58 protein-coding genes and 1 tRNA gene (1 of these 59 running past the window's edge) are annotated in these 57,671 nt (G+C 36.1%); 13 read left to right on the forward strand and 46 right to left on the reverse strand.

Features of this window, described 5'->3' with window-relative positions; all coding sequences use genetic code 11:
• Positions 1–507: the 3' end of an alpha-2-macroglobulin family protein gene (locus tag P700755_RS03530; RefSeq protein WP_015023379.1), read on the forward strand. Its footprint begins 4,983 nt before the window's first position; the window shows 507 of its 5,490 coding nt (coding positions 4,984–5,490); its start codon lies off the left edge, out of view; the stop codon is at positions 505–507.
• 63 nt (positions 508–570) lie between these two features.
• The gene (gene pbpC / locus P700755_RS03535; RefSeq protein ID WP_015023380.1) at positions 571–2,913 is read left to right on the forward strand and encodes a penicillin-binding protein 1C; all 2,343 of its coding nucleotides are present in this window, start codon (positions 571–573) and stop codon (positions 2,911–2,913) included.
• Positions 2,914–3,544: 631 nt separating this feature from the next.
• On the opposite strand, the gene P700755_RS03540 is transcribed toward pbpC, so the two are convergent.
• The 9 genes from P700755_RS03540 to P700755_RS03575 all read right to left on the reverse strand — a co-directional run bounded on the left by P700755_RS03540 (position 3,545) and on the right by P700755_RS03575 (position 13,066).
• The gene (locus P700755_RS03540) at positions 3,545–4,315 is read right to left on the reverse strand and encodes a 3-hydroxybutyrate dehydrogenase (RefSeq protein WP_015023381.1); all 771 of its coding nucleotides are present in this window, start codon (positions 4,313–4,315) and stop codon (positions 3,545–3,547) included.
• Positions 4,308–5,102, reverse strand: coding sequence for an alpha/beta fold hydrolase (locus tag P700755_RS03545; protein WP_015023382.1), 795 nt, complete (start codon positions 5,100–5,102; stop codon positions 4,308–4,310). Before P700755_RS03545 ends, P700755_RS03540 begins: the two co-directional genes overlap by 8 nt.
• A gap of 8 nt (positions 5,103–5,110) precedes the next feature.
• Positions 5,111–7,600: a TonB-dependent receptor gene (locus tag P700755_RS03550; protein ID WP_015023383.1), complete on the reverse strand. Its 2,490-nt coding sequence runs from the start codon at positions 7,598–7,600 to the stop codon at positions 5,111–5,113.
• A gap of 129 nt (positions 7,601–7,729) precedes the next feature.
• The gene (locus tag P700755_RS03555; protein ID WP_015023384.1) at positions 7,730–8,569 is read right to left on the reverse strand and encodes a hypothetical protein; all 840 of its coding nucleotides are present in this window, start codon (positions 8,567–8,569) and stop codon (positions 7,730–7,732) included.
• 5 nt (positions 8,570–8,574) lie between these two features.
• Positions 8,575–9,153, reverse strand: coding sequence for a hypothetical protein (locus P700755_RS03560; protein ID WP_015023385.1), 579 nt, complete (start codon positions 9,151–9,153; stop codon positions 8,575–8,577).
• The gene (locus P700755_RS03565; protein ID WP_051007921.1) at positions 9,153–10,082 is read right to left on the reverse strand and encodes an alpha/beta fold hydrolase; all 930 of its coding nucleotides are present in this window, start codon (positions 10,080–10,082) and stop codon (positions 9,153–9,155) included. Before P700755_RS03565 ends, P700755_RS03560 begins: the two co-directional genes overlap by 1 nt.
• The gene (locus P700755_RS20960) at positions 10,060–11,055 is read right to left on the reverse strand and encodes an AMP-binding protein (protein ID WP_342626353.1); all 996 of its coding nucleotides are present in this window, start codon (positions 11,053–11,055) and stop codon (positions 10,060–10,062) included. Before P700755_RS20960 ends, P700755_RS03565 begins: the two co-directional genes overlap by 23 nt.
• A gap of 14 nt (positions 11,056–11,069) precedes the next feature.
• A complete protein-coding gene (locus tag P700755_RS20965) occupies positions 11,070–11,585 on the reverse strand; it encodes an AMP-binding protein (RefSeq protein WP_051007923.1) in 516 nt (171 codons plus the stop codon).
• Positions 11,582–13,066 (reverse strand): sodium/pantothenate symporter, encoded by a 1,485-nt coding sequence (locus P700755_RS03575; protein ID WP_015023387.1) that lies wholly within the window; start codon positions 13,064–13,066, stop codon positions 11,582–11,584. The genes P700755_RS20965 and P700755_RS03575 overlap by 4 nt, the downstream gene beginning before the upstream one ends.
• Positions 13,067–13,220: 154 nt before the next feature.
• On the opposite strand from P700755_RS03575, the gene P700755_RS03580 reads away from it, so the two are divergent.
• Together P700755_RS03580 and P700755_RS03585 are read left to right on the forward strand one after the other, a co-directional pair.
• On the forward strand, positions 13,221–13,604 hold the full coding sequence (locus P700755_RS03580) for a hypothetical protein (RefSeq protein ID WP_041758131.1): 384 nt from the start codon (positions 13,221–13,223) through the stop codon (positions 13,602–13,604).
• A 416-nt stretch (positions 13,605–14,020) separates the two neighbouring features.
• Complete coding sequence (locus P700755_RS03585; protein WP_015023388.1) at positions 14,021–15,904, forward strand: CocE/NonD family hydrolase; 1,884 nt, start codon at positions 14,021–14,023, stop codon at positions 15,902–15,904.
• 78 nt (positions 15,905–15,982) lie between these two features.
• Here P700755_RS03585 and P700755_RS03590 read toward each other — a convergent pair whose 3' ends face one another.
• The 4 genes from P700755_RS03590 to P700755_RS03605 all read right to left on the reverse strand — a co-directional run bounded on the left by P700755_RS03590 (position 15,983) and on the right by P700755_RS03605 (position 19,084).
• Positions 15,983–16,339 (reverse strand): zinc ribbon domain-containing protein YjdM, encoded by a 357-nt coding sequence (locus tag P700755_RS03590; RefSeq protein WP_015023389.1) that lies wholly within the window; start codon positions 16,337–16,339, stop codon positions 15,983–15,985.
• A gap of 59 nt (positions 16,340–16,398) precedes the next feature.
• The gene (locus tag P700755_RS03595) at positions 16,399–17,400 is read right to left on the reverse strand and encodes a Tll0287-like domain-containing protein (RefSeq protein ID WP_015023390.1); all 1,002 of its coding nucleotides are present in this window, start codon (positions 17,398–17,400) and stop codon (positions 16,399–16,401) included.
• 125 nt (positions 17,401–17,525) lie between these two features.
• Positions 17,526–18,197 carry a peroxiredoxin gene (locus P700755_RS03600; RefSeq protein WP_015023391.1) on the reverse strand — a complete coding sequence of 224 codons (672 nt, stop codon included), beginning with the start codon at positions 18,195–18,197 and terminating at the stop codon, positions 17,526–17,528.
• Positions 18,198–18,274: 77 nt separating this feature from the next.
• Positions 18,275–19,084, reverse strand: a complete 810-nt coding sequence (locus tag P700755_RS03605; RefSeq protein WP_015023392.1) for a sulfite exporter TauE/SafE family protein — start codon at positions 19,082–19,084, stop codon at positions 18,275–18,277.
• A 133-nt stretch (positions 19,085–19,217) separates the two neighbouring features.
• On the opposite strand from P700755_RS03605, the gene P700755_RS03610 reads away from it, so the two are divergent.
• Both P700755_RS03610 and P700755_RS03615 read left to right on the forward strand, forming a co-directional pair.
• Positions 19,218–19,667, forward strand: coding sequence for a GatB/YqeY domain-containing protein (locus P700755_RS03610; protein ID WP_015023393.1), 450 nt, complete (start codon positions 19,218–19,220; stop codon positions 19,665–19,667).
• A 33-nt stretch (positions 19,668–19,700) separates the two neighbouring features.
• A tRNA-Arg gene (locus tag P700755_RS03615) sits at positions 19,701–19,774 on the forward strand.
• A gap of 379 nt (positions 19,775–20,153) precedes the next feature.
• On the opposite strand, the gene P700755_RS03620 is transcribed toward P700755_RS03615, so the two are convergent.
• From P700755_RS03620 to P700755_RS19675, 5 genes are all read right to left on the reverse strand, one after another.
• Positions 20,154–20,450, reverse strand: coding sequence for a hypothetical protein (locus P700755_RS03620; protein ID WP_015023394.1), 297 nt, complete (start codon positions 20,448–20,450; stop codon positions 20,154–20,156).
• A gap of 1 nt (position 20,451) precedes the next feature.
• A complete protein-coding gene (locus P700755_RS03625) occupies positions 20,452–20,958 on the reverse strand; it encodes an RNA polymerase sigma factor (RefSeq protein ID WP_015023395.1) in 507 nt (168 codons plus the stop codon).
• Between the two features lie 466 nt (positions 20,959–21,424).
• Positions 21,425–22,303, reverse strand: a complete 879-nt coding sequence (locus tag P700755_RS03630) for a DMT family transporter (protein WP_015023396.1) — start codon at positions 22,301–22,303, stop codon at positions 21,425–21,427.
• 10 nt (positions 22,304–22,313) lie between these two features.
• Positions 22,314–22,883 (reverse strand): Crp/Fnr family transcriptional regulator, encoded by a 570-nt coding sequence (locus P700755_RS03635; protein ID WP_015023397.1) that lies wholly within the window; start codon positions 22,881–22,883, stop codon positions 22,314–22,316.
• A gap of 777 nt (positions 22,884–23,660) precedes the next feature.
• Positions 23,661–24,200 (reverse strand): transposase, encoded by a 540-nt coding sequence (locus P700755_RS19675; RefSeq protein ID WP_086000782.1) that lies wholly within the window; start codon positions 24,198–24,200, stop codon positions 23,661–23,663.
• A gap of 429 nt (positions 24,201–24,629) precedes the next feature.
• Here P700755_RS19675 and P700755_RS03650 point away from each other — a divergent pair, with 429 nt between their 5' ends.
• Positions 24,630–26,900 (forward strand): S9 family peptidase, encoded by a 2,271-nt coding sequence (locus P700755_RS03650; RefSeq protein ID WP_015023398.1) that lies wholly within the window; start codon positions 24,630–24,632, stop codon positions 26,898–26,900.
• A gap of 240 nt (positions 26,901–27,140) precedes the next feature.
• On the opposite strand, the gene P700755_RS21180 is transcribed toward P700755_RS03650, so the two are convergent.
• On the reverse strand, positions 27,141–27,287 hold the full coding sequence (locus tag P700755_RS21180) for a mechanosensitive ion channel family protein (RefSeq protein WP_157609244.1): 147 nt from the start codon (positions 27,285–27,287) through the stop codon (positions 27,141–27,143).
• A gap of 518 nt (positions 27,288–27,805) precedes the next feature.
• Here P700755_RS21180 and P700755_RS03655 point away from each other — a divergent pair.
• The gene (locus P700755_RS03655; RefSeq protein ID WP_015023400.1) at positions 27,806–28,468 is read left to right on the forward strand and encodes a ferredoxin reductase domain-containing protein; all 663 of its coding nucleotides are present in this window, start codon (positions 27,806–27,808) and stop codon (positions 28,466–28,468) included.
• Between the two features lie 69 nt (positions 28,469–28,537).
• On the opposite strand, the gene P700755_RS03660 is transcribed toward P700755_RS03655, so the two are convergent.
• From P700755_RS03660 to alaS, 26 genes are all read right to left on the reverse strand, one after another.
• Positions 28,538–30,598: an alpha-ketoacid dehydrogenase subunit alpha/beta gene (locus tag P700755_RS03660; protein ID WP_015023401.1), complete on the reverse strand. Its 2,061-nt coding sequence runs from the start codon at positions 30,596–30,598 to the stop codon at positions 28,538–28,540.
• A gap of 30 nt (positions 30,599–30,628) precedes the next feature.
• Positions 30,629–30,976: a four helix bundle protein gene (locus tag P700755_RS03665; RefSeq protein ID WP_015023402.1), complete on the reverse strand. Its 348-nt coding sequence runs from the start codon at positions 30,974–30,976 to the stop codon at positions 30,629–30,631.
• Between the two features lie 27 nt (positions 30,977–31,003).
• Positions 31,004–32,338: a dihydrolipoamide acetyltransferase family protein gene (locus tag P700755_RS03670; protein ID WP_015023403.1), complete on the reverse strand. Its 1,335-nt coding sequence runs from the start codon at positions 32,336–32,338 to the stop codon at positions 31,004–31,006.
• Between the two features lie 53 nt (positions 32,339–32,391).
• Complete coding sequence (locus P700755_RS03675; protein WP_015023404.1) at positions 32,392–32,991, reverse strand: acyltransferase; 600 nt, start codon at positions 32,989–32,991, stop codon at positions 32,392–32,394.
• Positions 32,992–33,034: 43 nt separating this feature from the next.
• Positions 33,035–33,352 (reverse strand): GIY-YIG nuclease family protein, encoded by a 318-nt coding sequence (locus P700755_RS03680; protein WP_015023405.1) that lies wholly within the window; start codon positions 33,350–33,352, stop codon positions 33,035–33,037.
• A 170-nt stretch (positions 33,353–33,522) separates the two neighbouring features.
• On the reverse strand, positions 33,523–33,840 hold the full coding sequence (locus P700755_RS03685; RefSeq protein ID WP_015023406.1) for a GIY-YIG nuclease family protein: 318 nt from the start codon (positions 33,838–33,840) through the stop codon (positions 33,523–33,525).
• A 71-nt stretch (positions 33,841–33,911) separates the two neighbouring features.
• Entirely contained in the window at positions 33,912–34,664 is a 753-nt protein-coding gene (locus P700755_RS03690) for an enoyl-CoA hydratase/isomerase family protein (RefSeq protein WP_015023407.1), read from the reverse strand.
• Between the two features lie 117 nt (positions 34,665–34,781).
• Positions 34,782–37,292 (reverse strand): phenylacetic acid degradation bifunctional protein PaaZ, encoded by a 2,511-nt coding sequence (paaZ, locus tag P700755_RS03695; protein ID WP_015023408.1) that lies wholly within the window; start codon positions 37,290–37,292, stop codon positions 34,782–34,784.
• A gap of 17 nt (positions 37,293–37,309) precedes the next feature.
• Positions 37,310–37,504, reverse strand: a complete 195-nt coding sequence (locus tag P700755_RS20385; protein WP_051007924.1) for a hypothetical protein — start codon at positions 37,502–37,504, stop codon at positions 37,310–37,312.
• A complete protein-coding gene (locus P700755_RS20390) occupies positions 37,501–37,743 on the reverse strand; it encodes a CopG family transcriptional regulator (protein ID WP_211206093.1) in 243 nt (80 codons plus the stop codon). The genes P700755_RS20385 and P700755_RS20390 overlap by 4 nt, the downstream gene beginning before the upstream one ends.
• 37 nt (positions 37,744–37,780) lie before the next feature.
• Positions 37,781–38,986, reverse strand: coding sequence for a 3-oxoadipyl-CoA thiolase (locus P700755_RS03705; protein ID WP_015023409.1), 1,206 nt, complete (start codon positions 38,984–38,986; stop codon positions 37,781–37,783).
• A gap of 40 nt (positions 38,987–39,026) precedes the next feature.
• Positions 39,027–39,431 (reverse strand): PaaI family thioesterase, encoded by a 405-nt coding sequence (locus P700755_RS03710; RefSeq protein WP_015023410.1) that lies wholly within the window; start codon positions 39,429–39,431, stop codon positions 39,027–39,029.
• 24 nt (positions 39,432–39,455) lie between these two features.
• Positions 39,456–40,634 carry a 3-hydroxyacyl-CoA dehydrogenase NAD-binding domain-containing protein gene (locus P700755_RS03715; RefSeq protein ID WP_015023411.1) on the reverse strand — a complete coding sequence of 393 codons (1,179 nt, stop codon included), beginning with the start codon at positions 40,632–40,634 and terminating at the stop codon, positions 39,456–39,458.
• Between the two features lie 99 nt (positions 40,635–40,733).
• On the reverse strand, positions 40,734–41,099 hold the full coding sequence (locus P700755_RS03720; protein WP_015023412.1) for a four helix bundle protein: 366 nt from the start codon (positions 41,097–41,099) through the stop codon (positions 40,734–40,736).
• 279 nt (positions 41,100–41,378) lie between these two features.
• On the reverse strand, positions 41,379–42,161 hold the full coding sequence (locus tag P700755_RS03725) for an enoyl-CoA hydratase-related protein (RefSeq protein ID WP_015023413.1): 783 nt from the start codon (positions 42,159–42,161) through the stop codon (positions 41,379–41,381).
• Positions 42,162–42,434: 273 nt separating this feature from the next.
• Positions 42,435–42,932: a 1,2-phenylacetyl-CoA epoxidase subunit PaaD gene (gene paaD / locus P700755_RS03730; RefSeq protein ID WP_015023414.1), complete on the reverse strand. Its 498-nt coding sequence runs from the start codon at positions 42,930–42,932 to the stop codon at positions 42,435–42,437.
• Between the two features lie 89 nt (positions 42,933–43,021).
• Positions 43,022–43,777, reverse strand: coding sequence for a 1,2-phenylacetyl-CoA epoxidase subunit PaaC (gene paaC, locus P700755_RS03735; protein ID WP_015023415.1), 756 nt, complete (start codon positions 43,775–43,777; stop codon positions 43,022–43,024).
• A gap of 39 nt (positions 43,778–43,816) precedes the next feature.
• Positions 43,817–44,101 carry a 1,2-phenylacetyl-CoA epoxidase subunit PaaB gene (gene paaB / locus P700755_RS03740; RefSeq protein WP_015023416.1) on the reverse strand — a complete coding sequence of 95 codons (285 nt, stop codon included), beginning with the start codon at positions 44,099–44,101 and terminating at the stop codon, positions 43,817–43,819.
• A gap of 46 nt (positions 44,102–44,147) precedes the next feature.
• Positions 44,148–45,131 (reverse strand): 1,2-phenylacetyl-CoA epoxidase subunit PaaA, encoded by a 984-nt coding sequence (gene paaA, locus P700755_RS03745; protein WP_015023417.1) that lies wholly within the window; start codon positions 45,129–45,131, stop codon positions 44,148–44,150.
• 72 nt (positions 45,132–45,203) lie between these two features.
• Positions 45,204–46,277, reverse strand: coding sequence for a 2Fe-2S iron-sulfur cluster-binding protein (locus P700755_RS03750; RefSeq protein WP_015023418.1), 1,074 nt, complete (start codon positions 46,275–46,277; stop codon positions 45,204–45,206).
• Between the two features lie 88 nt (positions 46,278–46,365).
• The gene (locus P700755_RS03755) at positions 46,366–46,926 is read right to left on the reverse strand and encodes a nitroreductase family protein (RefSeq protein WP_015023419.1); all 561 of its coding nucleotides are present in this window, start codon (positions 46,924–46,926) and stop codon (positions 46,366–46,368) included.
• Positions 46,927–46,929: 3 nt separating this feature from the next.
• Positions 46,930–48,081: a DegT/DnrJ/EryC1/StrS family aminotransferase gene (locus P700755_RS03760; RefSeq protein ID WP_015023420.1), complete on the reverse strand. Its 1,152-nt coding sequence runs from the start codon at positions 48,079–48,081 to the stop codon at positions 46,930–46,932.
• An 11-nt stretch (positions 48,082–48,092) separates the two neighbouring features.
• Positions 48,093–48,659, reverse strand: coding sequence for a sugar transferase (locus P700755_RS03765; protein WP_015023421.1), 567 nt, complete (start codon positions 48,657–48,659; stop codon positions 48,093–48,095).
• Between the two features lie 117 nt (positions 48,660–48,776).
• Positions 48,777–49,346, reverse strand: a complete 570-nt coding sequence (locus P700755_RS03770) for a TetR/AcrR family transcriptional regulator (protein WP_015023422.1) — start codon at positions 49,344–49,346, stop codon at positions 48,777–48,779.
• A 5-nt stretch (positions 49,347–49,351) separates the two neighbouring features.
• Complete coding sequence (locus tag P700755_RS03775; RefSeq protein WP_015023423.1) at positions 49,352–50,305, reverse strand: GSCFA domain-containing protein; 954 nt, start codon at positions 50,303–50,305, stop codon at positions 49,352–49,354.
• 13 nt (positions 50,306–50,318) lie between these two features.
• Entirely contained in the window at positions 50,319–52,937 is a 2,619-nt protein-coding gene (gene alaS / locus P700755_RS03780; RefSeq protein ID WP_015023424.1) for an alanine--tRNA ligase, read from the reverse strand.
• Between the two features lie 109 nt (positions 52,938–53,046).
• On the opposite strand from alaS, the gene P700755_RS03785 reads away from it, so the two are divergent.
• From P700755_RS03785 to P700755_RS03805, 5 genes are read left to right on the forward strand one after another with little or no spacing between them, the layout of a single operon-like run.
• The gene (locus P700755_RS03785) at positions 53,047–54,021 is read left to right on the forward strand and encodes a M23 family metallopeptidase (RefSeq protein ID WP_015023425.1); all 975 of its coding nucleotides are present in this window, start codon (positions 53,047–53,049) and stop codon (positions 54,019–54,021) included.
• Positions 54,021–54,350, forward strand: a complete 330-nt coding sequence (locus P700755_RS03790; protein ID WP_015023426.1) for a MerR family transcriptional regulator — start codon at positions 54,021–54,023, stop codon at positions 54,348–54,350. Before P700755_RS03785 ends, P700755_RS03790 begins: the two co-directional genes overlap by 1 nt.
• Before the next feature lie 11 nt (positions 54,351–54,361).
• Complete coding sequence (locus tag P700755_RS03795) at positions 54,362–54,961, forward strand: LemA family protein (protein WP_015023427.1); 600 nt, start codon at positions 54,362–54,364, stop codon at positions 54,959–54,961.
• Positions 54,962–54,972: 11 nt separating this feature from the next.
• A complete protein-coding gene (locus tag P700755_RS03800) occupies positions 54,973–55,413 on the forward strand; it encodes a TPM domain-containing protein (protein WP_015023428.1) in 441 nt (146 codons plus the stop codon).
• A 3-nt stretch (positions 55,414–55,416) separates the two neighbouring features.
• Positions 55,417–56,226, forward strand: a complete 810-nt coding sequence (locus P700755_RS03805; protein ID WP_015023429.1) for a TPM domain-containing protein — start codon at positions 55,417–55,419, stop codon at positions 56,224–56,226.
• A 98-nt stretch (positions 56,227–56,324) separates the two neighbouring features.
• Here the strand turns inward: P700755_RS03805 and der are convergent, their stop codons facing one another.
• Positions 56,325–57,629 (reverse strand): ribosome biogenesis GTPase Der, encoded by a 1,305-nt coding sequence (gene der / locus P700755_RS03810; RefSeq protein WP_015023430.1) that lies wholly within the window; start codon positions 57,627–57,629, stop codon positions 56,325–56,327.
• Between the last annotated feature and the right edge of the window lie 42 nt (positions 57,630–57,671).

Below are 57,671 nucleotides of genomic sequence, written 5' to 3' on the forward strand. Positions count from 1 at the left end.
CAGCTTTCAGTTCAAAATAATAAAGAAGGGAGTTTGTTTGTCAATATTTTACAATCTGGGCAGTTACCTATCGGTGAGGAACAAGCTTCTTCTAGAAATCTTAGGGTCACCACACAATATTCAGATGTGAATAAAGAGCCTATTGATATTAAAAACCTAAAGCAAGGAACAGAAGTCACGCTAAGACTGAAAGTAGTTAACGAATCGAATTCCTATTTGAATGAGGTAGCACTAAGTCAATTTATCCCAAGTGGTTGGGAAATTATCGATACTCAATTTACCGATTTTAAGAGTGGTAGTTTTGAAAATGCCAATCATGTAGATGTCCGTGATGATCGGGTATATATATACTTTGATTTGAAAGCTAGAAAATCGACTTACTTTGAAATTAAAGTCAATGCGTCTTATCTCGGAGAATACTATTTACCAGGAACTCAAGTTGAAGCCATGTATAGCGGAAATCACTTTGCACGAACTCAAGGACAATGGATTCAAGTTGTGGACTAATGCAAGTCGCAAAAATACGGTAATGAGCTGCTTGGCTGTTCGAAAAAGTAGAAAAGATAACTCATGAAACAACTTTCAAAACGGAAATGGCTTATTGGCGTATTGCTCTTTGTCGTTTTAGTGTGGTGGTTTAGTTTACCCAAAGTTTTGTTTAGCGATCCCATCTCTTGTGTTGTCAACGATCAGGATGGCAATTTACTAGGAGCTCGAATTGCAGACGATGGGCAATGGCGATTTCCGAGTGCAGAAGAGGTTCCCGGAAAATTTGAGCAAGCCATTGTTCATTTTGAAGATGAATATTTCTACTGGCATACTGGCTTCAATCCTATTTCCATGGCTAAAGCATTTTATTCCAACTTAACGAGTTCAACCAAAAGAGGTGGAAGTACGTTGACACAACAAGTGATTCGCCTTTCCAGAAAAAATAAGCAACGAAGCTATACCGAGAAAATTATCGAATTGGTACAAGCCACTCGATTAGAATTAAAGTTGAGCAAAAAAGAAATCCTACTACACTACTCTGCTTACGCCCCTTTCGGCGGAAATGTGGTAGGACTAGAAGCAGCGAGCTGGCGGTATTTTGGGATTTCACCACAGCAATTAACGTGGGGACAAGCCTCTGCTTTGGCCGTTTTACCTAACTCACCAAGTATCATTTATCCAGGGAAAAACGATAAGCAATTCCTAAATAAACGCAACGCTCTTTTAAAAAAACTAGTTTCAAAAGAAGTTATCGATGAAGAAACCTATCAGCTTTCACTTTTAGAAAGCTTGCCTAGTACGCCTCTACCCTTGCCAAATCAAGCTTTTCATTTTGTTGATTTTGTATGTCAACAAGACCAAGAGGACGTGATGGCAAGCAGTATTCAATATCAACTTCAGCAAAAAGCCAATCAAATTACCGACAAACATCAGCGAGCACTTCAAAAGAATAACATTTATAATCTATCCTTAATTGTGGTAGAAAATAAAACCAGAAAAGTCTTGGCTTATGTAGGAAATACAAGTACTCCAAAAAGTCCTTTTCGCTATGTGGATATGATGCAAGCCAAACGAAGTACGGGAAGCACCTTAAAGCCCTTTTTATATGCGGCGGCATTAGAGGAAAGTCAGATTTTACCAACCTCCCTATTACAAGATGTTCCTGTGAGTTTTAATGGATACCGCCCTAAAAATTTCAATGAAAAATTCCATGGATTGGTTCCTGCACATCAAGCACTAAGCCGCTCCTTGAATGTTCCTTTTGTAAATGTATTGCAGGACTATGGTCTACCTCTTTTTTATGAAAATTTACGAGATGCCGGATTACAACAAATTAATAAAGGAGTCGATCACTACGGATTAACCTTGATTTTAGGAGGGGCAGAGGTCAGTTTATGGGAATTGACGCAAGCCTTTGTCAATTTCAAAGACGTGTATTCCACCTATGTAACGTCTTCCAGTCAATACTCCACTGGTGAAATTCAAAATCTGACTATTAACGCCTCTGGTTCAAGCACAAAACAGGAGTTAGATTATAAACCTTCCAATTGGCATGCCTCATCAGTCTATTTTACCTTAAAGGCGATGATGGAACTGGAGCGCCCAGAAGATTTCAATTTTGGAGCTATTTTAGGAAATGACCAGCAAATCGCCTGGAAAACGGGAACAAGTTATGGCTTTAAAGATGCCTGGTCCATCGGGATGAATAAAGAGTATACCGTTGGCGTTTGGGTAGGCAATGCCGATACCGAAGGAAGACCAAATCTTACGGGCATAAAAGCCGCCGCACCAATTATGTTTGACGTCTTTAAAGAACTTCCCAAAAGCCAAGATTGGCTACTTCCTCCTTATGACGATGTAAAACAAGTAAACCTATGCCCTTTTAGCGGAATGCCGAAAAGTAAGGCATGTGATGAAAGTGAACTCTTATGGATTCCCTCCCACTCAAAAGCCTTGCAGCAGTGCACCTATCACACAGAAATAAGTGTAGACGAAACGGAACGTTATGAAGTCAAAAATAATTGCTATCCCCTTTCAAAAATGAAAAAGAAATCCTTTGTTGAACTCTCCCCAATTGAAAAGCATTTCACACAGACTATGGGTTTTAAAACACCTCCTCCACTCCACCCCAATTGTGGTGAAGTTACCGATGAACAGGAGTTGATGGAATTTATATTTCCAAGAAAAAATGAACGGATTCTACTCCCCAAAAGTTTTGAGGGAACCAATGAGGAAGTTGTCCTCCAGTTGGCACATTCCAAAAACACAGAAGTCCATTGGTATATCGATGAACGTTACCTCACCACGACCACAGAGCTACATGAAACCAGTATTCATCTCCCACCAGGTCGCTACCAAATAAGTGTTGTTGACGAAAAGGGTCACTTTCTAAAGCAAGACGTTTTGGTTGAGAAGACACTGTAAATAGCTGTAATATATTATAGATACTATTTGGGCGTTCCAACCTGCTGTCCGTTTCTAGTCCGCAAGCCAAAAGCTGGAGAGTCTAGGGCTGTAAAGGAGCTTCTTAGGGCGCTCTCCACAGCCAAGATTCTCTCACTTTTGACTTTTACGGGCTAACCACTTCCATCACGAACGCAAAAAACTATCTCCTCCAGAATTCGAAGGAAAACGTAAAACCATAAATTTAATAGTTCTCATATCCTTAAACAGATAAAGTCATTTACAGAAGCTTGAGTTATGAGAATAAAAAAATGAAACTAGGCAAACCTAGTTTCATTTTTTTCAAGAACCCCCTATAATTTCAATACATGGGTAAATGGAGAACGCCGTCTGCTTAAGGCAAAAAGGGCTTATGATTATATAAAGCAAGGCTACGCCTATGTCGTCCATAATGAGAACTGTAAATAGTGGAAGTGATTCCAACTTCTTCGTTGTAGTCTCTTTAGCGATTTAGTTTAGGGAGATGAATAATTAATAGTATAAGGTTGATATCCTTATCACTGATGAATTTCTCTATAGGAATGAAAAAATCTATAAGTTAATCTCATTCAAAAGAAGGAATGCCTAGCTTTAAAATAAGACTACTTTTCTTTTATTGAGAGGTCCATCCACCATCCAGAGTAAAGGAAGAACCTGTGATGGCCGATGAGTTTTCTGCAGCCAAAAATAAGGCAAGTTCGGAGATCTTTTCTTCAGGAATAAATTCCTTCACCGCCTGCTTTTTAAGCATTACTTTTTGGATTACATCTTCTTCAGATAATCCATGGGCTTTACTTTGATCTTTTATCTGTCCTTCTACCAGCGGAGTTTTAACATAACCAGGACAAATGGCATTACAAGTTATATTAGACCCAGCACCTTCTAAGCCTAGCACTTTAGTAAGTCCTAAGATCCCGTGTTTTGAAGATACATAAGCCGATTTATATTCAGAAGCCCTTAAACCATGCACAGAAGAAATATTTATAATTCTTCCAAATCCACTTTTCTTCATTCCACCCCATACTGCCTTAGAAGCAATAAAGGCTGAGGTAAGATTCACAGCAATGATTGAGTTCCATTTTTCTAAAGGAAATTCATCTACAGGAGAAACAAATTGAATTCCTGCATTATTGATAAGTACATCAACAGCACCAAAGGTTTCAAATGTCTTTTTCACAAGATTTTCTACCTCATTAGGGTGCATAAGGTTAGCATTGGAAAAGCTAGTTTCTACATTATATTTAACTGCTGCTTCCTTGGCTATTTCTAAGCCATTGGTTTCCAGACCGTGGAACATAATTTTGTAACCCGCTTGAGCGAAGGCAATTGCAATACTATACCCTATCCCGCTAGTACTTCCTGTAATCAATGCTGTTCTAACCATTGTTTAAAAAGTTTAAAATTATCTTATTAAATTCTTCAGGTTGATCCATGGTTACCCCGTGTCTTGATTGGCTTATCACTTCCACTTTAGAATTTTTCATTTTTTTAGCGTAAGCCTCTTTCAATGATACGGGAGTATAATCCAGTTCTGAAGCTATGACCAATGTTGGAACGCTTATCTCCTTAATTTTACTTCCTATTCCCCATTCCATCAAAGTAATAAATGAGTTGAAGTAGGCCTCAACACTATTTTTTTTTGTCCTTTCATAAAAGGTATTTCTAAGTTGTATTTGGCTATCTTCTGGAAACATACCGACCGCTATTTCCTCGGCCAAAGGTTCTATCCCAAAATTTCGAAGGGTCTTGGTTCGCTTTTTTATCATGTCTTTACCCATTTCACCTAAATCATTAAAATCTGGTGCTGTATTTACTATAATGAGTTTAGAGATTAATTCGGGATGTTTCACTACCATTTCAAAAGCGACGGCACCTCCCATAGAAAAGCCCACTATTGAACACTTAACTATTTTTAATTTCTGAAGCAAAAGGACAATGTCTTCCGCACACTGAGGAATGCCGTATTCATCTCTAGTCTCTGGTTTAGATGAATTTCCGTGCCCTCGAAGATCGGGGGCAATTACCCGAAATTTTTTAGAGAGAATATCTACTTGAAAATCCCAATCAGCTTTCGTGGAGCCTAGACCATGAAGGAGAAGAATTATTTCTCCTTCACCTTTATCTAGGAATTCAAGCTGTATACTGTTGCTAAGTTTTAAATTTCGGATCATAAATGAATTTACATTTTGTTGCTTTTATTTTGACCAAATTGATATTTCAATTCTAAGAGAAACAATCTTCCGATAGACGGTGATGCCACAAATTCTCTAACTTCAGAATCGAAGATGTTGGTTATAGTAGCCCCAAGGGTTAAATTTTCATTTATATTATAGCCTAGATTTATATCAAAATTTACAAATCCTCCTAAAGGACCGTAGTTAAAAGTTCTTCCTACTCGTTCATTTTCAACGATTTCATTAATTCCATCTCCGTCGAGATCTTGAGTTTTCGCTGCTACATTAATTCCTGAGAAGAAATCATATCCCTCAACCCATCTACTGAAAATGGAGCCAAAAAATTTATTTCCAGTGTAATAGTAGCCAAGATTTGCTTTGTGTCTTGGGGTGTTAATTGGTAAATCTGTTTGGGTCACTATGCCATCTCTATTAGAATCGTTGGCAGAATCATTCTCATCGAGAGAATAATTAAAATAAGAATAATTAAAAGCCAGCTTATTACTGTCGTTCAAATAATAGTTAAGACCAAGATCTGCACCATAAGTATCCACTTTTCCAAAATTGAGATAAGTAAGGACAAATGCCCCATTTGCTCCAGGGGTAACATCAGCAATTGGAGTCCCTCCCCTTCTAACTACAGGGTTATCTGTCTGGGCTACATTTAATAATGGGCTTAGAAAATCTTCTGAAACATTGTAATAAGCATTTACATCTATAAAGAGCTTATCTCCAAAAAGTTTTCCTTTATATCCAGTTTCTAAGGATCGTATAGTCTCTACACTTAAAGCTTGAATTTCTGTACCGTCTTGTAAAGTAAATCCTTCTCCATTACCAAGAACTAAACCCCCAAAAAGATTACCGCTTAAGTTTAATATAGATGGAGCTGCAATCCCTTTTCCATAAGTAAGTCTAAAACTTCCAAAATCAAAGTTTTTAACCAGAGCTGCTTTAGGAATAAAGTTACCACCATAAAGTTCGTGATTATCATATCTTCCTACTAAAAGAATATCAAGGTCAAGACCCTCAACATTGTATTCAAGTTGACCGTAAAGGCCAGTTTGGTCTATAATTATAGCTCCATCCTGATCCAACAGATAAGTTCCTTGCGAATCTGCTCTATCTTGTTGGAACTGAGCACCAGCGACGTAAAGGAGGTTGCCAATCTGATTATTATGCTGTGCCTCTGCATTTAATCTTCGTGAAGCATCTTTAAATACTGCTCCCCTTGGCAAAGTTATTCCCCCCCCGGGAGCACCAGGAATTGGAAGAAAGGCCTCAGTAAAAGAACGGGCTCGAGCCTCTTCATCCGAAAAACCATTATTTATAAAAGATACATAATTCTGAGTTCTCTGGTTCATAGCATAAGTGTCGTCAGTATTACTCCAATGATGATAAACATTTGCAAAAAGACGAGGCGAAACAAATTTAAGCTGGGCGTAGTCTATGCTCCAGTCTTTAATCTGGTTTCTTCCTGCATTGGTTACACCAATGCTATTGTTGTTGCTGTGACCGTAGGAAGCAATGAGATCTGATCTATCAGTTAATGAATAATAAGTAGAAGCTCCATATCTTGTTACGGAGAAATCTCGGTCTAATTCCAGTTCAGGGTATGCCGTTGTCCCTACATAAACGGAATCCACATAATCAAATTCCTCCCCCTGCTGCCTCTCTCCCCAAACTTTATAGGCAAATTTATCACTAACAACCTGAGCATGGCGTGCACGCACGTTGAATTGTTTTTGATTTCCACCTGCAAGTGCGATAGTCGTTCCTTCAGATGATCTAGGATCCTTAGTAATTGTACTTATTAATCCATTATGAGCATTAGGACCATATAATGCTGCATTGGGACCTAAAATAATTTCATTTCGTTCGACATCATCTCTTATAATTGTTGAAAAACTTCCAAAAGGTAGCCCTGTTGCTATAAGAGAGGAAATTCTCCCATCTTCCACCTGAAGATTCTTACTATTGAATGCAGAATTAAAGCCACGAATATTTAGGCCAATGCCTAGAACTCCTGTTCTTACATAGTCAACCCCTTTTTGTCTCGCCGCTAATTCAGCTGGATTACCAGCATATCTCTCGATATCTTCCGAGCTTATGATATTAACAGTGGCTGGAGCCCTCGTTACTTTCTGTAGTCTTCTGTTTGCAGATATAACAACCTCATCCATCATAGATGATGACTCAGCAAGGCTGAAATTCTCTACAAGGCTAGACCCTTCTGTAATTATGATTTCACGGGAAATAGTTTTATAACCAATATAAAAAACGTCTAACATGAAAGTACCAGGGTTAAGATTTTTAAGAATATACTTACCATTAACATCAGTAACGGCACCTACATTAGTCCCCCTTAGTACTACACTAGTCCCTTTCAGAGGCATTTCAGTACTAACTTCTGAAACAGTACCACTCACACTGGTTTTTTGAGCAAATGAAGCAATACTCATAATAACGCAAAGCAACATTGAAAAATGAATCTTCATAATATTTGATTTTAAATTATTTAAGACTAAATTAAGAACCTAATCCAGCTTTATTTAACAAAAAAAAAGATTAGTTTATGTGACTGTAGAATCAAAAAGTTACTAATGCGGGTTAACTTTATGCTTGATCTAGTCTGAGAACAAGTGCGACTTAATTTCAGAAAAAAGTTCTGGTATTGTAAACGATAATTTATCGACAAACTTTAAATACTCTAAACGGCCTTTATTTGTAAAATGATGCTTTTTAGAGATTTGTATTAAGTCATTTATTAACTTTTTTTCAGAATAATTTCCCAACACGTAATTGGCAAGTGTATTATACCAATGGATCTTTGGAATAAAATCATCCAGTTGCATTACCTCAGCCTCTCTTTCGATTAAATTATACTTGTTAGTGATTTTTAGAACATCCTCATACTTTTCTAAGGTTGTGAGCAACATTAAAAAGTTTGAAAAGAAAAATCTCCAACGGTGTTCAAAAACATTCTGCTTATTGCTGTAAATAAAATTTTTAGCAAAATTCTCAGCGACTTTTAACCGTTTATTTCTTATTAAAGTTCGAATATAATGCGTGGCAAACGAAAGCTTCTGATGGTTGTCATGAGTTTTTTTAAAAAGATCGTAATTATCAATCATCAAATCGAGAGCCTCTTTATTTTTCTCCTTTTTAAGTAAAATAGCTACAAGGTTATTAATGTAAAAAAGTTTATCGCTGTTTTCTTGTTTAATTGATAGTTGAGCATAATATTCTGCCTTATCGAGATCATCAAGATTGGAGTGGAGTATCACTCGATTTGCATAGTAGTTGAAAAGAATTCGACGGGAGTACATTTGACCCTCATTAAAATAAGTATCAACTTGGTCAAAAACCTTCGTAGCCTTATCATATTCCTTATAGTTAAAATATAAAAACACTAGACGTACAAAAGCATTGTATCTGTTAAAGCCATCTAGAATATCACTGCTCATAAATTCTAGTAGTTTTTCTTCCCAATGTTTAGTGTTAAGGCTGCCCTCAGTATATTGCTTGGTAAGATCTTTAGTGGCAAAAAAAGCTGTTCCTTCACCTCCACTGCTTTAAGATAAAACTCACTGTTATCTTTCAAAAAAGCTTCAGTCAATTTACAATCTTGGTATCGAAAGCGTATTAAAAGAAAATCCTGATACACCCTCACGAGTTCATAGAATTTCTGAAAATAAAAGGAGGTCGAATTAAAGTTATCAATCTGGTTCAATAAATTCTCTTCCTCTAGAGGTTTAATTGTATCGGTTAAAATTTTATTTTCAGTGATATAAAGGTAGCTTAGATACTCATCCACATCTGCTCTTTCTAGTTTTTTTGTAATCCATTTTTTGATGTAAGTATATTTTCTCTTATCTATATTTTCATCAAAATAATGAGAAACGACTAATGAACTGGCATTGTCGCAAACTTTATTAAGAATAGATTCTTTCTCGTCATCTCTTATTTTATTATCACTTAAGAGGTATGAAGCCTCATGGGGAAGAATTCCTTCGGCAAAATCATTGAATATTTTGAGCTTGGATTTCACTATTGTTTTAAGAATTGCTTAATCTCTTCATTAACTTCATCAGGTTTTTCAAAATTAACAAAATGTCCTGCCTCGTCAATAAGTCTGACTTTAAGGGTTGAAATCCTTTCTTTAGCATCTTTTACCAAAGAGCGAATATCTTGGGATGGATGAAAATATTTATTGGGTATTAAAAGATCATTTTTCCCGTAGATCATTAAGACGGGTATTTCAATACTGGAAAGTCTATCGATTATTGGTTCATCCAACATGGCATGAATATTATTAACCACCACTTCAGAATAGATATTCATATCATCAGTATCTCTCATCGCGATTCTTTCTCTAACCATAAATTCCGCATCTTCAGGAAATTGATAGAAGTTCATTTCAAAATTATTTCTGATCTGTTCTGGTGTGGATTCTTCCACAATTGCAGTAGTATAGGAAGCTTTCATCACCATAGCCTCCTTTTCTGAGAATGTTTCTATTCCAGCAGATGCCACTAACACAAGATTTATAAAATTCTCTGGTGCATCTAACACAGTGATAACTGCGACTTGACCTCCCATAGAATGTCCTAATAAAACGACGTTAGTAAGATTCATTATTTCAATAAAACTATTGAGAAAACCAGCGTAATCTTTCAGGGAATAAGTTGTACTGTTTTTTGTGGATTTCCCGTAGCCTGGGAGATCTAGAGCTATGCATCTATAATCGGCCTTAAGTGCGGAAACATTCTTATACCAGGACTTCAAATTACTAGAAAGCCCGTGAATAAACACAAGTGTTTTTTCCCCAGAACCTTCATCTGTGAATGCGATCTTTTCGTTTGCTATTGAAATCTTTTTCACTTCTTCATCATAGTTTAAAATATCACTTATTTGGTTTTGACTTACAGCACTTAGCCAACACAATATCATGCAACTACAAAATATTCTTTTTATCATTATTCATTTTTTTAAATGCGACTTTCAATTCATATTTGTTAATTTTACCTAGTCCTGATTTGGGTAAATTCTCCATAATTATAATTTTCTGTGGAACTTTGTACGAAGCCAAATGATTTCTCAGATGAGAATTTATATCCTTTTCCTGAAGTTTTTGATTTTGAAGCACTACAAAGGCAACTCCCGTTTCACCCCACTTTTCATCTTCTACTCCAACTACTGCTGCCTCCATAATTCCTTCAAGCTGATAAAGTACATTTTCTATTTCTGAGGGATGAATGTTTTCACCACCAGATATATATATCTGGTTTTTTCTACCTAGCATATACATAAATCCATCCTCATCCATCCTCACAATATCGCCGGTGTGCAACCATTTATTTTTAATTTTTTGTAAAGTGTAGGGTGAATTATTCCAATAACCAGGTGTAACAATATTCCCTCTTATACAAAGTTCCCCAGCTTCATTTTCAACTACCTCTTCATTTTCGTGATTAACGATTTTCATATCCACGTAAAAATTAGGTTTTCCTATAGAGCCTTTTTTCCATAGCGCTTCATGCCGGTGAAGAGAAGTAATAGAAGGCCCTGCTTCGGTAAGACCATAGCCTTGGCTTAAAAGGATCCCCTTTTCTGCCCAGATATCGATCAATTTGTTAGAAAGATTCTCCCCACCTACGATAAAATAATTTAATTTTTTTGCCTTGAATCCCTTAAATGCATTGGATTTTACCATCATGCGCAACATCGTTGGTAAAGAAAGAAATAAACTTATCGGCTCCTCTTGAATGTAGATTAAAATTTTTTCTGGCTTAAACTTTCTCATGAAGTCTACTCGCGCCCCGCGGTGAAGCATTGGAAGCAATAGCACGTTCCACCCTGAAGTATGGTAGGGAGGAAGTACATTAATTGTGTGATCCATGGAAGTTATTTCAAGCTGAACAGCTGTATTGAGGCTATTCCAAAACATCATTCGGTTGGTGTAAATCACTCCTTTTGGTTTTCCTGTTGTTCCAGAAGTGAAAAAATAAATATCGGTTGCTCAGTTTCTATTTTAAAATTATACTCGAGATAATCTAAGCTTACAGTCTTTGCTTTTTCAAAAAAGCTTTTAAAAGAAATAAACTGCGTTTGCACTTGTTCTTTAATGTTAGAAACTTGTCTTTCAAATTTTACATCCTCAGCAATAATGAGTGACGGACTCACATCTGTTAAACAATAAAGTATTTCATGAGATGTATATCTGTAATTAAGTGGAACCAGAATGATACCCAAACGCTGTGTAGCGATAAAAAGCATCAGATATTCGGGAGAATGTTCAGCTATAACTGCTAATCGGTCTCCTTTTTTGAGCTGAAATCTATTGAGGAGGTAACTGCCAATCTTCAGGGAATTCTCATGAAGCTCGATATAGGAATAGGATCTTTTAGTATCTAGGCAAAAAACCGCCTTTTTGTAAGGCGTATAAAATGACCATTTCTCTATCCAGTCTAGGTAGTTCATGCTTTCTTTTTACTTATCAAATATAGAAAATTAGCAATCAGGAGAGAGACTATAATTGCGATAGCAGCAGATACTCCTGGATTATTTACAGGTTCTTGCATATACTTTGTAATTCTCCCGTAATAAATTATAAAATGAAGCGCCACAGCAGAAATACTAGCAATAAAGACGGCATTTTTTTTCACCTTTTTAAAATATATCCCAAAAAGCACAGGGACAAACGCCGCAGCAAAATAAGCATAGACTCCATTTTGAGCGAAAATAGCCACGCTAACGTTTGGATTCTTTATCTGGTCATAGCTCAAAAGAAAGCTGGCTATTGCTAAAACTACTATTACAATTTTATTTAAGGCGACGCCGCTTATAGTCTTTACTGCGGGAAAAAGTGGTGTGATAAGATCTGTACTTATAGTGGTAGAAAGTGACTGAATTAAATTTTCTAATGTTGATAATCCTGCAGAAATTAATCCTGCTACTATAATTACACCAGCACCAGCAGTAAAGGTCTTTACCACATAAGCAGAAACCAGCTCATCCATTTGAAGCGGTTCACCATTAAATGTAAGATCCGGAAATAGGACTCTAGAATACAATCCAACTACTACCACAAGAAAAAATAGAATCATACATATGATAGCGATGACCAGATATTGGTTTACTGACTTTTCACTTTTCAGGAAAAGGGTTTTTGTGATAATATGAGGCTGACAAACTATTGCGATTCCAATCACGATTTGGCAAAAAATGATCTCAAAATAATCTCTGAACAGAAAACTATCTTCGTTGGTGGGTTTAACAAGGTTTGGATCAATATTTCTAAGTGTAGATACAAATCCATCAAAGCCTTCGGTGAAATAATCTGCACCTGAGTAAAGGAGCATAATAGCGACTATAAACATAAGAATCGCTTGTATCGAATTGGTATATACCATAGAATTAGCTCCACCGAACATCATATATCCAAATACAAAAACTACCAATCCCAAAAGCACCCAAAAAGGCTCTATATTAAGTGATTTGGAAATAATCTGAGTGAGACCAACACAGATGAGTACAATAAAAGTGATTAATAAGAGAGACAGAATCGCAAAAAATATGGTCATAGCTTTACTGTCATACCGCTTCCCAATCCACTGTGCCATCGTCACTGCCTTAACAGTAGACCCATATTTTTGAAAGGCTTTTGTAAAAAAGATGAGCGAAGCAAAAATAGCAATTGGCATTACGATACCGAAAGAGATAATTCCAGAAAAGCCGTAGAGAGCTATGAACCCGGGGTTAATGATAAACGTAGCAGCGCTTGTCATTGAAGCCGCCAGTGACAAACCTACAGCCCATGCAGGAAAGCCCTTGCTCCCAATCGCAAAATCATTAATGTTTTTTGTTCTTATCATCCCTCTGACGACGAAGAAAATAATAACCATTGCATATATAACAAGAAGTATAGTCACATAAGTTGACCAAGTATCGGTTGCAAACATAGATAGAATAATTTCAAGTATGAAATTAGAGTTTAAAGCTGAATCTAAGCAACCACTTTAGAAATATAAAAGTGTGACTTATCTACTTAAACCTACAAAAATATATTTCACCCCAACAATAGCATTGAAATTTGTATGTGCGACCTGAGTTAAAATGAAAAAGAAATCCTTTGTTGAACTCTCCCCAATTGAAAAGCATTTCACACAGACTATGGGTTTTAAAACACCTCCTCCACTCCATCCCAATTGTGGTGAAGTTACCGATGAACAGGAGCTGATGGAATTTATATTTCCAAGAAAAAATGAACGGATTCTACTCCCCAAAAGTTTTGATGGAACCGATGAGGAAGTTGTCCTTCAGTTGGCACATTCCAAAAACACAGAAGTCCATTGGTATATCGATGAACGCTACCTCACCACGACCACAGAACTACATGAAACCAGTATTCACCTCCAACCAGGTCGCTACCAAATAAGTGTTGTTGACGAAAAGGGTCACTTTTTAAAGCAAGACGTTTTGGTTGAGAAGACCATGTAAATAGCTGTAATACCAAATTATATTTATAATGCCGTATGAATAAATTATAAATGCTATTTGGGCGTTTCAACCTGCTGTCCGTTTCTAGTCCGCAAGCCAAAAGCTGGAGAATCTAGGGCTGTAAAGGAGCTTCTTAGGTCCCTCTCCACAGCCAAGACTCTCTCACTTTTAGCTTTTACGGGCTAACCACTTCCATCAGGAACGCAAAAAACTATCGCTTCCAAAATTCGAAGGAAATCGCAAAACCATAAGTTTGATAGTTCTCATATCCTCAAATAATCACCATTTGGGCGTTTCAACCTACAGTCCATTTCTTTTTCCTCCGAGGCGTCCTTTAGATTAGCACATAGAAATAATCAATTAGAAATAATGAATGTTAAAATAATAACTTATTTTAGTTGCAAATTTTACTCGAAATGAAAACATCTCCAAAAACATTTATTATTTCTCTAGTCCTTTTTGTTCTTAGCAGCACGTTTACACAAGCTCAAGACGATGTTTTAAGCCAACTTGATGAAATTGCAATAATAGACTCTAAGGTCATGATGCCTATGCGAGATGGTATTCGTTTAGCCACCGATATTTACCGTCCAAAAGCAGAAGGCACCTATCCCATTATTTTTTCAAGAACCCCCTATAATTTCAATACTTGGGTAGATGGCAAACGCCGTCTACGGGAGGCAAAACGGGCTTATGATTTCGTAAAGAAAGGCTACGCCTATGTCGTCCAGAATGAAAGAGGACGGTTTTTTTCTGAAGGCGAATGGGATATTTTGGGAGTTCCACTAACTGATGGTTATGATGCTTTTGAATGGATGAAAAACCAACCTTGGTCTAATGGTAAAATAGGCACACTTGGTTGCTCATCTACTGCAGAATGGCAGATGGCTGTTTCTGCTTTAGATCATCCCTCTCATGCTGCAATGGTACCACAAGGTTTTGGGGCAGGGGTAGGTAAAGTTGGCGATATCAATGAGCAAGGAAATTGGTACCGTGGCGGAGTTGAGCAAATGCTGTTCTTTTCTTGGCTTTATGGCGTTGAACAGGACAAATTTAAACCTAGAATTCCAGAAGGAGCTAGCCAAGAGGATTTAAAGCGAATTTCTAGATTCTATGATCTTGCTCCCAAAAATCCACCAGTTGATATGTCTGAAGCCTTAAGTCATTTACCTATTCAAGACATTTTAAAAAACATCAATGGAAAGCACGAAATTTTTGATAAAATGATTCGTCGCAAACCTAACGACCCAGACTGGTATAAAGGTGGTTTGTATCATGATACTATGGAAATTGGAACCCCAAGCTTTTGGTTCACCTCTTGGTATGATGTCTCCATAACTCCAAATCTGGCTCTTTTTAATCATGTGCGCCAAAATTCTAAAGAGGCCTTTATACGTGATAATCAATATTTAGTCATTGCCCCTACTCTTCATTGTGCTTATACCAGAGCTTCAGAAAACACAGTTGTTGGAGAGCGAAGTGTTGGAGATGCTCGGTTAAATTATGATGAGCAAATAACCAAGTGGTTTGATCTTTGGCTAAAAGAAAAGTCTAATGACTTTAAGGAAACAACCCCAAGAGTTCAATACTACACGATGGGGAGCAACGAATGGCAGTCTGCAGAAACTTGGCCTCCAGAAGATACTCAAATGAACACTTTTTACTTGAATAGCGAAGGCAGTGCTAATAGCCGTTTTGGCGATGGTAAATTAACTATGGCCAAAGCAAAACAAGACTATCCAGACCAGTTCACATACGACCCCATGGCTCCAGTCCCCTCTTATGGTGGTAATGTGTGTTGCACAGGAAATGCTATAAAAGGGGGTGCGTTTGATCAAAAGGAAATGGAAGCCCGCAACGATATTTTAGTGTATTCTACAGATATTCTTAAAAAAGATACCGAAGTCTCTGGATTTATTGAATCTACTTTATATATCTCCTCCGATGTAAAAGACACCGATTTTACCATCAAGCTTATCGATGTTCACCCTGATGGTACCGCATATAATTTAGACGAAACCATACAGCGTGTGAGATACCGCGAAGGCTATGAAAAAGAAGTCTTTATGGAAAAAGGAGAGGTTTACAAATTAGAGTTAACACCTATGTCGACCAGCAATGTATTTAAGAAAGGACACCGCATTCGGATTGAAATTTCTAGCAGTAACTTTCCAAGATTTGCAAGGAACTTGAATACAGGAGGGAACAACTACGACGAGTCTGATGGCGTAATTGCACAAAATAAAATTCATCATTCGAGTCAGTATCCATCACAAATCCGTTTACCTATTGCTAAATAATTTAAATGATCATATGTAGAAACTTAGATATGCCTTATAGTTCTATGAGAAAGATGTTATGTTACATTAAATTTTTATCTATGCTTTTTTGACAAACTCAGATTTCAAAGCCATGGCTCCGAAATCTTTAATCTTGCAATCGATATTATGATCACCCTCTATTATCCGAATATTTTTCACTTTGGTGCCTGCTTTAATGGCTTTAGGAAATCCTTTCACAGGAAGATCTTTTACAATAACGACGCTATCCCCATCTTCAAGGGGATTTCCATTAGCATCCTTGATAATTATATGGAGTTCAACTTCACTTTCTTTAGTTTCGCCTTCCTTAGAATCCCATTCAAAACTACATTCAGGACAATTGTAAATTCCACTTCCAACTGAATACCCGTATGCAGATGAGCAATTAGGACATACTTTCATTTCTTCTGACATTATATTTTTTTTAGTTTATGGGTATCAGACTTTAAAAACTCAAAAAGCTGTAACTTATTTTATTTATCCTTATCGAAACTTATACTCCACATTCCTCTAACATCATTAACATCGTAACCAATAGCTTTATCCTTAGGATATAACTCTTTGATTTTATCGTAGGTGTCTCTTTGGATTTCTTTTCCTGGAGTTCCATGACATTTTAAACACATACCATTGGTCACAATAGGATAATAGAAATTCACTTTTTTATTTTCCTCTACAACTATGGGCTCTGGCTCTTCGCCATTTTTTAAAATCTGCTTGTAAAGCGAAATATAATCCAGTTCTTGAGCATTGGCTTTGTTATTAGGGTTTCTGTTTTTATCCGATACTCTTTTGATAATTGCATCATGCTTAGTGGCCATAGAATCTGTAAGCGGCATGGCTTGTACATTACAAAATGACAAGGCATGCATTACACCTTCTTTCTGGATTGCTCCCATCAAATTTTTACCTAAGGTCGCTTTAGTAGACTTGGCATACGACATGCCTATCTGGGCATAACTCTGGTCTGATTCAGCAAGTTGTGCTGCAGACTTTCCGTCTTGTTCAAACGTCCTCCCGTGTTTATCTTTGTAATGATTTTGAAACCAATTGGGTTCTTCAATTTGATAGTCAAACATATAGGAAGCAATAGCTTCGATATCTTTTTGTGCATAAGGCTGATAGGGCATAAGTCCAAAACGTTTTGCAGCCCCTTCTAACTTTACTTTTTCAAGGCTTGGTTGTTCTACAAAAGACCATAAATCCTTAATGAAATCCTCTTTAGATTGAGCATCTTTCAGATACCTTGCTTTTATAGCAACCATAGGTGGAGCAATCCTAGAGCTTTGAGAAGAGCTTGGACTATGGCATAGATAACACTTATTTTCCAAAAGTATTTTTCCTTTAGCAGCTATTTCTTCTGAATTTATTTCCGTTGACTTCAATTTAATATAGTCGTCTTTATAGGCTTTGGGATCTTTCTTGCAAGCCAAAAGAAGCGATACAAATAGGATTAGGAAAGATAGAGACCTCATGATAGTTATATTTTAATTAAAAGTAATCCACTCAAATCAGTTTGATGGTAACTAAAGTTACAAGAACCAAAAAAAAGCAGAATCAAAATTCCGCTTTTTATAATCCACTCAATTTAAAGTTCTACCTAAAATTGTTTCTTAGCCAAATACCAAGTTGTCTTTTCAACAGAATCATCTTTCAATCTAGCTTCGTAATCCTTTAATGTTTTTGGAGGTGGTACAATACCTTTATCCCCTTTTTTCCAGTCTAATGGGCATGCTGCTCCATTTTCATCAGAAAATTGTAAAGCCTCTAGACATCTTAAGATTTCATCCATATTTCTACCAACATTCAATGGGTAATACATGATTAATCTTATTTTCTTGCCAGGATCGATAAAGAACACCGCTCTTACGGCTGCTGTTTCACTTTCATTTGGCTGCAGCATTCCGTAAAGTTTGGAAACTTTCATATCGATATCTGCAATAATTGGAAAATCCATATAGACTCCAGTATTTTGCTTTACGCTATCTACCCAACCAATGTGAGAATGGATGGAGTCAATACTCAAGCCTAATAATTCTGTATTAAGGGCTTCAAATTCTGACTTACGTTCAGCAAATCCACTCATTTCTGTAGTACATACTGGAGTAAAATCAGCCGGGTGAGAGAACATAACAATCCACTTTTCTGGAGCAAACTCAGACATTTTTATATTACCTGTTGTTGTTACAGCCTCAAAATCTGGAGCTTGATCTCCAATTCTAGGTATGCTCATCACTTCTTGTATTTGACTTTCTTGTTTTAAATCTTCCATAGTTATCTTTTTAATTGTGGTACACAATATAAGTTTAAGCTATGTATTTTTAAGTAACAATAGTTACAGGCTATACTTTAATGAGTAAACTCTTTATAAACAATATAAACGCCCATCAGGAAGACAAACCAACCAAATCCTTTTTTGAGTTTTTTTCCATCGATAAACTTGTTTAGCCAAATCCCTATAAATATACCTGCCACAGAAAGGCCTGTAAATAATCCTAGGAAGCTCCAATCAATTTCAATGTTTTGTACATCGCCTAAAAATCCGATAAGGGATTTTACAGCTATAATAAGCAATGAAGTGGCTACCGCCTTTTTCATAGGTAATTTGGCTAGTAACACCAAAGCTGGAATAATTAGAAAACCTCCACCAGCACCAACGATTCCCGTAAGTGCTCCAACGACAACTCCTTCAATAATAATTAAAGGATAATTGAATTTCACTTTTCCTTTTCCCTCTACTTCCTTTAGTTCTTTATTTTTATCCTTAATCATAGAATAAGAAGCCAGTAACATGATTAATGCAAAAAAGAGCATAATACCGATGTTTTTGGTGACTTCAAAACCACCAACACTAAACAGAGAATCAGGAATTGCTGGAACAGCATACATTCGAGTAAGGTAAACTGTTATAAAAGCAGGAATTGCAAAAACAACTGCGGTTTTAATATCGACCAATCCTTTTTGCATATTTCGCACGGCACCCACAAGACTCGCAGTACCCACCACAAATAAAGAGTATGCAGTTGCTGTTACAGGATCTTCCGCCAAGAGATACACCAGCACAGGAACGGTGAGGATTGATCCTCCACCACCAATGAGGCCAAGGACGACACCTATAATTAATGCTCCAAAAAAACCTAATAATTCAATGATTTCCATAGTATCTATAAATAAGCCTAAGTCTACAAAGTTAAAGATAATGTTAAACGAATGCAGTAACTTTGGTTACATTGAAGCTATTGCATTCCAAATCTAATCGAAATAATTATTTACCTTAGCAGAAAAAAACAGAATGGCACTAGAACAAGAGGTGATGCAAAAAATGAAAGAAGCAATGAAAGCTAAGGATAGCGTTGCTTTGGCATCTTTAAGATCTATTAAAAATGAAATCCTAAAAGCCAAGACCGCTACATCCAATAAGGAAGATATGGATAAGACTGAGGAGCTAAAGTTGGTTCAAAGGTTAGTAAAACAGAGAAAAGATAGCGCCGACGTGTATCTGGAACAAAACAGAAAAGACTTAGCCGATGCAGAACTTGCTGAAGTGGAGGTCATAGAGCAATTTCTTCCTGCACAATTGAGTGAAGAAGAAGTAGATAAAGAAGTAAAGGCAATTATCCAAGAATCTGGGGCGACTACTATGAAAGATATGGGAAAGGTTATGGGAATGGCTTCTCAAAAATTGGTGGGGAAAGCAGATGGAAAAACCATTTCAAAAATCGTAAAAGATAATTTGTCTTAACCTATATAAGTTGTATTGTTGCATGAGAATACTGGCCGCGTAGTTCAACTGAATAGAATATCAGATTTCGGCTCTGAGGGTTGGGGGTTTGAATCCCTCCGCGGTCACGAATAAGTAGTTTAAAATTAAAAAAAACGCCAAATTAATTTGAGCGTTTTTTTTCATTTGGACTACTTTCAAAGCGGAACGCTTAGGGATGCGCGGAGCGAATCCTATCACTACACTCAAGAAACCACGTTTTTTTAAACGTGGTTTCTTGCTTTCAGAAGGTGTAGCAAATCGCAGATTTGGTAAAGCGAATTGAAGATATAAAAAAGCATCGCTTTTTTAGCGATGCTTTTTAATATTATGTGGCGCCCGATTTAAAAACTTAACCTTTTCGTTGACCTCTCTCTTACCTTCAGCAAACGTTCAACATAAGGAATACTGGTAGGTGAATTTTTACATTCGATAATCAGAAAGTGGGATTCTATCATTTTTTAAAATCTAGAATTTTTTTCTTTTTAATTTTTTAAGAAACTTTTTTAATAATTGAGACATTTTTGATAAATCCCTAGCGATAGAGTCTTTTTCCCATTGGCTCACATTTCCTTTATAGTGTTTCCAAGACGATTTGATTTTTGCTACATCAGATTTTATGGCATCTTTTTCCCATTGGCTCGTATTAGCCTTTAATTCTTCAATTAAAGTTGAAAATTGAAAATTAATTTTTTCTCCTTGAGATGAATTTCCCCATATTTCTTTTACGTCTTGCCAAGTTTCTCTTTGTTCCTGTTTTGCCATTTTATTTTAATTTAGGGGTTATACACTCCAATAATATTTTTTTTATTCTTTTCATTTTTACAGCAATGTGATTTTCAGTCAGATCCGTTATTGCTGCTATTTCTTTATAAGGCAGTTCGTCTAAATGAAGAATAACGATGGATCCATCAACTGCATTCAAAAGGGAAATACAGTCACGTAGTGCCTTAAACTTTTTCTCTTCAATTTCATCTGGAATAGTTTCCGAAAGCTTGAACTGGATGGATTCTAATCGCGTGGTTTTGTTGTTCAAGCTATCAAACTGTATTTTGGAGCGATTGCATACATTTAGTGCAATTTTATAAATCCAAGTGCTGATATTAGATTTCCCCTTAAATGTCGAATATGACTTCCAAATGTGATATATGACTTCTTGGAAAAGATCTTGTGGTTCAATTGGTGAAACAGCATATATTCGACATATTCTGTAAATACTGGTCTTATTGTCTTCCAGAATCTGATTAAATAGCTGTTCTTCTTGTTTTTGCATAGTATGTTCTTTCTATTTCCTGTTCTCTATTAACCTTAGTGACAAGAAGTGTCAAAATATGACAAGTATTTCGGTTTATTTTCAAAGTTTTCAATTATCGCTAACAGATTATATCTAAAAAGAAGCTACTTTTTGGATTAACACAGAGCCAAGTTTTGGTAAATTTAGTTTTATTATTGGTGTAGAGCTTTATGACTAAAACAACCTAATTACTCTCTTAAAACCAAGGACTTACATCAAATTAGTCTAACGACCAACATCCTTTTTTAAAAGTACCTAAAAAAGAATAGAGGAGGCAGAGAAATTAATAAGTTATCAAGTAAAAAAATTCAATTATCATAATCCAATTGATGTCATAAATAATAGCATTGTTATGACTATTAATCGAGAAGAGTTCTATAAGAAATCTATTTTATTTGATGATTTTTATGATAAAATCATTTAATTTAAAAGTCAGTTTGAGATTCTATTTGAAGAATTTTGAAGTACTACTTTTACTAATAAGTAAACCTGTAACAATAAATAACCCTCCTATGAGGTGATAGGCATGTAAGTGTTCATTAAAAAGAATAGCAAATAATGCTGCCGATAATGGAACAATATTCATATAAATTCCTGCCTTATCTGCTCCCGCAATTTGAACTCCTTTTTGCCATAAAAAATATGCTAGTGCTGTACCAAAACATCCAATACCAAATACAGCCATCCAAAAACCGTATGTGTGTGTTGTAACCAGTTCCATTCCGTTAATTGGTAATAAGATCAAGAAACCTATTAAGCAGCATAAGCTCGTTAAAAGTGTAAAGTTTAAACTTGAAATACGTGTAGCATATTTTTTAGTCCAAACATGATGTAATGCAAAAAATACGTTTGCTATTAATATGAGAATATCTCCATAATTAAATTGGATGTTACTTATGTTGGTCGTATTTCCTTTTAAGATTAAATAGGTTACTCCGAAAAAAGCAATGATGATACCTAGTAGTTGTATTTTTTTGATCGGAGTCTTCAATATTTTAGACGAGAAAAGTATTGTTAATGCAGGATTTAAACTGACAATAAGTGCTGCGTTTATCGCTGAAGTATTTTGTAATCCTAGAAAGAAAAATAAATTAAATCCAAAAAGACCGATAAACCCTGTAAGAGAGATACCATTTAGATTCTTTTGAATTATTTTAAATGAGGGTAGGCTTTTGGCTCCCAAAATGATCAGTGTCACAAATCCAAATAAGAAGCGCCAAAACCCTGCTTCAATAAAATTAACCTCTTTTAATATTACTTTTGCTAAATGGAAATTTAGTCCTAAAAAAATAGTTGCAATAATTAAGTAAATTATCTCTCTCATAAACAGCAGATTATGATTTTTCTCGCAACTTACTCAACGTAGAATTAGTCATCCCTAAATATGATGCAACTGCTTTACTTGAAATACGAGATAGTAATTTAGGTTCATGCTCCGTAGCCCATTTGAGTTTATCAATTCCTTCCATACCTAAAAAACTATAAATCCGCATTTGGGAATGAATAAAAACAAATTTTAAAAATTGATGGTAAACATTCGCAAAGGGAGGATAAGTATTAACTAACTCACAAAAATTAATGTGGTTGATGACTAACCATTCTGATTGCTCTAAAGGAACTAAACAATCTCTAGATGGTTTTCGAAGGATAAAACTAGTGTTTACGGACATGACGCTATTTTCTAATGCAAAACAGCCCGTGACTTGATTACCTTTAGTATTTATTTCGTTTGACCTTAAAAAACTTTTTCTGATAAAATAGAAATGTTTACAAACTTGACCAAGGTTACTTAACCTTTCATTTCTAGTTGTTCTTATTGGTTTGAAAAATTTAATTATTTGCTGTAATTTTTTCTCTCCGATTTTTCCATGACTTTTTATGTATGGCTCTAATTCTTTATACACGTTGTATATGTTAGTTTATGGATTCAAAAATAAAAAATAAGAAGTATCAATTGCAAAAATATTGTTTTAAGACAGCTTTTTAAGTTCCTTTTTTTATTAGACTCACATTGTTTTTAATGACACACAAAATTAGTTGCTTTGGTTAAGCACTAAAGTTAGTAAATAAATCACAGATAAAAAATCCACCAAGTGTTGTGTTTACCGATGATGTGACAGTTTTTATGAGTTTATAAATTTTTTATTTGAGTTATGGTAAAAAAGTATGACAATGAATTTAAAGTTATGATCGTCGATCTATTAAATTCTGGTAGTAAGACAAAACAAGTTAGTGAGGATTATGATTTAAGTCTAAGTACATGAAAAAAATGAAAGATATCAGTATCATATTGATTTTCACAGTTTAGTAGAACATTAGCTAAAAAAGTTAGTCCATATTTAAAAATACTTTTAGCCTTTCTACCCTGTTTCTTAAATTTAATTGGATTTATTTGATGCAGATATATGCCAATTTTATAACACCACACAAAAGCTATCATAACAAGTAATATTAATTTTTCTATTCTTTGAATATCTTTTAGATGTGTTTTTTCCACTATCAAATCCACTAGACTTCATTGCTTTAAAACACATTTCAATTTGCCATCGTTTTTGATAATTTTGTTGTGCATTTTCAGGCTTATTAAAGGATACTATGATTAAAAATTCTTGTTTTAAGGTCTTTGGATTTAGTTTACAGCCTTGCAACTAGCAAAGTTCTCCATTTACTCGAACAATCTTCTAATCATACAAAAACTCATTGGTTTTAGATCTATTAAACAAGTGAGATGCTTTAATTTCTTTGTTTTTGTGCGGTAGAAACACCTTGAAATTATTGCGGATACGAATGTAATATTTAATCTCATTTCTGTTTAAAAATGCTAACCAGTCTTTACCTACAAATTCTCTATCTGCAACAACAGATTCAATAACGTGCTTACCAAAAAGACGTATAAATCTATTGAGTAAATCAATCCGTTCCTGACTACTAGAATTCCTTCTTTTATCAAGCATCGGAAACAATAACGGAAAGGCGATACCTTTATAAACAACACCGAGCATGAAAATAGTAATGTTCGTTTGTCCAAACTTCCAGTTCGTTCTATCACTACTTAAAATGAGTTTATCTCGAGAGGGAAGTAGATTAAAAACAAGGAGCGCAATGAGATCAGAATCCAAACTATAGCTTGCTATAAAGCGCTGTATACGTCTCAAAGACGACCCTGAATCTGATTGGCTGTTAAAAGCATTCGCAAGCTTTTCAAAAGTAACTATTTGCACTTTACACAAACCGATAACAAAGTGTGAAATGAGTTTGAGTCTTGCTAAATTAATTTTCTTTATAGATGAGTGTTATATACTGAAGTTACTTCACTATTTTTAGTAATACATTGGTTTTCCTCATTAGAAAATAAGTGATATTATTTGTATAACATACCGAAGATCAATGTTTTATTATAATTCATTAACACTTAATTTGTTGGTTTTCAATGAAGTATATTTTTGTCATGTACTAAATAAAAATATTTGTTCAATTCGTCTGTTTGAGATTCTATTTGAAGAATTTTATGAGATTAATTTATATTTTAATTTGGCATAGTCGTTCTCATATTAATAAAAAATTAAGAATACTAGAACTATTTTTTTTTAAATCATGTAACAAATCTTAATTTTATACGTCTTATTAAGAATAACTTAAAACTAGCAATCATGTACATAAACAGAATTTCTCTAGTTATTCTATTATCTTTGTCTTTAACAATGGTCAATGGACAAACTATAAATGGAGATTGGAGCGGTAAGCTCAACGCCATGGGGCAAGAAATCCCTTTGGTTATTCATTTCTCTGGAAATGATGATAACCTCACAGCAACGATGGATAGTCCATCTCAAGGTGCTACAGATTTACCTGTTGAAAAAGTAAGTCTTGAGGGTACACAACTTTCACTTTCATTAATGGGTGGACAGATTGAATACACCGCAGAAGTAAACGGAGATAGTATGACAGGGAATTTTAAACAAAGTGGAATGGATATGCCTCTAACACTCACCAAAGGTGAATTAGAAAAACCTGGTGATACTTCTTTGCCAAGTTCTGAGGAAGAAATGGAAGCTTTGGCTAATAAAGAAACAGGAGATTATAACTATTCTGTGGCTGATTATTTTGCTAAACCAGCGTCATCAGAATTTCAACTTTCTCCAGATGGAACGTATTTGAGTTACCGTGAGAAAGATGATAATCTTAAAAACCATGTCTATGTCAAAAACATTAAAACCAACGATGTTCAGCGTGTTATTACAGAAGCAGAGGAACTCATACGTGGTTATGGCTGGGCAAATGACAAGCGTTTAATATACATTATGGATAAAGGTGGTAATGAAGATTACCATTTATTTGCAGTCGATATTGATGGAAATAATCAAAAAGAATTAACTCCTTATGATGGTGTAAAAGTTGAAATTTTGGCATTACTAAAAGAGGATAAAAATCACATGGTGATTTCCATGAATAAAAATAATGCTCAAGTTTTTGATCCTTATAAGATCAATATTGCTACAGGCGAATTGGAGCAGTTGTATGAGAATACCGATATAACGAATCCTATAATGGGTTATGAATTTGATAAAGATGGAAATTTACGAGGTTTTGCCCGTCTTAAAGATGGCATAAATTCAGAATTTTATTATGCTGTAGAACCCGGAGATTATAAATTGATGAAAACTACAAAATGGGATGATACTTTTTCTATCATCAGTTTTGATTATGCTTCAGAAAATGAACATGACGCCTATATGGTCTCTAATCTAAATTCGGATAAAACAGAAATTTATAAATACGATTTAGCTAAAAATGAGGTTGTTGAAAAACTATTCTCTAATAAAAATTACGATGTATCAGGTGCATCTATATCTAGAAATAGGAATTGGGAGCTCGATTATTTTAGTTATGAAGGTGAAAAAGACGAAATCATTCCTGTTAGTCAATATTACAAAAAACTACATAAAAAGCTAGAAAAGGAATTTCCGGGTTATAATTTTTACTTGTCTGATAGAACCGATGATGAAAGTCAATATTTAATTTATGTCACTAGTGATAAGTTGTATGGTAAGTACTATTCATACGATGTCACTAAAGATGAAATAAAACTGTTATTTGATTTAATGCCTCAATTGAAAGAGAACGACATGTCAGAAATGCGTCCTATTTCTTTTAAAAGTCGCGATGGAATTCAACTTCATGGGTATATAACTCTTCCCAAAGAAGCTGTAAAAGGACAAAAGGTTCCAGTTATCGTTAATCCGCATGGTGGCCCGCAAGGCATTAGAGATTCATGGGGCTTTAACCCAGAGGCGCAGTTATTTGCCAGTCGTGGTTATGCCACATTGCATGTTAATTTCAGAATAAGCGGAGGTTATGGTAAGGAGTTTTTACGCAGTGGTTTTAAAGAAATTGGCCGTAAAGCTATGGATGATGTGGAAGACGGATTACAATACGTTGTAGACAAAGGCTGGGTAGACAAAGAAAAAGCGGCAATCTACGGAGGCAGTCATGGTGGTTATGCTGTGTTACGCGGACTTACCAAAACACCAGACTTATATGCTTGTGGTGTAGATTATGTAGGCGTTTCTAATCTGTTTACTTTTATGGAAACTATACCTGCTTATTGGGCACCTTATTTGCCTATTCTAAAAGCAGTGTGGTATGATGCAGAAGTTCCAGAAGAAAAAGAAATAATGACTGAAGTATCGCCAGCTTTTCATATCGATAAAATCAAAAAACCCTTATTTGTAGTCCAAGGAGCCAATGATCCTCGTGTAAACATTGATGAGAGTGACCAGATTGTAAAAAGCCTTCGGGATAAAGGTGTTGATGTGCCTTACATGGTAAAATATGATGAAGGCCACGGTTTTGCAAAAGAAGAAAATCGCATGGATTTATATACCGCTATGATGGGATTTTTTGCTGAACAGTTGAAATAATAGTTTTTTATATACTCAATGTATTTAGCGTTGAGTATACCATAAAGTTTAAAGCGAGCCTCTTTTTGAGGTTCGCTTTTTAATTTAAATCAATTGCAAAATGCAACTCTTTATTACACAAATTTAGCATTCAAATTTAGCATAACATCAGCTTCTTTTTTACTTACTAATAGTCATAAAATAGAATCGTAACTAGTGCTGAGCTACCTCGTGGTATAATTCAAATTTTTAATGCAACATTTAAAAACTAAATTGGTATAACTCAACATTGGATTTTCTTAGAACGCGTTTCAAAAGACGCATTATAAATTTAATTGCAAAAATACCAAGCACCAAAGCAACAAACGCGTAAAGAAGGTTAAGTCTGATTTGGGTTATGAAATTCACAAATCTATTTTTTACCTCTCACCAAAAGTCTTGATTCATTCCTTTCTATTTTTAAATAATTTACGAAAACCAAATCATCTAATGATAATTTTATCTGTACATCACTTCGATTGGTTCAATATTTTTTTTATCCCTATCACAATCTACTCCACTTGAAGAATGTTCCTTTTCAAATTTGAAGATTTGTCTGGCACGAAAAAAACATAAAATGAAAGTATCAAAAAGAAGCATTAAAATAAGCCGAGTTGAATCCAAACCATATTATACCAATTTAGCATTCAAATGTCGTATAAAATCAGTTTCTTTTTCACTTATTAATCGTCATAAAATAAAACCATAACTATTGCTATGCTTATATTTTTTTCCTCAATTAAGTAAAAAATAATTCAAATTTTTAATGCAACATTTAAAAACTAAATTGGCATTACTGATTGAAAAAAATTAAAGTGTTAAAAAAAAAGCATAATTCTCTTAATCGATATTAATAAAACCTATAACTTTTATAAATTAAGGTAAAAATGAATACTTTAGAAATTAAGACAATTGAAAAAATTACTCCTGATGTTTTACAAATCAGAACCAGTAAACCTGAAGGCCTTGAGTTTAAGCCAGGACAAGCTACAGAACTTTTTATAAAAAAAGAGAATTGGAAAGATGAAGGCAGACCTTTTACCTTTACTAGTCTACCAGATGATTCTCATCTCGAATTTGTCATTAAAACCTATACAGGCCACGAAGGAGTCACAGATAAACTAGTCGACTTAAAGAGTGGTGACAAATTATTACAAAATGAAATCTTTGGAAATATTTACTTTAGAGGTGAAGGAACTTTTATTGCAGGTGGAGCTGGACTTACTCCTCTTATCGCTATTCTAAGAGACCGCCAGCGAAATGGAGGCAATGAAACTAATAAATTGATTTTCGCAAACAAAACCAGTAAAGACATCATCTTAAAAGATGAACTTAAAGAAATGCTTGGCGATCGTTTTATAAACATTTTATCTGGTGAAAAAACAGAGGACTTTGCAAATGGACGTATCGATCAAAGTTTTCTAAAACAACATATTATTAATTTAAACCAAAAATTCTATGTGTGTGGTCCAGATCCTATGATTGAGAGCGTTGTTAGCGATTTGAAAGCGCTTGGTGTTGAAGCTGAAAACATTATAGTAGAAGGATAATCCAAAAGCATAGTGTAAAAGAAATACCCAAGGCTAACCACAGGGTATTTCTTTTATTGCATTCACTTCCTAATAGCTTAAAAGTTCCTGTATTTTAACTTTTACTTTTTCTGTACTCGGAATCATCGTTTGTTCTAAAGTTGAATTCAGTGGAATAGCAGGCATGTTTTCAGACCCAATTGTCATAACAGGTGCATCCAGATACTGAAAACACTGTTCTTGAATTTTACCGCTTAAGGCTCTGGCAAATGTGTTTTCTGAAGGTTCTTCAGTGACCACCAAACACTTCTTACATTTTTTGACAGACTTCATAATCGCTTCTTCGTCTAAAGGATGCAGTGTTCTTAAATCTACAATTTCAATTTTGTCCTGAAGTCCAAGTTCCTGAGAGGCATTCATCGCCCAATGAACTCCCATTCCATAAGTGATGATACTCATAGTCTCATCATCGTCCTGAGGCCAAATTTCCTGTAACACCCAAGCTTTTCCAAAAGGTAATACGTAATCTTCTGCAGGCTCTATGCTTGTGGCTCCTTTAGTTCCGGGCACCTTACTCCAGTAAAGACCTTTATGCTCAAAAATGACTACAGGGTTTGGATCATGATAAGCCGCTTTCATCAATCCTTTTAGGTCTGCACCATTACTTGGATAAGCAATTTTTAATCCACGGATATTGGTAATCACACTTTCAACGGAAGAAGAATGATAAGGTCCTCCACTACCATAAGCACCAATTGGCACACGGAGAATCATAGAAACGGGCCACTTTCCATTAGAAAGATAGCAACTGCGACTCACCTCAGTAAATAATTGGTTTAACCCAGGCCAGATGTAATCTGCAAATTGAACTTCTACAATAGGCTTTAAACCTACCGCAGACATGCCTACTGTAGAGCCGACAATAAAAGCCTCTTGTATGGGGGTATTGAAGACGCGATGATCTCCAAATTTTTGTGCTAAAGTAGCGGCTTCACGAAAGACTCCTCCTAGCCTACCCCCAACATCTTGTCCATAAAGTAAGCATTCTGGATGTTGGTTCATAAGCTCCTTAATAGCAAACAAAGCACAATCTACCATGACCACTTTTTCTCCACCTTCTGGAGAGCGATTCCCCTTTTCTTCTGTAATGGGTGTCGGTGCAAAATCGTGAGTAAATAAATCCTCTGGCTTAGGATCTTCTGCTAGCAAAGCCTCTTGATAGTCTTTAGCGACTTCAGCTTTAGCTGCTTTTTCAATAGCGTCAAGTTCACCTTCAGTAAACCCATTTTCTAAGAGTTGTTTTTTAAGTTTTGGATATGGATCTCTCATTTTAGATTCTTCTAGATCATCTCTGTAAAATTCCATTCTCACCCCCGAGGTATGGTGATTAAGTAAAGGACATTTAGCATGAACTAAGAAGGGTCTCCGTTCTTTCCTTACGGTGTTGAGTACTTTTTCAAATTCTGTGTAGGACTCTATAAAGTCAGTGCCATCAATACTAATAGCTTCGAGTCCATGAAATCCTTTGGCATATTCAAAGGCATCTTGAGCTCTAGTCTCTTCGGCATTTGCTGAAATATCCCAACCATTATCTTGTACTAAATAAATGATAGGCAGCTGCTTAAGAGCAGCCATTTGAAAAGCCTCTGCTATTTCGCCTTCCGTGACCGAGGCATCTCCCAAAGAACAAACAACCACAGGAGATTCTGAATTCTGAATATCAAACTTAGAGTCTTTGTGTTCTTTATACCAAAATCCCATAGCAGCACCAGTCGCGGGAATCGCTTGCATCCCGGTTGCCGAACTTTGATGTGGAATTTTAGGCTTATCCGCATCGTTCAAACTAGGATGAGAATAATAGGTTCGTCCTGCTGAAAAGGGATCCTCTTTTTTCGCTAAAAGTTGCAACATCAAATCTTTAGGCTGCATGCCAATGGCCAATAAAATGGAATCGTCGCGATAGTATGGGTATATATAATCTTGAGGCTGTAATTGCATACCTACCGCAGTTTGAATCACTTCATGACCACGAGAAGTCGCATGTACATATTTGGAAACCACTTTAAAGTTCTCTTCGTATAATTCTGTCAAGGCTTTCGCAGTGACTAAATTGTTGAAGGCTTTTTTGAATATATCTTTTTTTAATTTCATCGTAAGAATTTTTAATTACAAATTTTTAATCTATAATTTAGATTTTGTTGTCTTAATAATTGAGGTCAATAAACGAACTATTTCTTCACAATCTTCAAGGTGAGTTTTTAAATCAATAACAACTAATTTGCTTTTATCTAAAAGCTGAAGCCAGTAGAGAGTTTCTCTAGCTTCTTTAGATGAAATTGATAATTTGTGAATAAAATCACTAAGACTTTGAGCTGCTTCTGACTCAGCTATATTAGCCCCAATACTTGTTCCACATCGTAGAATCTGCTTTGAAATTATAAATTCATTCTGATCTTGCATTGTTCTGAAGAGCAGAATAATTTTCAAAGAGAAATCAAAGCTTTTATCTTTTACTATATTTTTTTTCATTAAAAATTTTTAATTTAAAATTCTTAATTAACATTGAGTCTCTCTTTTTTCTTCAAGATAATCTGCAATTCGTCTTAAGAAGCTACCAGCTAAAAATCCGTCTACTATTCTATGATCAAACGATAAGGACAAATACATCATCTGCCTGATTTCAATTTTATCACCATCCTCATACTCTATCACTTCAGCTCTCTTTTTGATAATACCTGTCGCTAAAATCGCTGCTTCAGGCTGATTGATAATCGGAGTTCCCATCAAGCTTCCAAAGGTCCCTACATTAGAAATTGTGAACGTACTGCCTTTGGTTTCTTCACTGGTCAACTTATTATCTCTTGCTTTCCTAGCGAGTGCATTCACATTTTTCGCCAAGGCTTCTAAATCTTTTTGATCTGAATGTCTTACTACCGGTACTATTAGATTACCGCTCGGTAAAGCCGTGGCCATCCCGATATGAATATCCTCTTTCACTATGATGTTTTTACCATCTAGTGAAGAATTAATCATGGGAAAATCCTGAATAGCTTTGGTCACGGCCTGAATAAATAAGGGCGTAAAGGTTAATTTTTCTCCTGTTTTCTCTTGGAATTCTTTTTTATTGGCATTCCTCCAGTTTACCAAATTAGTCATGTCTGCTTCCACATAAGCAGTAACATGGGGAGAAGTATGCTTTGAATAGACCATGTGGTCTGCAATCATTTGACGCATGCGATCCATCTCCACGAGCTTGCCTTTTCCTTTATCAAATTTTAAGTCGGGAACTTGAAATCCAGGGGACTTTTCGACTTGGTTTTGAGCGAATTGGGCCGGACGACCATCTTCGATATATTTAAAAATATCTGACTTCTGAAGTCGATCCTTCTTCCCTGATGCTGGAATGCGGGCTAACTCCTCATAGCTGATATGATGTTCTTTTGCAATTTTTTCAACCAGAGGAGAATAAAAATGATGACCTCTTGAACTTGGCGTCCAAGGTTTATTTTCAGTTAGAGATGGATTTTTAGACGTTTTTAAAGCAGGCTGTGGTGGTGAAGGTTTGGTTGGCTTTTTAGCGGTAGGGGTATCTTGATTTTCGATTTTTTCTTCAGAAGAATTACCACGTGTTTCAGAAACACTGGTTTCTTCTAAAATGGCGATCACCTCACCAATTTTGGCGATATCATTAGCTCCATATTTGGTTTCAATTAGAGTTCCAGAAAATGGAGCTGGAACTTCATTATCCACTTTATCTGTCCCCACCTCTACTAAAACATCTCCTTCTTGAAAACTTTCCCCTTCACTTACTATCCAATTTAGAATTGTGCCTTCAGTAATGCTTTCTCCCATTTTAGGAAGTTTGAATTCTGTTTTTACTTTGCTACTCATAATCTTTTTTGTGTAGAATTGAATCTTACTGATCCAAGATCTATTAGTTCATGTTACTCTTTCTTCCGAAATTCCTCAAGCGTCTTGTAGAAATTCTCTTGCTTTGGACGGTGTTTGGGAATCTCTCTAAGCGGTTCCACTTCTTCTAAACTTTCATGACAGTCTGCTGGCAAACGTTGATATAATCTGGTTCCAGCAGTTTTCCATGCGATCATATCTTCTGAGACTTCTTTTATGATTTTTGCAGGATTCCCCACCAACAAACTGCGTTTAGGAATCTTGGATTCTGCTTTTACAAATGCCAAAGCTCCAACAATGCACTCCTCACCAATTTCAGAATCATCCATAATCACAGCATTCATACCTATCATACAGTTTTCTCCTAAATTTGCGCCATGGATGATTGCACCATGACCTACATGTGCTCCTTTTTTTAAGGTAATGCATTTACCTGGGAACATGTGAACCGTACAATTCTCCTGCACATTAACTCCATCCTCTAGAATTATCTCCCCCCAATCTCCACGAATAGCAGCTCCCGGACCAATATAACAGTCTTTTCCTATGATCACATTACCTGTGACTGCAGCCTGTGGATGCACGAAACTCGATTCGTGAACAATAGGGGTGTGATTTTTGAATTTGTAAATCATATATTTCCGCTTAAGCGGAAATCTCGTTCCGCATAATTAAAATTCATTTTCTCAACCTAGATTTAGAAAAGTCTAAGTTCCAATTATCAGATAAGTCAAACCAATTAGGATTCATTTCTTCAATTAAATCTATTTTCCAAGCTCTATTCCATTTTTTAAATCTTCGCTCTCTTTTACATGCCTCATCACTTTTTTCGAATTCTTCAAAATAAACTAACTTATCACAATTGTAACGTGATGTAAAAGAATTTGGATAGGTTCTAGATTTATGCTCCTTAACTCGTTCATCTAAATTATTGGTCACACCAATATAAATAACTCTGTTGTTTTTATTTGTCATGATGTAAACGTAATGATTCATCCTATCAATCAATTTAGAGTCTTATAGCTTAGTCTTAGGTGGAGGTGGACAACCGCCTTCGCGGATGATTACTATTCAAACCTCTTCAATTTCTCCTTAGTAAACGAACTCAATACTAACTTACCACTTATTTCCGCTTAAGCGGAAATCTCGTTCCGCATAATTAAAATTCATTTTCTCAACCTAGATATAGAAAAGTCTAAGTTCCAATTATCAGATAAGTCAAACCAATTAGGATTCATTTCTTCAATTAAATCTATTTTCCAAGCTCTATTCCATTTTTTAAATCTTCGCTCTCTTTTACATGCCTCATCACTTTTTTCGAATTCTTCAAAATAAACTAACTTATCACAATTGTAACGTGATGTAAAAGAATTTGGATAGGTTCTAGATTTATGCTCCTTAACTCGTTCATCTAAATTATTGGTCACACCAATATAAATAACTCTGTTGTTTTTATTTGTCATGATGTAAACGTAATGATTCATCCTATCAATCAATTTAGAGTCTTATAGCTTAGTCTTAGGTGGAGGTGGACAACCGCTTTCGCGGATGATTACTACTCAAACCTCTTCAATTTCTCCTTAGTAAACGAACTCAATACTAGCTTACCACTTATTTTCGCACGTTCCAGAAGAAGTTCATCCCAATCTTCAGTCCCTCGCCAAAACATTTGCTTCATATGTTTTACCGCCTCTGGATTATATTCACACACGTTTTTAGCAAACTCTTCTACGGCGAGATCCAACTCTTCAGTAGTATCAAAAACCTTTGCAAATAATCCTTTTTGATTTGCCCATTCTGCTGAATAAAAAGAATTGGCATCGATAGCTATTTGTGACATTCCACTTACACCAAGTTTGCGTTCTACTGCAGGTCCAACGACAAAAGGTCCAATGCCTAAATTTAATTCACTGAGTTTGATTGCCGAATGCTGCGTGGCCATGCAGTAATCCATAGCTGAGGCTAATCCAACCCCACCACCAACAGTTTTACCTTGCACGCGACCAATAATAAATTTTGGACACTTTCGCATCGCATTGATCACATTGGCAAATCCACTAAAAAAGGTTTCACCTGTCACTTCATCATTGATGGAAATTAGCTCTTTAAAGCTTGCTCCAGCACAAAAAGTACGATTACCCCCAGATTTTAAAATGAGTACTAAAACCTCATCGTCTTTACCTGCGTCTGTGATGGTACTTGCCAATTTGGCCAAAATATCACTAGGCAAGGAATTGTGAGCTGGATGAAAAAATTCAATAGTTGCAATTTTATCCTTAATATCTTTTTTTACGTATGGTTTAGTCATATTTTTTTTATTTCTCAATCGTTTTCGAATGCTTTCTAAAACTGATTATTATTGATCTAATATACGATCTGATTAACATTTAGCCACGTCATTAGAGGTCGCTAAATCTGTTTTTTTTTATATCAACCCAAATTGCTGAAAATGATGATTAAAGTGTTTGCGGTTTAATAGTTTCCAATCAAAACTAGTAAGTTCACCGAAGACTGCGTTTTTGGTAATCGCCTTAGGATGCTCTCTAAAAAATACTACAAAATTATCATAAGCCTCTAGCAGAGACATTTTAGCTTCAGATAAACCCTCATACTTTAAAGGTTCCAACTCATCTTTCTTCATCAAGGGCATTTTATAGCCTCTAGGCATTTTTTCGTAATTGTATAAGGTTTCTTGAACTTTCTCAATATGTTCTTCTGGAGCGTTAATTTCAAAATTAGAAATTTCACCTGTAGCGATTCGCAAACTCATTTCGAGATGTTCTACCATATGCTGCGGCGTCATCAGTCCCCATTGAGCAGTTGCCGATTCATCTAACTCTCTTAACTTATCTTCAATAAAAGATCGATCTACTTCATAAAAAGTGGTTTGTTTTTTCTGTACCATAGTCAAAATCGTAGCAATAGCCACTAACTTATCATCCTCTTCCACAGCCTCTGTGTCGAAGACTTCCACGTACCATTTTACAATACCGCTAGGTAGTTCTTTTCCTTTTTGATCGCGGTCCACCTTTTCTTTACAGGTTAAGCGCACATGAATAGTATCATTATGATATAAAGGGCGTAGAAATCGGATTTCCTCTAAGCCGTAATTGGCTGCTACAGGTCCTTTATTAGGATATACAAACAATCCAGCTGCAGCAGAAATAATAAGATAACCATGAGCAGTCCGCTGCTCAAAAATGCTCCCTTCTAAAGATGTAATATCTGTATGTGCATAGAAATGGTCCCAAGTGAGGTTTCCAAAATTAATAATGTCGGTATCCGTCAAAGTACGGTTATGGGTTTTGAGGGACATTCCAGGTTGAATATCCTCCCAATGGTAAGCAAAAGGATGATTTTCAGCATCTTTATAGTCAGCTTTGGGTTGATAAATTCCTGTGATTTCGGTTAATGTTGTTGGACTTCCTTGGATAGCACAACGCTGCATAAAATGTTTAATACCACGCTTTCCCCCCATTTCTTCACCACCGCCAGCCCTACCTGGGCCACCGTGAACTAGATTTGGTAATGGTGCACCGTGACCTGTACTTTGCTTAGCAGATTCTCTATTGATCGACAGTATTCTACCATGATGAGAAGCTGCTTGAATGGTATAGTCTCTTGCAATAATGTCACTATTGGTAAAGATAGAACTGACCAATGAGCCCTTTCCTTTTTTAGATAATTTTATAGCATCCTCCAGGGTTTTATAAGGCATGAGTGTGCTTACAGGACCAAAAGCTTCTGTAATATGGGCAGCTTCGTTTTCAAAAGGATGATTTTCTCTTAATAAAATAGGCTTCATAAAAGCTCCTTTTGCATAATCAGCTCCAATGGTTTTAGCTTCATCAAAATTACCATAAACGAGCTCAGCTGTTTTTGAGAGTTCTAAAATTGACTTTTTAACAGCCTCCACTTGGTTCTTATCAATTAAACTGCCCATGCGAACTTCTTTGAGTCGGGGGTCGCCTAACGTAACTTTATCCAAGGCTTTACCTAAAGCAATTTGCACATCTTCTATCAGTTGTTCTGGAACTAGAATACGTCGTATCGCGGTACACTTCTGACCACATTTTACGGTCATTTCATTTCGAACTTCACGAATAAACAAATCAAATTCTGGTGTCCCAGGCACAGCATCTTCCCCTAAAACGGAAGCGTTCAAAGAGTCGGCTTCCATCGTAAAAGGCACAGATTCTTCTAAAAGTCTAGGATGATTTTTAAGTAACCGACCCGTTTTGGCCGAGCCTGTAAAGGTCACAATATCTTGAGATTCTGTAGAGTCCAAAATATTCTTTGCCGTCCCACTGATAAGCTGTAAACCGCCTTCTGGCAAAATTCCAGAGGCAATAATTTCTTTGACGACAGCTTCAGTTAAATAAGCCGACTGTGGTGCTGGAAGGACTACAGCAGGAACGCCGGCCATCCAATTGACCGCACATTTCTCCAACATACCCCAGACTGGGAAATTAAAGGCATTGATATGAATAGCAACTCCTTCCTTAGGTACTAAGATATGATGGGCCATAAAACGACCACCGTGTGAGAGATCAATAGGATCCCCTTCCACATCAAAAGGTTGATTTGGAAACAGTTTACGCAGAGAAGCATTAGCAAAAAGATTACCAAAACCCCCGTCGATATCGAACCAAGAATCCATTTTGGTAGCTCCTGTTCTATAGCTTAAGTCATAAAATACTCTTTTCTTTTTTTGAAGATGAAATGCTAATGCCTTCAGCATATTCCCGCGTTCCTGAAAGGTCATCTTTCTTAAAGTATCTCCTTTTTCTCTACCATAGGCGAGGACTTCTGGAACATCGAAACCATCTACATTGATGTTTGTAAAATGTTCTCCAGTTATGGAATCAAAAATAGGCTTACCTTCTCCTTTACCTTGTGTCCATTGACCCTGAATATAACTTTGTGTGGTTTGCATAGTTTATTTTAAAGAGTTTAAAACTGATATTTGATGATTTTGTTGAGACTTTCAATAATTTTAGACAATTTATCACTATTAAAAGTACCTAGTTTGTTTTTAAACCGTTCTTTTGAAATAGAGTGAAAATGAACCGTCATTGTTTCAGACTTCTTAGATAATCCATTGATTTTATTTGGCGAAACAAATAGGTTGCCACGATAATTTTTCAATTTAAAATTTTAGGACAAATGATCCCTGTTTTCAAATTTCCTGAAATAATCACAGATGGTCTTCTGTTGCTTTGTTCACTTCCTGTTATCGTATCGAGATAAACAGCTCTGTCCAATTGTTCTAAGTAAATTTCTAATTCCATTTCAATACTCATATTTTTCAGCATCTTATAGTCCATCGAAGCTATAAGCTGCTCCTGAAGTAATTTATCAGGTAATGACGATGTGAATGTGCTCACAAAAATAATTTTATATTTAATATTCTAAAACAAAAACTTAGCTCACGTTTTCAATTACTGCCGCGTAACCTTGTCCTACACCAACACACATGGTCACTAGGGCATATTTTTTTCCAGTTAATTTTAATTCTAAAGCTGCTGAATAGACTAATCGGGCTCCTGTTACCCCAAGAGGGTGGCCAATGGCAATTGCCCCTCCATTAGGATTAATTCTAGCATCATCATCTTTTAAGCCCCAAGCTCTTATACAAGCTAGAGATTGCGCAGCAAAAGCTTCATTTAACTCAATAATGTCCATGTCTTCCATTTTTAGACCAGCTTTTGCCAAGGCTTTGTTAGAAGCTTCCACGGGTCCAATACCCATGATTCTTGGTTCAACACCAACGACGGCAGAACTCAAAATTTTAGCCATAGGTTGAAGACCGTATTTTTTTACAGCATTTTCTGAAGCTATAATTGTAGCAGCTGCTCCATCATTAAGGCCAGAAGAATTACCTGCCGTTACACTTCCACCTTTGCGGAATGCTGGTCCTAACTTACCCAAGATCTCCAATTGGGTTTGATGCTTTATAAATTCATCTTTATCAAATAAGATCGGATCTTTTTTCCGTTGTGGGATTTCTACGCCAATAATTTCTTTAGACAGTCTGCCATTTTCTTGAGCTTTGGTAGCCTTCATTTGAGAGCGATATGCAAAAATATCTTGGTCCTCTCGTGAAATTTTATGCATGTCCACAAGGTTTTCTGCGGTAACGCCCATACCATCTGTCCCATAAGACTCTTCCATTTTTGGATTGATAAATCTCCATCCAAAGCTTGTGTCGTACATTTTAGCATCATTTCCATAAGCCGAAGAGGGTTTTGTTATGGCATAGGGTCCTCGAGTCATATGCTCAACACCACCTGCTATAAAGAGGTCGCCATCTCCTGCTTTTATTGCTCTATTTGCATGTATAATAGCAGAAAGTCCACTACTACACAATCGGTTGACGGTTTCACCTGGAACGGTAAAAGGTAAACCAGCTAACAGCGAACACATGCGAGCTACATTTCGATTGTCTTCCCCAGCTTGATTAGCACATCCTAAAATCACATCATCATAAGCTTTTTTGGGAATATTAGGATTCCGCTTTACTACTTCTTTAATAACTAAAGCTCCTAAATCGTCTACCCTTAATGGAGACAGGGCTCCCTTATAATTTCCTATTGGCGTTCTTATGCCATCTATAATGTATGCGTCCATATTTTATTATTATCTAAAAGTAAATTCAATTATTAATGTTTTACTCCCATTCTTTAGAAGTTCTGTAAACAACTCCCTTAAATAAGGCTACTATTTGTTCTCCTTTTTTTAGTTCAACGATGTGAAATCCTAGCTTATTTTTGGTCACTTCAACTATGGATTCTGCTGTGATATAATCATTTTCATGTAAGGCTTCTATATGGTTAATCGAGGTTTCTATAGAGACCGCATAGTTTCCGTGGGTATTCGCAGCAAAACCGAAGGCTGTATCTGCTAAAGAATAGGTAATCCCACCATGGGCTTTTTGCATAGAATTCAGCATTTCCCTTCTTATTTTTAAGCCTACCTTACATTTTCCTAGGCTAATTTCCAAAATTTCAACGCCTAACCAAGAACTAAAGGCATCTTGGGAAAGCATTTTTTCAGGTATGGTAGTTGGTTTCATAAGTTGATTGGTATGTTTAAATTCCTAGATCTCAAACACTTTATTTTCTTTATTTAATTGACGAAGCAACGGGCTACATCTGTAGCGATCTTCTCTATACGTATCATACAGAAAATCCATCTGTTCTACGCACCAATCGATTCTTTTTTTATTGGCCCAGCTCAGTAAGCCTTTCGGATAATTAACACCCTTGGTCATCGCCAAATCAATGTCTTTAGCCGTGGCAATATTTAAAGATAAGGCATCAGCAGCTTCATTAATAAGCATAACAAGGATTCTATTAAAGATTTTTTCACCTTGAGCTTTATCCTTTACAGGGGGTATCTTCTTAGCATTTTCTGAGTAGTTATAAAATCCCTTTCCAGATTTCCTACCTAAATATCCTGCTTCAGCATACCGTTTTTGTGTTAAAGAGGGCTTGTAACGCGGATCGTAATAAAAGGCTGTAAAAACAGTTTCTGTTACGGTGTAGTTCACATCATTACCAATAAAATCCATCAGTTGAAAAGGCCCCATCCTAAACCCTCCAAGCTCTTTCATAGCCCAGTCTATAGTTGCAAAACCGGCTTCCCCTTCTGGTAGTCCTGCGAAACCTTCTTCATAGATCCGCAGCGCTTCTCCATAAAAAGGCCTAGCCACTCGATTCACAATAAATCCAGGAGTGTCTTTTGCTTTAACCGCTATTTTCTTCCAACTCTCGATAATAGAAAACACATCTTCAAATACCTTACTCGAGGTTTGCACAGCTGGCACCACTTCTACCAAGGGCATTAATGGAGCAGGATTAAAAAAGTGAATCCCAATGCATCGTTCTGGTTTTTCTAAGGCAGAAGCTATAGACGCTATGGAAAGCGAGGAGGTGTTACTAGCTATTATCGCTTCGTCAGATTGATAGCTCTCCAGTTCTTTAAAGACCTTTTGTTTAATGTCTAGATTCTCGACGATCGCTTCGATGGTTAAATCGGCATCCGATAAATCTTTTAGGCTTTCCACATAAGTGATGTTGGACTGTATCCTCGTTTTTTCTATGTCATCTATACGTCCTTTTTCAATCAAACGATTGAGTATTTTCTCTAAAGACTGCTTCGCCTTTTCTAAAGCTTCCTTTTTTGTATCGTAAATTTTTACGCGACACTCAGCTGTTGCAGCGACTTGAGCAATACCACTTCCCATGGTTCCACTTCCTATAATAGCTATGTTCATAAACTGAAATATTGAATATCGAATAATTAATTCTCAATTATAAAGTTTTAATTATTCAATGAGTGTTTTAATTAGTTTGTAATTTTTAGATATCGAATTCTATTTATTTTTTTGTTCTGATGTTCTAATACTAGTAACAAATATGGCTATCAATTGATTGTTTTCTTCTAATAATTCGTCCAACTTTTTAAAGTTTTCAATCAATTCTGCTCCCTTTTGGATTTTTAAATTTACTAATGACTCCCTTAATTCTTTTAAACACAAACGCATTTTATGTAAAAAATCTCGTGGAGATTCTGCACTCTGCGCTTCTCCATAGTTTAAAGCGGCCGATGTGGTTGATCTAATTAATTGTTTAGCCAAGTGTTGAGAAGCAAAAGATCCATTCAAATTGCCAGAAACAAGAATCACGTTTACCGAGAAATTAATTAAACGATTTTCAATATCATATTTGTATTTACTCATATTTAAAATTATTCAAGAGTCAATTTTTCACTTCGACATTCAGTAATCAATGTTCTAAGTTCTGTATTAGGTATTCCTTATTCAGCATTCGTTATTCAGCATTCTCTATTTTGCATTCTCTATTCAAAATTCGTTATTCGTTATTCAGCATTCTCTATTCAATATTCGGCATTCATTATTCTCTATTCAGCATTCCCTATTCAGCATTCATTATTTTCTATTCAGCATTCGTTATTCAGCATTCGTTATTCAGCATTCCTTATTCAGCATTCAATATTCTTACTTCCCTTTAAATTCAGGCTTGCGTTTCTCCATAAAGGCGGCAACTCCCTCTTCATAATCCTCTGTAGACGCGGCTGCGATTTGATACTCCGATTCTAGTGCTAATTGTTCTTCTAAGGTGTTATTGAAAGATTTATTAAGTGCTTTTTTGGTGTATGCCAAGGCTTTTGTGGGCATCTTTGATACTTTTTTAGCTAAACTTTCCACTTCCTCATGAAAGGTTTCTGTAGAAAAATATTTATAAATCATCCCCATGCGCTCAGCTTCCACAGCATCTACTTTATCCCCAAGCATTGCAAGAGCGGATGCCCTTTGAAACCCGATTAACCGGGGTAGAAAAAATGTTCCTGCTGAATCTGGAATTAAACCAATTTTAGAAAAAGCTTGTATAAAGCTTGCTTCTTCCGAGGCTACTACTATATCGCAGGCTAAAGCAATATTAGCTCCTGCACCAGCGGCGACTCCATTAACAGCAGCGATCACTGGCTTTTCTATATTTCTGATTCTGGTGATAATCGGATTGTAATGGTCGTCCAAGATCTTTTTAAACCCAGGATTTTGTTCGGGGTCTGTGATTTCTTGTAAATCTTGACCTGCACAAAAAGCTTTGCCTTCTCCAGCAAGCACTATAGCTCGAACCTCATCATTGCTGCTGCAATCGTCTAAAGTTTTCTGTAGGTTGAAAGCCATTTCTCTGTTGAAGCTATTGTATTTCTTAGGCCTATTGAACTTAATATAGGCGACTTGATCTTGTATATTTAGTAAAATACTGGAATCCATTATTTTAGAATTTTTTATGAATTTATAGATCGAAAAGTTACGAAATTGAGACGTAACTAATTTGAATTTTTAGCTGAGCTTTAGAACTAGAAAACTGAAAGTCACTTAAAAAATTGTAGTTAAATAACTTTGTAAAAAGCCGTTTCAGAGAAGCCTCGGTTAGGGATTGAGGCCTTTGTTGGAGCTCTTCTCGTTTTTGATGAGAAAGCGACGGGCGAAAGCGCGACCCCTCCCGATAGCGATAGTTATGAGAGGGGAAACCGCCAAATTATTTTAAGTTAGACATTTGAAATAATCGAAAGTCTCTTCGCAATCCTCACATTTAAACATGGCCTTGCAAGCTGTAGAACCAAATTGACTCACCAGTCTTGTATTCTTAGACTCACACTGTGGACAAGAAATGACCCGTTTATTTCCTAACAAAGCCTCCTTATCTGAAGTGGCGTCCATTGGAGGGGCTATCCCATAATCTCTTAGAGCTTGCTTTCCTTCATCGGTCATCCAATCGGTAGTCCAAGCTGGAGATAAAATGAGTTTAACTTTTGGAATGTAACCGTGTTTCTTGAGTTCTGTTTTGATATCATCTCCTATTACATCCATAGCAGGACAACCACTGTAGGTGGGAGTAATTTCAACAAAAACGTTTTCCCCCTTTAAATATGCTGACCTTACAACACCTAAGTCGATAATGGAAAGCACGGGGATTTCTGGATCCGGAACTGATTTGAGGATCGAAAAGAGTTCTGCTTCTATGTATACATCTTCAGTCAAAAGCTATAGTGAATTTAGAAGTTTATAAATAAAATTGCTGGAACAATACTTTTAATTTTAAGTATCCAACTCAATTTAAGACCTAAGACTTACCATTTCATATCTGGGTAAGTGCGTTGCATAAACTGCATGTCGGATAAAATATATCCCATATGTTCTGAATGTATTCCTTTTTTCCCTCCTTTTTGGAAATATTCTACCTCGGGGATTTGAAGTTTACATTCTTTAAGTAAACTATTTACCACTGTGTAATACTCAGATTTCAACGTTGAATTATCAACTCCAAAACCAGCATCAGCAACAACTTGGTCATCTTTTGTCATATGAAACAATTCATCGGTAAACACCCATAAATCATTAACGGCCTGTTGTGTTTTCTGTTTACTTTCTTTAGTTCCATCTCCAAGCCTTTTTAACCAATCTCCAGAAAATCGCTTGTGATAGGACACTTCTTTTAAACTCTTTTTAGCGATAGCTTGAAAGTTGACATTCTTGGATTTCTCTAGTTCTTTTAAAAGTAAATAATGAAACACGTCAAAGAAATACTGTCGGACAATGACATAAGCGAAATCTGTATTTGGCTGTTCTACCAAAAGGACATTTTTATATTCTCTTTCTTTTCTTAAAAAAGCCACATCATCTTCAGTGATATCTTTTAGGGACAATTCGGCTACATATTGATAATAGCTTCGAGTTTGCCCTAATAAATCCAAGGCTATATTTGTTAATGCAATATCGGTTTCCAAAGTAGGCCCGTGACCGCACAATTCTGAAATACGCTGACCTAAAATCATCGAGTTATCAGCGATACCATGGATATAATGTATTAAATTTTCATTTGTCATTTGATAGTGTCTTATAAAGTTGAAGGAAAAAACACCTTTCTACATGTGTTCAATATCGTCCGGTAAGTCATAAAATGTAGGATGACGATATGCTTTATCTGTTGCTGGTTCAAACATTTCTGCATTATCATCGGGATTGGAGGCTTTTATATTTTTGGACTCTACCACCCAAATACTTACGCCTTCATTTCTTCTCGTATAAACATCTCTCGCATTTTTGAGAGCCATCTCTGCATCTGGGGCATGTAAGCTTCCGAAATGGCGATGTTCTAAGCCATTTTTACTCCTTACAAATACTTCCCAAAGCTGCCAGTTCTTTTTCATACTCATTTTATAAATAATCGATTTTTAATCATTGTACTATTCTGAATTACACAGCCTGTTTTGCCTCTTGGCTTTCGGCTTGTTTTTCAGCATAAGCTACAGCGGCATCTCTTACCCATTCTCCGTTATCCCAAGCATTTTTTCTAGCAGAGATTCTCTCCTTATTACACATCCCGTGACCTTTTACCACTTGCCAAAACTCTTCCCAGTCTATCTCTCCGAAATCGTAATGACCCGTTTCGTTATTGTATTTTAACTCTGAATCTGGGATGTTTAAGCCAATAATATCTGCTTGAGGAACCGTTTGGTCAATAAACTGTTGACGCAACTCATCATTCGACTTACGTTTGAGCTTCCATATCATGGATTGCTCCGTGTGTGTAGATTGCTCATCGGTTGGACCAAGCATCATTAAAGCTGGCCACCACCATCTATTCAAGGCATCTTGCGCCATGTCTTTTTGTTCTTGAGTTCCGTTACAAAGGGTCATCATGATCTCATAACCTTGTCTTTGGTGAAAACTCTCTTCTTTACAAACTCTCACCATTGCTCTGGCATAAGGTCCAAAAGAGGTACTACAAAGCGGCACCTGATTAATAATTGCTGCGCCATCCACTAACCAGCCAATCGCACCCATATCTGCCCAAGTTAAAGTAGGGTAGTTAAATATGCTTGAATATTTTGCTTTACCAGAATGCAACTGCTCATAGAGTTCTTCTCTAGAAATTCCAAGGGTTTCACAAGCGGAATAAAGGTACAAACCATGACCTGCCTCATCTTGAACTTTAGCTAAAAGCGCTACTTTTCTCCTTAGAGACGGTGCACGTGAAATCCAATTTGCTTCTGGAAGCATTCCAACTATCTCAGAGTGGGCATGTTGGGAAATTTGACGGATATGTGTTTTTCTATATTTTTCTGGCATCCAGTCTTTTGGTTCAATCTTTCCATCACGAGCAATCTTAGCATCAAACATCTCTTCCAAACTTCGGATTTGGTCAGCATTAGCAATCTTCTTTTCTGTATGACTCATAGCGTTTAGTTTTTAAAATTCAATTTTACTTTATCCTTTTTTATAATATGCCGCTGTTCGGCTATCTAAGTTTTAGACATCAAAATCAACAGTAACCTTATCTGATGTTGGAACCGCTTGACAACTCAAAATATAATTTTGAGCTACTTCGTTTTTATCCAAGGCATAATTGACTTTCATCTCTGCTTGACCTTCCATCACTCTGCATTTACAGGTACTACACACACCACCCTTACAAGCGAAGGGCAAATCTGCTCCAGCTGCTAAAGCAGCATCTAAAATATTATCAAAGTCCTTGGTCATTGCAAAGTGAAACTCTTTCCCACCGTCTAAGATAGTAATTTGAGTGCCATCTATCCTTTTGGCCATTGCTGCTTCTGTACGCTTCTTATCTTCTTCAGAAAGGCCTGTTACAAAAAGTTCATAATGAATATGATCTTTACTTAACCCCAAGGTAGCCAATTCATCTCGGATCATAAAAATCATCTTCTCAGGTCCACAGATAAAAGTCTCATCGACTTGCTCAATATCAAAAACAGTATTGGCTAAAGTTTGGATTTTCTCTGGTGTAAATCTTCCGTTGAGAAGTTCTATATCCCTTTGTTCTCTCGTTAAAAAATAGAAAATTTCAACTCTTCCAAAATATCGATTTCGCAATTGTTCTATTTCTTCTTTAAATATAATAGATTTTGCATTCTTATTTAAATAAAACAGCTTGCAATTCGCTTTTGGCTCTTTGGCGAGGTGAGTTTTAAGCATTGACAAAACAGGCGTAATGCCACTACCAGCTGCAAAAAATAAAAAGGTTTTTTCTTTATGATCGTCCACCCCAACTCCAAATTCTCCACTCGGCGGCATGACTTCCAAAATATCATTAGCTTTCAACTCCTGGTTGACAAATGTTGAAAATTTACCTTCAAAAATTTGCTTAACGGCAACTTTCCATTCGTCATCCACAGGACTAGAACACAAGGAGTAAGACCGCCTGACGTCTTCTCCGTTGATATCTTTTTTTAAAGTTAGATGCTGACCCTGCTGGTATCTAAACTCATTCTTTAACTCTGCGGGAATATCGAAGGTCACTACTGAACACTCTTCAGTCTCCTTATAAACTTCTTTTACCTTAATCGGAAAAAAACTAGCCATTAATTATCAATTTATAAACAAAACTAACGATTGTTAGTTTATAAACAAAAAAATTGGTGTTAAAATTTAGAGTCTGTAAAGCATAAAACTATTTCAGGTACTCTACTTTGGCATCGATAGGAGATTTTCTCTTTCCTTCTAGAAGTTCACCATCTAATTTTCCCATATAAAAAAAACCTAAACAGCTTTCACCTTCATTAAAGTTAAAGAATTCATCCAGATGGTAAATAAGAGAAGGAGAGCTCCAATACGCACCAATTTTTAATGCTGTACAAGCAAGCCACATATTTTGAACAGCCATCGCCACTGCAGAAATTTCTTCCCATTCTGGAGGTACTCCTTTTGGGCTTTTTTGAATACAGATAGCTATAACCGTATGGGAATTCTCAAACTTAGAACTGATTTTCTTATTTTTAAAAGAAGAAGGCTTATCCTCTAATTCCGCATTCTTTTCTATAAGATAATCAGCAAGTTTCAACCTGCTTTCTCCCTGCATAACCTTAAACCTCCAAGGTTCGGTATTTCTATGGGTTGGAGCCCAATTGGCAGATTCTAAAATTTTCTGCAACTCTTCTTCTGTAATAGGTTGCTTATTATATTGATTTGGTGAGACTGTTCGTCTTTGCTGAATAAGTTCAAAAATATCCATAGTCTATTTATTTTGAAAAAATTCTAGAATCGCTTTTTTGATTCTTGTTCGGTCTTCATCAGTAAGATTAGATCCTGATGGTAAGCATAAACCTTCCTCGAATAACTGCTCCGCCACTTGACCACCATAAAACGGCATTTTTTCGAAAACAGGTTGTAAGTGCATCGGTTTCCAAAGTGGACGGCTTTCTATATTATATTGCTCCAAGTGTAAACGAAGATCTTCTCGGCTCACCCCTTTTGTAGGTTCTGGACGAACTGTAATTGCTGATAACCAATGGTTGCTGAAAAAATCATCACTAGGCTCTGTAAAGACCTCCACTCCCTCAATAGTTTCAAATATCGACTTATAAAAGTGAAACATCCCCCTTCTAAGTCCAACATGCTCATCCAAAACTTTCATCTGTCCACGACCAATTCCAGCTGAGATGTTACTCATTCGGTAATTGAATCCAACTTCAGTATGTTGATAATGTGGTGCAGCATCTCTAGCTTGAGTCGAATAATAAACGGTTTTATCTTTTGACTCTTTATCCGCACAGACCAAAGCACCTCCACCAGAAGTCGTAATGATTTTATTCCCATTGAAGGAAAGTGCTGCAAACTCTCCAAACGTCCCACAATTCTTGGATTTATAGGTGGACCCTAACGATTCCGCTGCATCCTCAATAATAGGAATGCTATATTTCTGTGCAACAGCTCCTACCTCATCAACTTTATAAGGCATCCCATATAGATGAACTGGGATAATAGCTTTAGGCTTTTTACCTTTAGAAATTCTATCTACAATAGCCTCTTCTAAAGCTTTGGGGCAAATATTCCAAGTTGAAACTTCGCTGTCTACAAAAATAGGCGTTGCCCCTAGATACATAATAGGATTTGCAGATCCGCAAAAAGTAAAACTTTGGCAAATCACCTCATCTCCATGACTTACTCCTAACTGGACTAGGGCCAAATGAATAGCTGCAGTACCACTGCTTAATACTCCTATTTGTTTATCATTTCCAAGATACTGCTGTAAGTCTTCTTCAAATCCATTGACATTTGGACCTAAAGGTGCAATCCAATTTTCTTCAAAAGCTTTTGCAACAAACTCTTGTTCTTGGCCTCCCATATGAGGAGAGGATAACCATATTTTTGATAATTCTGAAGACATTGAATTTAGATTTAGTTAAGGAACGGTAAAAGTATAGTTTTTAGAAGAATGTTTAGGTCATATACAAATGAAACTTCTTTGTAGTAGCGAAGATTTAACTCTACTTTTTGAGGGAACAAGACTTCGTCATTATAGGCCAGCGGGTTGCTTTGCTGAGCAAGGATTACTTCTTCATTTGCAAATTGTAAAGATGCTAAACCAGTAATTCCTGGTTTCAATTGAAGAATCAAACGGCTTTCCCCTGTCAATTTATCATAATACCCAGGAATATCTGGCCGAGGTCCGACAAGACTCATATCTCCTTTTATAACATTAAAAAGTTGTGGAAGTTCATCAATTTTTGTTTTCCGTATACCCCTCAAAAAGGCATTGGTAGAAGTATTGGTTTTGATCGTTTTAAATTTATACACTGTAAAGTAATCACCACCCTGACCTACTCGAGTTTGATAAAAAATAGGATTGGAAAGATGGATAAGAAAAAGGACTACATAGATTAAGATCAAAAATGGAAATAGAATTATCACTCCAAAAAGACTTAAGAACACATCCAAAAAAAACTTTCCAAACTTTAAATACATAGGCTAAAATAAATAAAACAAAGAATACTCAATAAAAACACTTGACTAAATACATAAATAAATCTAAAGATATTGAGAGTAAAAAAAATACCTAAGAGATGCTCTTGTGGAATTTCGTTACGACTTGACAAGTATCCCTTTTAAAAGAATATCGGTGATGTCTTTTTTTAAGTCGTTTTCACTTAGATCACTCCGCTTGCGATACCACAGATGCAAGGTTCTTAAAGTCGACAGGAGTGAAAATAAAATAATATCTATATTTTGAAACGCAATCTCCTTATGCTCAATTCCTTGAGTTATAATACTTCTCAAATCATTTTCATAGGTGTCTCGCATCATTTTAAAATCTTCAAGGTGCTTACCTTCCAGATGCATCCAGTCATTATTGAGAATAGCGATAGCTTCTGGATTATTTATCGTTAAGTCCACATGATGTTTAATGACGCCTTCCAACTGTGTTTTGGCATCCACATTGAGACTTTTTATAATATTCATTTCATGGGTGAAATAACGGGCAACATCCAATACAATTTCAGCTAAAATCTCTTCTTTAGAAGAAATATGATTATATAGGCTAGCCGCTTTAAAATCTATTACTTTGGCTAAATCTCGCATACTTACAGATTTGTAGCCTCGTTCTCTAAATAGGGTTTTTGCAGTATCTATTATTTCTTGCTTTCGAGTCATAGGGTCTAGAATCTCATAAAAGAATACTTTTTAGTAAGCTCTTCTTTAAATTTATATTGGTAGGCTTTTAATTTTGAGTCAGTTTTTCCAGAGGAATCCATAGGCCGATGAGCCAAAGATTTTTGAAGCTTTTCCACTTTAGCCATGTCCTCATAAATCCCTTCAGAAATAAAACTATGCATAAATTTTTCCCAGATCATATCAATGGCTACCTCACTGGGATGAATCAAATCTCTTTTATAAAATCGATAATCCCGAAACTCGTCTATCATCAATTCATAAGACGGGAAATACTGAAGTTTTGAAGATGACATCTCCTCTAAAACACGGTACAAAGCAGATATTAAATGAGATTTACTTCTTGAATTTTCAAGCATTCCATCCTTAATATGTCTTACAGGAGATACCGTAAAAATAATATTAACCTTTGGATTTATCTCCCGAATACAGTTGACAAGTCTAGACAAAATTTGATGTAACTCTTCTACCGAAATCAATTGCTTTTCGAACTTAGCTTGAGGAACTTTATGGCAATTGGCGACCCGCTGACCAGAAGCTATATGTGTATAAACGAATGATGTCCCCAAAGTGATAAGGACATGACTGGACTCTACACAGGCTGTTTTAAGTTCTCTTCCTGCTGAATTTAATTCTGCTAAAATTTCAGCCGAAGACGTCCTGCTTAATCTGGAATGAGCATAAAAAGAATGCCATTTTTGATCCTGTTGAAATACATCATCTATTGAAAAGGAGTCGTTAGATAATGCTTTCTCCAAGACGTTCAATAAGACCTGCGGATGAAACAAGATTCCAAATGGATTTTGAGTGGTTTTGAATTTATAATAAGTCAATTTATCACCGATATGTTCCGCAAAACAAGAGCCTAAACTCAACAGTTTTGAGTTGTAATCGATAGGCGATGACGACAACTGTAAAGGAATTTCGGTGGTTAATTTCATTTTATTTTTTTGATTACTTGCCTTCTACAATAGTTTTTGCCTCGGCTAAAGCTTGAGGTATACCTTCCGGATTTCTACCCCCAGCAGTCGCGAAAAAAGCTTGTCCGCCCCCACCGCCTTGGATGTGCTTACCTAGAGATTTTATAATTTTTCCAGCATTCCAGGACTTGGACTCCACTAGAGCCTTAGAAATATAGCAAGCCAGTAATGCCTTACCATTCTGCTTCGAAGCTAGAACGACAAATAAATCAGTGTGTTCTCCACCAAGCTGAAAAGCCAAATCCTTCATGGCATTTGCATCCAAATTGACCTGATGAGCTAAAAATTGAATGCCATTTATGTCTTTCAGTTGAGATTGAACTTCAGTTTTAACTTGCTTTAGTTTCAAGACATTCAACTGTTCAATCTCTTTTTTCAAGGTAGTATTTTCTTCCTGAAGAGATTCTACTGACTTCAAAACGTCTTGTGGCTTATTCAGAATAGATTTTACTTGACTTAAAACGTCTGACTCTTTGGTCAAAAATTCTTTCGCAGCATCTGAGGTAATAGCCTCTATTCGTCGTATACCTGAGGCTACAGAGGCTTCATTGTTGATGATAAAATGCCACAATTTGGAAGTATTCTCTACATGAGTTCCTCCGCAGAGTTCTTTGGAATTCCCGAATTTCACAAACCTAACGGTGTCACCGTATTTTTCACCAAATAAGGCAATAGCTCCTTTATCGATGGCTACATCGTAAGGAATAGTGCGTTCTTCTTCAAAGGTTAGATTTTCTTTGATCCTCGCATTCACGAAGTCTTCTATAGCCTGCAACTCTTCTTGAGTAAGTTTTGAATAATGGGAGAAATCAAATCTTAAATAGCCTGAATGTACCATGGAGCCTTTCTGCTCAACATGAGTTCCGAGAATACTCCGCAAGGCTTGGTGTAGCAAGTGAGTTGCTGTATGGTTAGAAGCCGTTCTTTGGCGCTGACTCAGATCGACCACCGCCTTAAAGTCCTTTTGAAGATCTTTTGGCAAAGACTTGGTGATATGTATAATTTGATTGTTTTCCTTTTTGGTATCAATCACAAAAACAGTGTCGCCATTAGGTGTTTCCAAATATCCTTTGTCCCCTACTTGCCCCCCTCCTTCTGGATAAAATGGAGTTAGGTTAAACACCAACTGGTAGAGTTCCCCCTCTTTTTTGGAGGTTACTTTTCTATATTTAGTGATGCTTACATCAGCTTCCGTGTCATCGTATCCAATAAATTCTCCTTGATCATCTGTCTTTAAAACCACCCAATCACTTGAGCTTGTTTGTGCTGCAGCTTTAGATCTCTGCTTTTGTTTTTGAAGCTGCACTTCGAAGCCTTTTTGATCTAATGCGTAGCCTTTTTCACTTAAAATAAGAGTCGTCAAATCAATTGGAAATCCAAATGTGTCATAAAGTTCAAAGGCTTTTTGTCCACTTATTATTTTGGAAGAAGACTCATTAACAATACTATCTAATAATCCTAAGCCTTGTTCTAAGGTTTTTAAAAATGACTTTTCTTCCTCATGAATCACATTTTCACAAAGGTTTTTTTGAGAAATCAGCTCTGGGAAAGCGTCTCCCATTTGCTTAGACAATACCTCTACAAGTTTGTAGATAAATGGAGTTTGGATATTTAAAAAGGTAAAGCCATAACGAATAGCTCTTCTTAAAATCCGACGAATCACATAACCAGCCCCAGTGTTGCTAGGAAGCTGACCATCGGCAATGGCAAAAGTGACCGCTCGAATGTGATCAGAAATTACTCGTATTGCGATGTCTGTATCTTCAGTTTTCCCATAGGTAGTTCCTGTAATGGTTTCTATTTCTCGAATGAGCGGCGTAAAAACGTCGGTATCATAGTTGGAAGTTTTCCCTTGCACCACCATACATAAACGCTCAAAGCCCATTCCTGTATCAATATGTTTAGCAGGAAGAGACTCCAGACTCCCGTCAGCTTTACGATTATACTGTATAAATACCAAGTTCCAAATTTCCACAACTTGCGGATGATCTCTATTTACTAGGTCTTTCCCAGGAATTTTTGCCTTTTCCTCTTTAGATCTTAAGTCAACATGAATTTCTGAGGCAGGTCCACAAGGCCCTTGATCCCCCATTTCCCAAAAATTATCCTTTTTATCTCCTAGTAAAATTTTATCCTCTTTTACTAAAGTCTTCCATAGGTCATAAGCTTCAGAATCCTTCTGGAGACCATCAACTTTATCCCCCTCGAAGATAGTTACGTATAAGTTATCTTTAGAAATCTCTAAGACGTCTGTTAAAAATTCCCAAGCCCAATCGATAGCTTCTTTTTTGAAGTAATCCCCAAAACTCCAGTTACCAAGCATTTCGAACATAGTATGGTGGTAAGTGTCTTTTCCCACTTCTTCAAGATCGTTATGCTTACCACTGACTCTCAAACATTTTTGAGAATCAGTAACCCTAGTTTCTTTAGGTATAGAGTTTCCTAGAAAATAAGGTTTAAATTGGTTCATTCCTGCATTTATAAACATAAGCGTGGGATCATCTTTAAGAACAATAGGGGCAGAATTCACTATGGTGTGAGATTTGCTTTTGAAAAATTCTAAAAACTGGCGACGAAGAAGGGTTGATTTCATAAAGTCTCTGATGAATAAATTTTAAGATGTTTTAATTTTAAGCTATATTTGTAAGTTATAGACTAGTGTTTTGCAACCTATTTATGCAAAAATACTATAAAATAAAAGAATGAGTCAAGTAAAATATTACTACGACAGCGACACGCTTTCCTACAGGAAAATTGAACCTAAAAAGGGTAAAAAATTTGCGTTAGTTATTTTATTTTTATTGGGAATTATTGCAACAAGTTTTATACTAGCTTTAGTCTATATTAATATCCCAAGTGTAGAAACCCCAAAAGAAAAAGCTTACAAAAGAGAAGTTGAAAATATGAAATTTCAATATGAGCTTTTAAATAAACGCATGGAGGATGTTGTGAGTGTTTTGAAAAATGTAGAAGAGCGCGATAATAATATTTACAGAGTCTATTTTGAAGCTAATCCCATTAGTATAGAACAGAGAAAGTCTGGTTTTGGTGGAATTAACCGGTATAAAGATTTAGAAGGTTATGAGAACTCTGAAATCATTGTTGAAGCTACAGAAAGCCTTGATAAGCTTTCAAAAAGGGTGGTGATACAGTCAAAATCTCTAGATGAAATCGCAGCTTTAGCGAAGAACAAAGAAGCCCTTTTAGCCTCTATACCGGCCATACAACCGGTAAAAAATGATGATTTAAAGAGAATGGCTTCAGGATATGGCATCCGTATGCATCCTATTTTAAAATACAGAAAAATGCATAATGGTATGGACTTTTCTGCACCTTCTAATACTGAAATATTTGCTACAGGTAATGCTACCGTAAAGAAAGCTAAGCGGACCAGCGGTTTCGGAAATCTCATCGTATTGGATCATGGGTTTGGTTATGAAACTTATTATGCTCATTTAAGTAAATTTAACGTTAAACCCGGACAGAAAGTGAAGCGTGGAGAAATTATAGGCCATGTCGGAAACACAGGACTTTCTACAGCACCACACTTACATTATGAAGTTCATAAAAACGGCAAAGTAGTCAACCCTATCAATTTTTACCATGGCGATTTAACAGCTGAAGAATACGACATCATGTTGAATCAATCAACTTTAGAAAATCAATCTTTAGACTGATGAAACACAACTTAGCAGACAAACTCTATTATACAATTGGAGAAGTTGCTAAAGCATTTGATGTGAACTCTTCACTAATTCGATTTTGGGAAAAGGAATTTGATGAAATTCAGCCCAAAAAAAATGCTAAAGGCAACCGTAAATTCACCCGCCAAGATGTAAAAACTATAGATCTTATTTATCATTTGGTCAAAGAACGTGGGTTTACACTAGAAGGTGCTAAAACTCACTTACGAGAAGATAAAAAGGAAACACTTTCAAAATTTGAATTGATTAGCAAATTGAAAGCCATTAGATATGAACTTATGTCTATTAAAAATCAACTTTAAAATCAAAAACTATGAAGAAGTGGTTAATCCCCCTTATTGTTATTCTTGTTGTAGGATTCGGTTTTTACAGCTGGACCAAAGGATTTAATAATACAGCTGTAACGTTCCAAGAAGATGCAAAAACATCCTGGAGTAATGTAGAAAGTGCTTATCAACGACGTAATGACCTCATCGGTAATCTGGTAAAAACCGTGCAAGGTGCTGCCGATTTCGAAAGAAACACGTTAACAGAGGTGATAGAAGCTAGAGCCAAGGCTACTTCAGTAAACATAGACGCTGGAAACTTAAGCCCAGAAAGCATGAAACAATACGGACAAGCACAAGGAGGTTTAAATTCCGCCTTATCTAGGCTTTTGGTAAGCGTTGAACGCTATCCAGATTTGAAATCCAACCAAAATTTTATGAATTTGCAAACCCAGTTGGAAGGCACTGAAAACAGAATTAATGTCGAGAGAAATCGCTTCAATGGTTCTGTAGGCACCTACAATAAACACATTAAGGTATTCCCAAATTCAATCTTTGCTGGATGGTTTAATTTTGAAGACATGTCTAGATATTCAGCCGATGAAGGCTCCGAAAATGCCAAAGAAGTTGAATTTGATTTTGAATAAATATTAGTATTATGACAAAAGTATCTGAATTTATTACTCCAACCGATGAGCAGGACATTATAGAGGCGATAAAAAAAGCTGAATTAAATACGTCTGGAGAGATTAGAGTTCACATAGAAGTAAAATGTCCTAAAGAGGACAGGTTTGAAAGGGCTTTGGAGGTTTTTCAAGAACTCAATATGCATAAAACAGAACTCTCCAATGGTGTTTTAATATACGTTTCTGTAGAGGATCATCAACTCGTAATCCTCGGAGATAAAGGCATAAACGAAGTAGTACCCAAAGGGTTTTGGGAAAGCACAAGGGACGAAATCTTAAGCGAATTCAAACAGAATGAATATAAAACAGGCTTAGTGAAAGGGATTCATGAAGCTGGCGAACAACTGAAGCAACATTTCCCTTGCCAATCTGGCGATATTAACGAACTCGACAATGACATTTCTAAAGTCTAATTTATGAAGTTATCACACACACTATTAGTACTCTCTACCTTATTCCTTAGCTTTTTAAGTTTTGAAGGTTATTCTCAAATTGAAATTCCACAAAAACCTTCTAAAGAAATGGCTGTTTATGACGGTGCCAAATTCTTTAAGGATAATGAGGTGAGACAACTTAGGCAGAAGTTAGAAAATTATGCAGATACAACCTCTACTCAGATTGTAGTGGCGACCATAAATACATTAAATGGAGAATATATAGGAACGTATGCTGCTGAGTGGGCGCAAAAATGGGAAATCGGTCAAAAAGAAGAAGATAACGGACTTCTGATTTTGATATCCAAAGCAGATAGTAAGATCTGGATCACAACGGGTTATGGTTTAGAAGAATATCTTACTGATGCGACAACAAAAACAATTATAGAAAACATTATACTCCCTGAGTTTAGAAAAGCTAACTATTATGAAGGTTTAGACAAAGGTACCAACGCAATTTTCGAAGTTCTTGCTGGAAATTTTGAGGGCTCTAAAGTTCAAAAATCATCTAAAGACAATTCATGGCCTTTTGCTATATTACCTATTATCATTTTTATTGTCATTGTCATCTTTGCAAGGAGAAGAAAAAAAGGTGGTGGGCCAGGAAAAGGAAATAGAAACTCTTCACCAAATTTACTAGACATTCTTATCCTCAGTAGTTTAGGAAGTAGCATGGGAGGTGGTGGCTTTGGCGGAGGATCTTCTGGAGGCTTTGGCGGAGGCGGCGGTGGTTTCGGCGGCGGCTTTGGCGGCGGCGGTTTCGGTGGAGGTGGTGCTGGTGGAAGCTGGTAGTTTTAAACCTTATAGATTTCAGTATATTTCTCACTAAAAAGCCCTTTAAAACATATGTTTTAAAGGGCTTTTTAGTTTGGTCTATAAATTCAAAAAAATTATTTTTTCCTCATATAAATAGAAACAGGAACACCGTTAAAATTAAATTCCTGTCTTAGTTTATTTTCAATAAAACGTTTATAAGAATCCTTCACATACTGAGGAAGATTACAGAAAAAAGCAAATTGAGGTTGGGGAGTCGGCAATTGAGTAATGTATTTAATCTTTACATACTTACCTTTAAGTGCAGGCGGAGGATTTGCTGCTATAATAGGGAGTAAAATATCATTCAACACCCGAGTTTTAATTTTTGTACTTCGGTTTTTATAAACCTCTACAGCTGTTTCTATAGCTTTATAAATTCTTTGCTTGTTCAATACCGATATAAAAACAATAGGCACATCTACAAATGGAGAAATTTCTTCTCTGACCTTAGCTTCAAAATCTTTCATGGTGTTGGTCTCTTTTTTTACCAAATCCCATTTATTGACAAGGATAACTATACCCTTTCTGTTTTTTTCTGCTAACCAAAAAATACTTTGTACTTGGCTATCAAATCCTCGTGAGGCATCCATAACAATTAAACAAACATCTGAATTTTCTATAGCTCTCACACTTCGCATGACAGAATAGAACTCAAGATCTTCTTTGACTTTAGCTTTTCTTCGAATTCCTGCCGTGTCTACAAGCTTAAAGTCAAACCCGAACCTAGTGTAACGTGTATCTATAGAATCTCTAGTCGTTCCAGGAATATCGGTAACGATATATCGGTCTTCACCAATAAGAGCATTGATAAAAGAGGATTTTCCTGCATTAGGTCTACCGACTACTGCAAATTTTGGTAGGTCTTCTTCTTCCTCCAGCTCGCGTTCTGGCAACTTCTCTACTACAGCATCTAGAAGTTCACCTGTACCACTACCACTGGTTGCTGAAATAGAATAATATTCCCCTAAGCCTAAATTGTAAAACTCAAGAGCATCTGTTCTGTTTTTGTTGGAATCTACCTTATTCACACACAACACAACGGGTTTATTGATTTTACGTAGAAGTTTTGAAACGTCTTCATCCATAGGGGTTATCCCTGTAATCACATCGACTACAAAAATAATTACATCTGCTTCATCTATAGCAAGCTCAACTTGTTTGTCGATTTCCTTTTCAAAAACATCATCACTTCCTATGACATATCCACCTGTATCTATTAAAGTAAATTCACGCCCATTCCAATCCGATTTACCATAGTGCCTATCTCGTGTTACTCCACTCGCAGAGTCCACAATGGCTTCTCTACGTTTTATCATTCGATTAAAAAGGGTAGATTTTCCTACGTTTGGTCGACCTACAACGGCTACAATACTATTCATTTCTGTAATTTTAATAATTTGCAAAGATACAATATATTGTCT

It is taken from the genome of Psychroflexus torquis ATCC 700755 (genome assembly GCF_000153485.2).
GTDB lineage: Bacteria > Bacteroidota > Bacteroidia > Flavobacteriales > Flavobacteriaceae > Psychroflexus > Psychroflexus torquis.

Coding starts and splice junctions, on each gene's coding strand:
- pbpC (WP_015023380.1), top strand. CDS start 571: ATGAAACAACTTTCAAAACGGAAATGGCTTATTGGCGTATTGCTCTTT.
- P700755_RS03540 (WP_015023381.1), bottom strand. CDS start 4,315: ATGGTTAGAACAGCATTGATTACAGGAAGTACTAGCGGGATAGGGTAT.
- P700755_RS03545 (WP_015023382.1), bottom strand. CDS start 5,102: ATGATCCGAAATTTAAAACTTAGCAACAGTATACAGCTTGAATTCCTA.
- P700755_RS03550 (WP_015023383.1), bottom strand. CDS start 7,600: ATGAAGATTCATTTTTCAATGTTGCTTTGCGTTATTATGAGTATTGCT.
- P700755_RS03555 (WP_015023384.1), bottom strand. CDS start 8,569: ATGAGCAGTGATATTCTAGATGGCTTTAACAGATACAATGCTTTTGTA.
- P700755_RS03565 (WP_051007921.1), bottom strand. CDS start 10,082: ATGATAAAAAGAATATTTTGTAGTTGCATGATATTGTGTTGGCTAAGT.
- P700755_RS20960 (WP_342626353.1), bottom strand. CDS start 11,055: ATGATGTTTTGGAATAGCCTCAATACAGCTGTTCAGCTTGAAATAACT.
- P700755_RS20965 (WP_051007923.1), bottom strand. CDS start 11,585: ATGAACTACCTAGACTGGATAGAGAAATGGTCATTTTATACGCCTTAC.
- P700755_RS03575 (WP_015023387.1), bottom strand. CDS start 13,066: ATGTTTGCAACCGATACTTGGTCAACTTATGTGACTATACTTCTTGTT.
- P700755_RS03580 (WP_041758131.1), top strand. CDS start 13,221: ATGAAAAAGAAATCCTTTGTTGAACTCTCCCCAATTGAAAAGCATTTC.
- P700755_RS03585 (WP_015023388.1), top strand. CDS start 14,021: ATGAAAACATCTCCAAAAACATTTATTATTTCTCTAGTCCTTTTTGTT.
- P700755_RS03590 (WP_015023389.1), bottom strand. CDS start 16,339: ATGTCAGAAGAAATGAAAGTATGTCCTAATTGCTCATCTGCATACGGG.
- P700755_RS03595 (WP_015023390.1), bottom strand. CDS start 17,400: ATGAGGTCTCTATCTTTCCTAATCCTATTTGTATCGCTTCTTTTGGCT.
- P700755_RS03600 (WP_015023391.1), bottom strand. CDS start 18,197: ATGGAAGATTTAAAACAAGAAAGTCAAATACAAGAAGTGATGAGCATA.
- P700755_RS03605 (WP_015023392.1), bottom strand. CDS start 19,084: ATGGAAATCATTGAATTATTAGGTTTTTTTGGAGCATTAATTATAGGT.
- P700755_RS03610 (WP_015023393.1), top strand. CDS start 19,218: ATGGCACTAGAACAAGAGGTGATGCAAAAAATGAAAGAAGCAATGAAA.
- P700755_RS03620 (WP_015023394.1), bottom strand. CDS start 20,450: ATGGCAAAACAGGAACAAAGAGAAACTTGGCAAGACGTAAAAGAAATA.
- P700755_RS03625 (WP_015023395.1), bottom strand. CDS start 20,958: ATGCAAAAACAAGAAGAACAGCTATTTAATCAGATTCTGGAAGACAAT.
- P700755_RS03630 (WP_015023396.1), bottom strand. CDS start 22,303: ATGAGAGAGATAATTTACTTAATTATTGCAACTATTTTTTTAGGACTA.
- P700755_RS03650 (WP_015023398.1), top strand. CDS start 24,630: ATGTACATAAACAGAATTTCTCTAGTTATTCTATTATCTTTGTCTTTA.
- P700755_RS03655 (WP_015023400.1), top strand. CDS start 27,806: ATGAATACTTTAGAAATTAAGACAATTGAAAAAATTACTCCTGATGTT.
- P700755_RS03660 (WP_015023401.1), bottom strand. CDS start 30,598: ATGAAATTAAAAAAAGATATATTCAAAAAAGCCTTCAACAATTTAGTC.
- P700755_RS03665 (WP_015023402.1), bottom strand. CDS start 30,976: ATGAAAAAAAATATAGTAAAAGATAAAAGCTTTGATTTCTCTTTGAAA.
- P700755_RS03670 (WP_015023403.1), bottom strand. CDS start 32,338: ATGAGTAGCAAAGTAAAAACAGAATTCAAACTTCCTAAAATGGGAGAA.
- P700755_RS03675 (WP_015023404.1), bottom strand. CDS start 32,991: ATGATTTACAAATTCAAAAATCACACCCCTATTGTTCACGAATCGAGT.
- P700755_RS03680 (WP_015023405.1), bottom strand. CDS start 33,352: ATGAATCATTACGTTTACATCATGACAAATAAAAACAACAGAGTTATT.
- P700755_RS03685 (WP_015023406.1), bottom strand. CDS start 33,840: ATGAATCATTACGTTTACATCATGACAAATAAAAACAACAGAGTTATT.
- P700755_RS03690 (WP_015023407.1), bottom strand. CDS start 34,664: ATGACTAAACCATACGTAAAAAAAGATATTAAGGATAAAATTGCAACT.
- paaZ (WP_015023408.1), bottom strand. CDS start 37,292: ATGCAAACCACACAAAGTTATATTCAGGGTCAATGGACACAAGGTAAA.
- P700755_RS03705 (WP_015023409.1), bottom strand. CDS start 38,986: ATGGACGCATACATTATAGATGGCATAAGAACGCCAATAGGAAATTAT.
- P700755_RS03710 (WP_015023410.1), bottom strand. CDS start 39,431: ATGAAACCAACTACCATACCTGAAAAAATGCTTTCCCAAGATGCCTTT.
- P700755_RS03715 (WP_015023411.1), bottom strand. CDS start 40,634: ATGAACATAGCTATTATAGGAAGTGGAACCATGGGAAGTGGTATTGCT.
- P700755_RS03720 (WP_015023412.1), bottom strand. CDS start 41,099: ATGAGTAAATACAAATATGATATTGAAAATCGTTTAATTAATTTCTCG.
- P700755_RS03725 (WP_015023413.1), bottom strand. CDS start 42,161: ATGGATTCCAGTATTTTACTAAATATACAAGATCAAGTCGCCTATATT.
- paaC (WP_015023415.1), bottom strand. CDS start 43,777: ATGACAAATGAAAATTTAATACATTATATCCATGGTATCGCTGATAAC.
- paaB (WP_015023416.1), bottom strand. CDS start 44,101: ATGAAAAAGAACTGGCAGCTTTGGGAAGTATTTGTAAGGAGTAAAAAT.
- paaA (WP_015023417.1), bottom strand. CDS start 45,131: ATGAGTCATACAGAAAAGAAGATTGCTAATGCTGACCAAATCCGAAGT.
- P700755_RS03750 (WP_015023418.1), bottom strand. CDS start 46,277: ATGGCTAGTTTTTTTCCGATTAAGGTAAAAGAAGTTTATAAGGAGACT.
- P700755_RS03755 (WP_015023419.1), bottom strand. CDS start 46,926: ATGGATATTTTTGAACTTATTCAGCAAAGACGAACAGTCTCACCAAAT.
- P700755_RS03760 (WP_015023420.1), bottom strand. CDS start 48,081: ATGTCTTCAGAATTATCAAAAATATGGTTATCCTCTCCTCATATGGGA.
- P700755_RS03765 (WP_015023421.1), bottom strand. CDS start 48,659: ATGTATTTAAAGTTTGGAAAGTTTTTTTTGGATGTGTTCTTAAGTCTT.
- P700755_RS03770 (WP_015023422.1), bottom strand. CDS start 49,346: ATGACTCGAAAGCAAGAAATAATAGATACTGCAAAAACCCTATTTAGA.
- P700755_RS03775 (WP_015023423.1), bottom strand. CDS start 50,305: ATGAAATTAACCACCGAAATTCCTTTACAGTTGTCGTCATCGCCTATC.
- alaS (WP_015023424.1), bottom strand. CDS start 52,937: ATGAAATCAACCCTTCTTCGTCGCCAGTTTTTAGAATTTTTCAAAAGC.
- P700755_RS03785 (WP_015023425.1), top strand. CDS start 53,047: ATGAGTCAAGTAAAATATTACTACGACAGCGACACGCTTTCCTACAGG.
- P700755_RS03790 (WP_015023426.1), top strand. CDS start 54,021: ATGAAACACAACTTAGCAGACAAACTCTATTATACAATTGGAGAAGTT.
- P700755_RS03795 (WP_015023427.1), top strand. CDS start 54,362: ATGAAGAAGTGGTTAATCCCCCTTATTGTTATTCTTGTTGTAGGATTC.
- P700755_RS03800 (WP_015023428.1), top strand. CDS start 54,973: ATGACAAAAGTATCTGAATTTATTACTCCAACCGATGAGCAGGACATT.
- P700755_RS03805 (WP_015023429.1), top strand. CDS start 55,417: ATGAAGTTATCACACACACTATTAGTACTCTCTACCTTATTCCTTAGC.
- der (WP_015023430.1), bottom strand. CDS start 57,629: ATGAATAGTATTGTAGCCGTTGTAGGTCGACCAAACGTAGGAAAATCT.